The 57,671-nt window shown below is 62.0% G+C and carries 41 protein-coding genes and 6 pseudogenes (2 of these 47 only partly in view); 31 read left to right on the top strand and 16 right to left on the bottom strand.

All coding sequences use genetic code 11. From position 1 onward, the window contains the following. Positions 1–88 (bottom strand): annotated as a pseudogene (locus tag PSH84_RS15260) (autotransporter assembly complex protein TamA); it reaches 1,656 nt to the left of the window's first position. A 51-nt stretch (positions 89–139) separates the two neighbouring features. Continuing rightward, positions 140–790 (bottom strand): GNAT family N-acetyltransferase, encoded by a 651-nt coding sequence (locus PSH84_RS15255; RefSeq protein ID WP_122568149.1) that lies wholly within the window; start codon positions 788–790, stop codon positions 140–142. A 177-nt stretch (positions 791–967) separates the two neighbouring features. On the opposite strand from PSH84_RS15255, the gene xthA reads away from it, so the two are divergent. The 3 genes from xthA to PSH84_RS15240 all read left to right on the top strand — a co-directional run bounded on the left by xthA (position 968) and on the right by PSH84_RS15240 (position 4,179). After that, positions 968–1,780, top strand: a complete 813-nt coding sequence (gene xthA / locus PSH84_RS15250) for an exodeoxyribonuclease III (RefSeq protein WP_305470472.1) — start codon at positions 968–970, stop codon at positions 1,778–1,780. A 235-nt stretch (positions 1,781–2,015) separates the two neighbouring features. After that, positions 2,016–3,350: a substrate-binding domain-containing protein gene (locus PSH84_RS15245; protein ID WP_305470471.1), complete on the top strand. Its 1,335-nt coding sequence runs from the start codon at positions 2,016–2,018 to the stop codon at positions 3,348–3,350. Positions 3,351–3,837: 487 nt separating this feature from the next. Continuing rightward, entirely contained in the window at positions 3,838–4,179 is a 342-nt protein-coding gene (locus PSH84_RS15240) for a DUF6124 family protein (protein WP_305481320.1), read from the top strand. Positions 4,180–4,514: 335 nt separating this feature from the next. On the opposite strand, the pseudogene PSH84_RS15230 reads toward PSH84_RS15240, so the two are convergent. Then, positions 4,515–5,756, bottom strand: a pseudogene (locus tag PSH84_RS15230) (M20/M25/M40 family metallo-hydrolase). A gap of 85 nt (positions 5,757–5,841) precedes the next feature. Continuing rightward, positions 5,842–6,927: a diguanylate cyclase gene (locus tag PSH84_RS15225; protein ID WP_122568144.1), complete on the bottom strand. Its 1,086-nt coding sequence runs from the start codon at positions 6,925–6,927 to the stop codon at positions 5,842–5,844. 297 nt (positions 6,928–7,224) lie between these two features. On the opposite strand from PSH84_RS15225, the gene PSH84_RS15220 reads away from it, so the two are divergent. The 6 genes and pseudogenes from PSH84_RS15220 to PSH84_RS15195 all read left to right on the top strand — a co-directional run. After that, entirely contained in the window at positions 7,225–8,154 is a 930-nt protein-coding gene (locus PSH84_RS15220) for an alpha/beta fold hydrolase (protein WP_122568143.1), read from the top strand. Positions 8,155–8,305: 151 nt separating this feature from the next. After that, positions 8,306–9,805, top strand: coding sequence for a glycolate oxidase subunit GlcD (gene glcD, locus PSH84_RS15215; protein WP_305470467.1), 1,500 nt, complete (start codon positions 8,306–8,308; stop codon positions 9,803–9,805). Further along, positions 9,805–10,863: a glycolate oxidase subunit GlcE gene (gene glcE / locus PSH84_RS15210; RefSeq protein ID WP_305470466.1), complete on the top strand. Its 1,059-nt coding sequence runs from the start codon at positions 9,805–9,807 to the stop codon at positions 10,861–10,863. Before glcD ends, glcE begins: the two co-directional genes overlap by 1 nt. 1 nt (position 10,864) lies before the next feature. Further along, the gene (gene glcF, locus PSH84_RS15205; RefSeq protein WP_305481319.1) at positions 10,865–12,085 is read left to right on the top strand and encodes a glycolate oxidase subunit GlcF; all 1,221 of its coding nucleotides are present in this window, start codon (positions 10,865–10,867) and stop codon (positions 12,083–12,085) included. A gap of 88 nt (positions 12,086–12,173) precedes the next feature. Next, entirely contained in the window at positions 12,174–13,556 is a 1,383-nt protein-coding gene (gene hglS / locus PSH84_RS15200) for a 2-oxoadipate dioxygenase/decarboxylase HglS (RefSeq protein WP_305481318.1), read from the top strand. 298 nt (positions 13,557–13,854) lie between these two features. Beyond that, a pseudogene (locus PSH84_RS15195) lies at positions 13,855–14,355 on the top strand (Hcp family type VI secretion system effector); the annotation flags it as partial. Between the two features lie 529 nt (positions 14,356–14,884). Here PSH84_RS15195 and PSH84_RS15190 read toward each other — a convergent pair. The 7 genes and pseudogenes from PSH84_RS15190 to PSH84_RS15160 form a co-directional block, all read right to left on the bottom strand. After that, the gene (locus PSH84_RS15190) at positions 14,885–15,058 is read right to left on the bottom strand and encodes a hypothetical protein (RefSeq protein ID WP_163006834.1); all 174 of its coding nucleotides are present in this window, start codon (positions 15,056–15,058) and stop codon (positions 14,885–14,887) included. Positions 15,059–15,084: 26 nt separating this feature from the next. Continuing rightward, entirely contained in the window at positions 15,085–15,327 is a 243-nt protein-coding gene (locus tag PSH84_RS15185) for a hypothetical protein (RefSeq protein ID WP_122568137.1), read from the bottom strand. A gap of 65 nt (positions 15,328–15,392) precedes the next feature. Next, a complete protein-coding gene (locus tag PSH84_RS15180) occupies positions 15,393–16,463 on the bottom strand; it encodes a lipocalin-like domain-containing protein (RefSeq protein WP_305481317.1) in 1,071 nt (356 codons plus the stop codon). Then, complete coding sequence (locus PSH84_RS15175; RefSeq protein WP_305481316.1) at positions 16,453–18,924, bottom strand: ABC transporter permease; 2,472 nt, start codon at positions 18,922–18,924, stop codon at positions 16,453–16,455. Before PSH84_RS15175 ends, PSH84_RS15180 begins: the two co-directional genes overlap by 11 nt. Then, positions 18,921–19,589, bottom strand: a complete 669-nt coding sequence (locus PSH84_RS15170) for an ABC transporter ATP-binding protein (RefSeq protein ID WP_305481315.1) — start codon at positions 19,587–19,589, stop codon at positions 18,921–18,923. The genes PSH84_RS15175 and PSH84_RS15170 overlap by 4 nt, the downstream gene beginning before the upstream one ends. A 151-nt stretch (positions 19,590–19,740) precedes the next feature. Beyond that, a pseudogene (locus PSH84_RS15165) lies at positions 19,741–21,040 on the bottom strand (IS4 family transposase). A gap of 677 nt (positions 21,041–21,717) precedes the next feature. Further along, complete coding sequence (locus PSH84_RS15160; RefSeq protein ID WP_122568133.1) at positions 21,718–23,415, bottom strand: sulfatase-like hydrolase/transferase; 1,698 nt, start codon at positions 23,413–23,415, stop codon at positions 21,718–21,720. 375 nt (positions 23,416–23,790) lie between these two features. Between PSH84_RS15160 and PSH84_RS15155 the strand changes: the two genes are divergently transcribed. The 17 genes and pseudogenes from PSH84_RS15155 to PSH84_RS15075 all read left to right on the top strand — a co-directional run bounded on the left by PSH84_RS15155 (position 23,791) and on the right by PSH84_RS15075 (position 42,695). Further along, positions 23,791–25,155: a UDP-glucose dehydrogenase family protein gene (locus tag PSH84_RS15155; RefSeq protein ID WP_122568132.1), complete on the top strand. Its 1,365-nt coding sequence runs from the start codon at positions 23,791–23,793 to the stop codon at positions 25,153–25,155. Next, on the top strand, positions 25,152–26,207 hold the full coding sequence (locus PSH84_RS15150) for an NAD-dependent epimerase (RefSeq protein WP_305481314.1): 1,056 nt from the start codon (positions 25,152–25,154) through the stop codon (positions 26,205–26,207). Before PSH84_RS15155 ends, PSH84_RS15150 begins: the two co-directional genes overlap by 4 nt. Then, positions 26,204–26,950: a sugar transferase gene (locus PSH84_RS15145; protein WP_122568130.1), complete on the top strand. Its 747-nt coding sequence runs from the start codon at positions 26,204–26,206 to the stop codon at positions 26,948–26,950. The genes PSH84_RS15150 and PSH84_RS15145 overlap by 4 nt, the downstream gene beginning before the upstream one ends. Beyond that, a complete protein-coding gene (locus tag PSH84_RS15140) occupies positions 26,951–27,595 on the top strand; it encodes a CpsD/CapB family tyrosine-protein kinase (RefSeq protein ID WP_122568129.1) in 645 nt (214 codons plus the stop codon). Positions 27,596–27,615: 20 nt separating this feature from the next. Further along, a complete protein-coding gene (locus PSH84_RS15135; protein ID WP_122568128.1) occupies positions 27,616–28,638 on the top strand; it encodes a polysaccharide biosynthesis/export family protein in 1,023 nt (340 codons plus the stop codon). A 15-nt stretch (positions 28,639–28,653) separates the two neighbouring features. After that, positions 28,654–30,246, top strand: a complete 1,593-nt coding sequence (locus tag PSH84_RS15130; RefSeq protein WP_122568127.1) for a GumC family protein — start codon at positions 28,654–28,656, stop codon at positions 30,244–30,246. Further along, positions 30,231–31,346 carry a glycosyltransferase family 4 protein gene (locus PSH84_RS15125; RefSeq protein ID WP_436278752.1) on the top strand — a complete coding sequence of 372 codons (1,116 nt, stop codon included), beginning with the start codon at positions 30,231–30,233 and terminating at the stop codon, positions 31,344–31,346. Before PSH84_RS15130 ends, PSH84_RS15125 begins: the two co-directional genes overlap by 16 nt. Next, entirely contained in the window at positions 31,343–32,713 is a 1,371-nt protein-coding gene (locus tag PSH84_RS15120; protein WP_122568125.1) for an O-antigen ligase family protein, read from the top strand. Before PSH84_RS15125 ends, PSH84_RS15120 begins: the two co-directional genes overlap by 4 nt. Next, the gene (locus tag PSH84_RS15115; protein ID WP_305470459.1) at positions 32,710–33,678 is read left to right on the top strand and encodes a glycosyltransferase; all 969 of its coding nucleotides are present in this window, start codon (positions 32,710–32,712) and stop codon (positions 33,676–33,678) included. The genes PSH84_RS15120 and PSH84_RS15115 overlap by 4 nt, the downstream gene beginning before the upstream one ends. Further along, a pseudogene (locus PSH84_RS15110) lies at positions 33,671–34,812 on the top strand (glycosyltransferase family 2 protein). Before PSH84_RS15115 ends, PSH84_RS15110 begins: the two are co-directional and overlap by 8 nt. A gap of 9 nt (positions 34,813–34,821) precedes the next feature. Then, the gene (locus PSH84_RS15105; RefSeq protein ID WP_122568122.1) at positions 34,822–35,838 is read left to right on the top strand and encodes a polysaccharide deacetylase family protein; all 1,017 of its coding nucleotides are present in this window, start codon (positions 34,822–34,824) and stop codon (positions 35,836–35,838) included. After that, positions 35,835–37,139 carry an oligosaccharide flippase family protein gene (locus PSH84_RS15100; protein WP_122568121.1) on the top strand — a complete coding sequence of 435 codons (1,305 nt, stop codon included), beginning with the start codon at positions 35,835–35,837 and terminating at the stop codon, positions 37,137–37,139. Before PSH84_RS15105 ends, PSH84_RS15100 begins: the two co-directional genes overlap by 4 nt. Positions 37,140–37,381: 242 nt before the next feature. After that, positions 37,382–39,277 carry a hypothetical protein gene (locus PSH84_RS15095; protein ID WP_305483173.1) on the top strand — a complete coding sequence of 632 codons (1,896 nt, stop codon included), beginning with the start codon at positions 37,382–37,384 and terminating at the stop codon, positions 39,275–39,277. Further along, on the top strand, positions 39,274–39,963 hold the full coding sequence (locus PSH84_RS15090) for a GNAT family N-acetyltransferase (RefSeq protein ID WP_122568119.1): 690 nt from the start codon (positions 39,274–39,276) through the stop codon (positions 39,961–39,963). The genes PSH84_RS15095 and PSH84_RS15090 overlap by 4 nt, the downstream gene beginning before the upstream one ends. 5 nt (positions 39,964–39,968) lie before the next feature. Continuing rightward, positions 39,969–41,144, top strand: coding sequence for a GNAT family N-acetyltransferase (locus PSH84_RS15085; protein ID WP_122568118.1), 1,176 nt, complete (start codon positions 39,969–39,971; stop codon positions 41,142–41,144). Beyond that, a pseudogene (locus PSH84_RS15080) lies at positions 41,116–41,588 on the top strand (ChbG/HpnK family deacetylase); the annotation flags it as partial. The gene PSH84_RS15085 and the pseudogene PSH84_RS15080, both read left to right, overlap by 29 nt. A gap of 168 nt (positions 41,589–41,756) precedes the next feature. Next, entirely contained in the window at positions 41,757–42,695 is a 939-nt protein-coding gene (locus PSH84_RS15075; RefSeq protein WP_305481313.1) for an alpha/beta hydrolase, read from the top strand. Positions 42,696–42,930: 235 nt separating this feature from the next. On the opposite strand, the gene PSH84_RS15070 is transcribed toward PSH84_RS15075, so the two are convergent. Continuing rightward, the gene (locus PSH84_RS15070) at positions 42,931–43,644 is read right to left on the bottom strand and encodes a FadR/GntR family transcriptional regulator (RefSeq protein ID WP_122568117.1); all 714 of its coding nucleotides are present in this window, start codon (positions 43,642–43,644) and stop codon (positions 42,931–42,933) included. 423 nt (positions 43,645–44,067) lie between these two features. Between PSH84_RS15070 and gudD the strand changes: the two genes are divergently transcribed. Next, the gene (gene gudD, locus PSH84_RS15065; RefSeq protein WP_305471173.1) at positions 44,068–45,369 is read left to right on the top strand and encodes a glucarate dehydratase; all 1,302 of its coding nucleotides are present in this window, start codon (positions 44,068–44,070) and stop codon (positions 45,367–45,369) included. A 413-nt stretch (positions 45,370–45,782) separates the two neighbouring features. Here the strand turns inward: gudD and glgB are convergent, their stop codons facing one another. From glgB to PSH84_RS15050, 3 genes are all read right to left on the bottom strand, one after another. Continuing rightward, on the bottom strand, positions 45,783–48,017 hold the full coding sequence (gene glgB / locus PSH84_RS15060) for a 1,4-alpha-glucan branching protein GlgB (protein ID WP_122568116.1): 2,235 nt from the start codon (positions 48,015–48,017) through the stop codon (positions 45,783–45,785). 11 nt (positions 48,018–48,028) lie between these two features. Further along, positions 48,029–51,373, bottom strand: coding sequence for a maltose alpha-D-glucosyltransferase (gene treS / locus PSH84_RS15055; protein ID WP_305481311.1), 3,345 nt, complete (start codon positions 51,371–51,373; stop codon positions 48,029–48,031). Positions 51,374–51,554: 181 nt separating this feature from the next. Beyond that, positions 51,555–53,552, bottom strand: coding sequence for an alpha-1,4-glucan--maltose-1-phosphate maltosyltransferase (locus PSH84_RS15050; protein ID WP_305481310.1), 1,998 nt, complete (start codon positions 53,550–53,552; stop codon positions 51,555–51,557). Positions 53,553–53,763: 211 nt separating this feature from the next. Here PSH84_RS15050 and PSH84_RS15045 point away from each other — a divergent pair, with 211 nt between their 5' ends. Further along, positions 53,764–53,928 (top strand): hypothetical protein, encoded by a 165-nt coding sequence (locus PSH84_RS15045; protein ID WP_163006832.1) that lies wholly within the window; start codon positions 53,764–53,766, stop codon positions 53,926–53,928. A gap of 126 nt (positions 53,929–54,054) precedes the next feature. On the opposite strand, the gene PSH84_RS15040 is transcribed toward PSH84_RS15045, so the two are convergent. Next, positions 54,055–54,561 (bottom strand): MgtC/SapB family protein, encoded by a 507-nt coding sequence (locus tag PSH84_RS15040; RefSeq protein WP_122568113.1) that lies wholly within the window; start codon positions 54,559–54,561, stop codon positions 54,055–54,057. 138 nt (positions 54,562–54,699) lie between these two features. Here PSH84_RS15040 and PSH84_RS15035 point away from each other — a divergent pair, with 138 nt between their 5' ends. The 3 genes from PSH84_RS15035 to mapR all read left to right on the top strand — a co-directional run. Next, the gene (locus PSH84_RS15035) at positions 54,700–54,933 is read left to right on the top strand and encodes a DUF3203 family protein (RefSeq protein ID WP_122568112.1); all 234 of its coding nucleotides are present in this window, start codon (positions 54,700–54,702) and stop codon (positions 54,931–54,933) included. 286 nt (positions 54,934–55,219) lie between these two features. Further along, the gene (ccoG, locus tag PSH84_RS15030) at positions 55,220–56,632 is read left to right on the top strand and encodes a cytochrome c oxidase accessory protein CcoG (RefSeq protein ID WP_305481309.1); all 1,413 of its coding nucleotides are present in this window, start codon (positions 55,220–55,222) and stop codon (positions 56,630–56,632) included. A gap of 154 nt (positions 56,633–56,786) precedes the next feature. Beyond that, positions 56,787–57,671, top strand: the 5' portion of a protein-coding gene (gene mapR, locus PSH84_RS15025; RefSeq protein ID WP_305481308.1) for a GntR family transcriptional regulator MpaR. Its footprint extends 525 nt past the window's final position; only the first 885 of its 1,410 coding nucleotides appear in the window; the start codon lies at positions 56,787–56,789; its stop codon lies off the right edge, out of view.

The raw sequence follows: 57,671 nt of genomic DNA, 5'->3' as shown, positions 1-57,671 counted from the left end.
TCACTGTTTGCCAGCGCCGCGCAGCTGAGGGACAGCAAAAGCGCGCCACGGGTCATTCTTCCTGAGAGGTTCATGGCGCGGATGCTATCACGAGCGTAGGTGCCTGATAGAGCCGGACATTTCGCAAAAGTTCGACCGATTAGCCCGTTGCGCTTTGCAGAACCTGTGGGTTGGCGTGGAAGAACACATGCTCGCGGATCGGTCCTACCGCAACCTCACCGATTTCCTCGTAACCCTGGCGTTTATAAAACTCAAGATAACGCGGGTTGCCAGTGTCCAGCACCACCCCTCGGGAATGCTCGTCCACCGCACACCAGTTATGGACCGCCTCGAGCAACTGCTCGCCGAAATGCTTGCCCTGGAACTGCGGATGAATCCCCAGCAGCGGCAATACATGGACCGCATCCGACGGCAGGCAGGCCAGCACCGCCGCGTGGTACTCCAGATAGCGCCGAGTGCAACGGAAACCAGTGCTCAAGACCATGCGCAGGCGCCAGGCCCAACTTTCGGTGATGCCCAAGCGCCGCTGTGGCGGGGCGATCAGGGCGATGCCGATCAGGCGGTCGTTGACCAGAAGGCCGATGGCCGGCAGGTCCTGAAGAAAATGCTGCTTGACCAGCTCACGCACCGTAGCCCGCACCCGCTGTTCATAACCGGGACGCTCGGATTCGAACAGGTAGCTGAAGGTCGGCTCATGGCGATAGGCCTGGTACAGCAACGAACGGGCTTCACGGGAATAACCGCTGTCGAGCATATGGACGTCGGCGATGGCGGTTGCAGTTTCAGGCATGGTGTTGGATCTCCTGGGGCGAGGCTCGGTGAGGCCCTGCTCTTATTGAGTACGAACCCGAGAGGGTCGTGATCGTTCCTACATGCAAAGGACATTAGCAGCGCATTTGTCCTACTGCCACGCTGGCTCCCTTCCCACATGTCAGCTAGCATCGCAGTTTTGCCAGGACAGCCGACCATGAAGATCGTCTCCTTCAACATCAATGGGCTGCGCGCCCGCCCCCATCAGCTGGCGGCGCTGATCGAGAAGCACCAGCCGGATGTGATCGGGCTGCAGGAAACCAAGGTTCACGACGAGCAATTCCCCCTGGCCGAGGTGCAGGCCCTGGGTTACCACGTGCATTACCACGGGCAAAAAGGCCACTACGGCGTCGCCCTGCTCTCCCGCCAGGCGCCGCTGAGCCTGTACAAAGGCTTCGACAGTGACGACGAGGACGCCCAGCGGCGCTTCATCTGGGGCACCTTCGCCGATGCCAACGGCGTGCCGGTGACCATCATGAACGGTTACTTCCCCCAGGGTGAAAGCCGCGACCACCCAACCAAATTCCCGGCCAAGGAGCGTTTCTACAGCGATCTGCAGCAACTGCTGGAAAGCCGCTTCAGCAACGACCAGCCAGTGGTGGTGATGGGCGACGTGAACATTTCCCCGGAAGACTGCGACATCGGCATTGGCCCGGACAACATGAAGCGCTGGCTGAAAACCGGCAAGTGCAGCTTCCTGCCGGAAGAGCGCGAATGGATGGCCCGCCTGAAGAACTGGGGCCTGGTGGACAGCTTCCGCCACCTGAACCCGGACGTCACCGACCGTTTCAGCTGGTTCGACTACCGCAGCCGCGGTTTCGAGGACGAGCCCAAACGCGGCCTGCGCATCGACCTGATCCTCACTTCCCACGGCCTGCTGCCACGGGTCAAGGACGCTGGCGTGGACTATGAGCTGCGGGGCATGGAAAAACCATCTGACCATGCGCCGATCTGGTTGCAACTGAGCTGATCGCGTCACATCAAACCCTGTGGGAGCAAGCCTGTGGGAGCAAAGCTTGCTCGCGATGAACGATGACACGGTCCCGCCGTTAAATCGGGTCGCCTGTATCGCGAGCAAGCTTTGCTCCCACAACACACCGCTCCCGCACCACTCTGCTACACCTGACAAGTCGCACCCCTGTCACCTTTCAGTAACCTGACTGACTTAATCTTCCGGCACTTCCTCGGGTTCAGAAGGTGCCGGCATGCGGCTGTGTGTTGTGGTTTTCATGGGCCTCTGGCTGCCGTTCGTGGCATGGGCCGGCAAGTTGCCCATTCCCGAACAGGGCCCAGCCTTGCGCCTCCAGGGCTCCAATACCATCGGCGCGGCGCTAGGGCCGGCCCTGGTCAGAGGCTTGATGGAGGATCAGGGCCTGCGCAGGGTCAGCAGTGAAATCACCGGGCGTGACAACGAGCAACGCATCGTCGGCCAGACTGCCGATGGCCGGCGGGTGGAAGTCGACATCGCGGCCCACGGCTCCAGCACCGGTTTCGCCGCCCTCAAGCAGGCCAGCGCCGACCTGGCCGCCTCTTCCCGGCCGATCAAGGACAGTGAGCTGAAGGAATTATCGTCCCTGGGCGACCTGAAAAGTCCTGCCGCCGAGCAGGTCATCGCCATCGATGGCTTGGCGATCATCCTTCATCCCCACAACCCGCTGCAGCAACTCGATACCGTGCAACTGGCGCGGATATTCAGTGGCGAGGCGAAAACCTGGGAGGCCGTCGGCGGGACGGGCGGGCCGATTCATCTGTATGCCCGGGATGAACAGTCCGGCACCTACGACACCTTCAAGGAGCTGGTGCTCAGCCGACAGGGCAAACGCCTGGATCCTAGCGCCCGGCGCTTCGAGTCCAGCGAACAGTTGTCCGACGCTGTCAGCCAGGACCCACAAGGCATCGGTTTCATCGGTTTGCCCTACGTGCGCCAGGCCAAGGCGCTGGCCATTGTCGACGGCGCTTCCCAACCCATGCTGCCGCTCAACCACCTGATCGCCACCGAGGACTACCCACTCTCCCGGCGCCTGTTCTTCTATTTACCCCCCTGGGGCACCAACCCGTGGGCCGAGGCCTTGGTGGCGTTCGCCCAAAGCGACAAGGGCCAGGCCATCGTCGCGGCCAACGGGTTCATCGCCCAGACCGTCCAGGCCATGGCCGTCACGCCGAATGCACTGATGCCCGAGGGCTACCAGGCCCTGAGCCGCCACGCCCAACGCTTGAGCGTGAATTTCCGCTTCGAAGAAGGCAGCGCCAGCCTGGACAACAAGGCCCACCAGGACCTGGGCCGTGTGCTCGACTATATAAAGCAGCACGGCAAAACCGATCGACGCGTAACGCTGGTGGGTTTTGGCGACGCCAAGGACGACCCGGCGCGGGCCGACCTGTTGTCCAAACTGCGGGCCATGGCGGTGCGGCGGGAGCTGGTCAAATACGGCGTGGCGCTCCGGGAAGTGCGAGGGTTCGGCGCCTTGATGCCGGTGGCGGCCAACAGCGAGGATGAGGGTCGGGTTCGGAATCGGCGGGTGGAGGTTTGGGTTTACTGAACCCGCCAAGCGGCGCAACAAAAATCCCGGTGGGAGCAAAGCTTGCTCGCGATGCAGGCACCTCGGTTCGCCAGGAGACCGCGTCATCTTCATCGCGGGCAAGCCTTGCTCCCACAGCGGGGCGGTGCGACGTTTCGCTAAATTCCCTCACCACAAACGCCTGGATGTTTACCTCATTACTCTTGATGTAAGACCGAACGACCTCACCTTGCGCCATTGCCTACAACTGCGCCAGAATCCGCCGGCTTGTGCGCCTTGGGGCCAGGTTTTATCGTTTCCGGATCGCTGACAAATCAGCGATCGGGTTTGGTAGCCCGGGTAAAACTAAGGCGCACAGCTCCGGCATATTTATTATGGCGGCTGTGCGCGGGGCGCCCTTGTGGCGCGCTGGGTTTGCCTTGGTACCCGGTCTACCAACCTGCGTATAGCCGCCACCTAATGTTTGGTAGCAAAAGGTTGCGGCTCCAATAACCAAGGAGTTTCATCCATGTTCAAGCCAACACCGAATCCACCGGATAGCGATCCAACATCAAAAGCGTTCGACAAAGCCGCCGACCGCGTCCTCGATTACTACCTCAAGCCCAAACCCAGCAAACCCGAGGCTGATCCCGGCCAACTCTTCACGGTCGTCAACGGTGTCGACACCGAATCCCTGCTCGCCAACCTCAGCGAAACCCTCGCCTCGGCCACCGCCATGCTCAGCGACCTGGCCTTCGACCTGGAAGGCTCAAGGCGCCACATTGCCCTGGGCATCCACCAATTGATCGAGTTGAGTGGACAGCTGGCAAACCGAGCACTGGACAACGTCGAAGCGCGCCCTTCGACATAGCGCATCCCCCTGTGGCGAGGGAGCTTGCTCCCGCTGGGTCGCGAAGCGGCCCCAAGCATTTTGTGCTGAATCAAAAAACTTGGGCCTGCTGCGCAGTCCAGCGGGAGCAAGCTCCCTCGCCACAAAAGCCTTGTGTTTATCGTATTACCATCGGTATAGGAGCGAACCACCGAGTCTTGCAGCACATCTCCCCTGTGGGAGCGAGCTTGCTCGCGAAGGCGGTGAATCAGTCGACATCATCGTTAACTGACACGCCGCTATCGCGAGCAAGCTCGCTCCCACAGGGGTTAACCGTTCACCCTATACCCTGCCAGCGCTACGAACGGCATAGCGCGCTACCGCCCCGCCAACTCCATGATCATCCGCGATAACAGATAAATCCGTGGCACCACGCTCTCGACTTCGGCATATTCCTGCGGCGTATGAATGTTGCCGCCGACAATGCCAAACCCATCCAGCGTAGGCGTGCCGACGCCGGCCGAGAGGCTGGCGTCCGCCGCGCCGCCGCTGCCCTCTTCAGTGAGCTTGCGCCCCAGCTCGCCATAGATGCCTTGGGCCATGGCCATCAACCGGTCCGATTCCGCCGTCTGTGGCATCGGCGGCAAACCGCGCTTGAGGCTGGTGGTGACCTCGGTGTCGGCGATTAGCTTGTCCTGGGACACCCGGGCCAGGTCTTTTTCTCGATGCGGTCGAACTCTTCCGGCACCGCCGCCCGCACATCGGCCTTGGCGCTCGCCTGATCGGGAATGACGTTGGTCCGGTCGCCAGCCTTGAGCACCGTGAAGTTGATGGTGGTTTTCTTATCCGCATCGCCGAGCTTGCCCAATTGCAGAATCTGGTGCGCGGCTTCCATCGCCGCATTGCGCCCCAGTTCCGGCGCGACACCGGCGTGGGATGCCTTGCCCTTGACCTCCACCAGCGCCGTGGCACTGCCCTTGCGCCACACCACCAGACCGTCGGGCCGGGCGACCCGGCTCGAGGTTGAGGGTCACGTCATGGGCCTTGGCGGTTTTCTTGATCAGGTCGGTGGCCACATCCGAACCGGTTTCTTCACTGGCGTCGAGCAGGAAGGTGATTTGCGCGTAGTTCTTGAAATCGAGGTTCTTGAGAACTTTCAAGGCGTAGATCCCGGCGACGATGCCACCCTTGTCGTCCATCACCCCCGGACCGTAGGCGCGGCCATCCTTGATGTGGAACGGACGCTCGGCGGCCGAACCTTCCTTGAACACCGTGTCCATATGGGCCATCAGCAGAATTTTCGCTTTACCGGTGCCCTTGAGAGTCGCCAGGATGTGCTGGCTACCATCCGAGTTCGGCACCTGCTCGATGGTCGCGCCCAACTTTTTCAGTTCGTCGATGGCAATGTCGCCGACCTGGGTCAACCCCGGCACATACCCGGAGCCGGAGTCGATATTCACCAGCCGCTCCAGTAGCTTCAGGGCTTCGTCCTTGTACTGCTGCGCATCGGTCAGGATTTGTTGATGGGGTTGCGCCAAAGCTATGGGGGTGAAGGCGCACAGGGCCAGGCTCAGGCCGAGACTGACGGCCAGACGGGAGCGAACAGCGGTCATCGTCATGATTTCATCCTTGTTCCGTATCGAGGGAGTGCCCTGGGCACCCTACCCGACAATCGAACAAGGCTCTAGACAGCAGGTGGCCATCTCACAGGGAAACGACCGATTCCTCCAACACCTGCCGATTCCGGTAACAGGTGACCCGGTTGCGCCCGCCGGTCTTGGCGTCGTAAAGCGCCTGGTCGGCATCATTGAGCCAATGGGTCGCATCGCCATAGGCCGGGTTGAAGGCCGCCAGGCCAATGCTCAGGCTCGCCTTCAACGTCGGGTTCTGTTCGTAGCCGAGCATCGCGAAGCGCTCACGCAAACCATCCATGGCCCGTACGGCATTGGCCAGCGTCAGGTCCGGCAGAATCACACAGAACTCATCGCCGCCATAACGCCCGACCACGTCGGCAGCCCGCAGGTTCTGATTGAGGATCTTGCCAAGCTGGCGCAGCACGATGTCGCCAGCCACATGGCCATAGGTGTCATTGATGGCTTTGAAATGATCGATGTCGATCAGCGCAAGTACGCCGCGCCCTGGCCCGTCATTTGGGTGACGCAGGCAGCGCTGGAACTCCTCGTTGAGGCGATCTTTCCAGGCGCCATGGTTAAGCAACCCGGTCAAGCTGTCGGTACGGCTCAGGGCCAGTAACTCGCGCTTTTGCCGGCCCAGGATGTAGGCCTGGCGATAGCAGAACCAACCCAGTGCCATCGGATACAGGCACAGCAGCGGCAGACAGGCGTAGATCTGCGCCGGGCTGGTCATGGGCACGCTGGTCAGCGGGAAGATCAGCACACCCACGACAATGCCGGCCACTTGGGCCAGCGCCCCGATCAGCAGGAAACGCAGGCCGCCGATGGCAACGTTATTCATCGCCATCATCGCCAGCGTAACGGCCGTGGGCAATGGGTTGAACTGCATCGCCGCGACCCAGAAGCCGCCGAGCGCCGCATCGATCAATAAATTGAGGTGTTCTGTGCGGTACGGCCTCGAGCAATGTCGGCCCCACCAGTAGGCCACGTGTGGCCAGAGCAGGCCGTTGAACAGCATGAAACCCCAGACCCACGGTGCCGGTTCAAGGGGAAAGACGGCAGCACTCACCAACAGCAACCCCAGCGTCAGGCCCAGAAAGCGCGATATATAGAGCCTCCTGGCCAACGTCCGTCCCTTTTTTCCCGTTTTTTGCATAGAAGCCTCTGCACCGCGGGTTTTCCAAGTCACTGGAACGGGGGGTTACCTGGAGTCTATCAGGGCGGAATCAAATAGCCACTACTGAATGCAGGGGTATTTATTCTCCTTCAAATGCAGCGCCCTGCCGCAGATTTTGGCTATACATGACTCATCCGGCGGCTGTCATAGTTGGTATCAAAGCAAAAACGGCCATGTCATCGCGATGTGCTCGGGTTTCAGCTTCACTTAACACTGTCTGACCCGTCGGCTCAGACTGGCCGATCACATTCTGTCCTGACCCATGGAGGGCAAAACATGCTGGTGTTGTGGGTAGTCCTTGCTGTGTTTATCGCCTGGAGCTGGTTGACGTATCCCGGCATCGGCCATGTGCTGTACGACATGGGCATGGCGCTGGAGGCACGTCTCTACAGGTTGCACAAGATCACCGTCCCCATCAGCGAGATGACCGTGTCAACCTGGCAAGGCGGGCCCTATGAAGCGTCCGGCAGCATCCTGATGCTGCATGGCTACAGCGCTGACAAGAATCTCTGGCTACGCTTTGCCCGGCACTTTGTCAGCGACTACCGGGTGGTGGTGCCCGACCTGGCCGGCCATGGCGAAACCGGCTTCAAGGCTGGCGGCGGCTATGACATCCCGACCCAGGCCCGGCGGGTGATCGAGCTGCTCGACGCCTGTGGCCTGGACAAGGTCCATGTGATCGGCAATTCCATGGGCGGTTACCTCGCTGCGTGGCTGGCGGCCACGTCGCCCGAGCGCGTACTGACCCTGGCGCTGATCGACCCGGCCGGTGTCACCGCCCCCCAGGCCAGCGATATGGAACGCCACCTGGCTGCCGGGCATAACCCGTTCCTCGTCGACTCGCGGGCTGATTTCGCGCCGTTCTATGCAATGACCATGGCCTCCCCGCCCTGGGTGCCCAGCGTGGTGCTGGCGGCAATGGCCGAACGTTACGAACGGCGCCGCGATGAACTGGCGGAGATCTTCGTCGACTTTCGCGCCAGCCCGCCGATGGAGCCGCGCCTGGCCGACATCCGCGCGCCGTCGCTGCTACTCTGGGGCCGCAAGGACAGGCTGATCGACGTCAGCAGCGTGCCGGTGTGGAGCAAGGGCATCGCCGACTTGCGGGTGGAAATCTGGGACGGTATCGGCCACATGCCCATGGTTGAACGACCGGGGAAAACCGCGGCGCTGTACCGGGAGTTTCTCAAGGGGTTGGGGCAGTGAGCGCGATGTATAAAACAACATGAACCCAGTGTAGGAGCGAGCTTGCTCGCGATAGCGGCGACACATTCAACACTGATGCAAGCTGACCCACCGCCATCGCGAGCAAGCTCGCTCCCACAAGAATTCGTGGCGACTGAGGGGTATCGACTCCATGAACATCCTCTACGACGAACACCTCGACGGCCCCTTGCCGAAGGTGGAGAAACAGGCTCTGCTGCAAGCCCTGCAGGCACAGGTGCCAGACCTGGACATCCTGCACCGCGAGGAAGACCTCAAGCCCTACGAATGCGATGGCTTGTCGGCCTATCGCACCACGCCCCTGCTGGTGGTCTTGCCCAAACGGGTCGAGCAGGTGCAAGCGCTGCTCAAACTCTGCCATGAACAGCACGTCCCGGTGGTCGCCAGGGGCGCCGGGACCGGTCTGTCCGGCGGCGCCCTGCCCCTGGCCAGCGGCGTGTTGCTGGTGATGGCGCGGTTCAACCAGATCCTGCACATCGACCCCGCCGCCCGCACCGCAAGGCTTCAGCCGGGCGTGCGCAACCTGGCGATCTCCCAGGCAGCGGCGCCGTTCGGGCTGTATTACGCGCCGGACCCGTCGTCGCAGATCGCTTGTTCCATTGGTGGCAATGTCGCGGAGAATGCCGGCGGCGTGCACTGCCTCAAGTACGGCCTGACGGTGCACAACCTGTTGAAGCTGGAAATCCTCACCGTCGAAGGCGAACGCCTGACCCTGGGCAGCGAAGCCCTGGATTCGCCGGGCCTGGACCTGCTGGCGCTGTTCACCGGTTCCGAAGGCCTGCTCGGGGTCATCACCGAAGTGACGGTCAAGCTGTTGCCCCGGCCCCAGGTCGCCAAGGTGCTGCTGGCCAGTTTCGACTCGGTGGACAAGGCCGGGCGGGCGGTGGCCGACATCATTGCCGCCGGCATCATTCCCGGTGGCCTGGAAATGATGGACAACCTGGCGATCCGCGCCGCCGAGGACTTCATCCACGCCGGCTATCCGGTGGACGCCGAAGCGATCCTGCTGTGCGAGTTGGACGGGGTCGAGGCCGATGTCCATGACGACTGCGACCGGGTCCGCCAGGTGTTGGAGCAGGCCGGAGCCACCGAGGTGCGCCAGGCGCGGGACGAGGCCGAGCGGCTGCGGTTCTGGGCCGGGCGCAAGAACGCCTTCCCGGCGGTTGGCCGCCTGGCGCCGGATTATTACTGCATGGACGGCACCATCCCCCGTCGCGCCCTGCCCGAGGTGCTGCAGCGCATTGCCAGCCTTGGCGCCGAACATGGCCTGCGGGTCGCCAATGTGTTTCACGCCGGCGACGGCAACATGCACCCACTGATCCTGTTCGATGCCAACCAGCCTGGCGAACTGGAGCGCGCCGAAACCCTGGGCGGGAAAATCCTCGAATTGTGTGTCCAGGTGGGCGGCAGCATCACCGGCGAGCACGGGGTTGGCCGGGAAAAAATCAATCAGATGTGCACACAGTTCAACAGCGACGAACTGAACCTGTTCCACGCGGTAAAAGCGGCGTTCGATCCCCAAGGCCTGCTCAACCCCGGCAAGAATATTCCTACCCTGCACCGCTGCGCCGAGTTCGGTGCCATGCACATCCATGGCGGGCAGTTGCCGTTTCCCGAACTGGAGCGTTTCTGATGAGTGGCGAAGCCGACCAGGACGCCAGCGACCTGTTGCTCGATCAGGTCAATCGCGCACGGGCCAACACCACGCCGCTGCGCATCCAGGGTTCGAACAGCAAAGCCTTCCTGGGGCGGAAAGTGGCCGGCGAAGTGCTGGACACCCGCGTGCACCGTGGCATCGTCCATTACGACCCCACCGAGCTGGTCATCACGGCCCGGGCCGGCACCCCGCTGCGGGAACTGCTCGCCGCCCTGGAGGCCGCCGGGCAAAGGCTGCCCTGCGAACCGCCAGCGTTCGGCGACGACGCCACGGTCGGCGGCATGGTCGCCTCCGGGCTGTCGGGACCGCGTCGCCCGTGGGCCGGTTCGGTGCGCGACTTTGTCCTGGGCACGCGCCTGATCAGTGGCCACGGCACCTTGCTACGCTTCGGCGGCGAGGTGATGAAAAATGTCGCCGGCTATGATCTCTCGCGCTTGCTGGCCGGCAGTTTCGGTTGCCTGGGGGTGATCACCGAAGTGTCCTTGAAGGTCCTGCCCAAGCCCCGTCACAGCCTGAGCATTCGCCTGGAACTGGACAGCAGCGAAGCCTTGGAAAAACTCGCCGAATGGGGCCGCCAGCCCCTGCCCATCAGCGCCGCCAGCCATGACGGCGACTGCCTGCACCTGCGCCTGGAAGGGGGCGAAGGCTCGGTCAGCGCCGCTCATCAGCGTTTTGGTGGCGAGGTGATCGACGATCAATACTGGACCGCACTGAATGAACATCGGCTGGCCTTCTTCGACGAAGGCTTGCCGCTGTGGCGCCTGTCGTTGCCCAACCATACCGGACCACTCGCCCTGCCCGGCGCGCAGTTGATCGACTGGGGCGGCGCGCAACGCTGGCTGAAAACCGATGCCGACACAGTGCAAGCCCTGGCCCATGAAGTGGGCGGTCATGCCACCTGCTATCGTCAGGGGGCCAGCGATACACCGTTCCAGCCGCTGGTACCGGCGCTGCTGCGCTATCACCGGCAGTTGAAGGCCCAGCTCGACCCGCTCGGGCTGTTCAACCCTGGCCGGATGTACCCGGAGATCTAGCATGCAGACTCGGTTCAGTGAGGAAAGCAAAAATCTGCCCCGCGCCGAAGAAGCCGAACGGATCCTGCGCAGTTGCGTGCATTGCGGTTTCTGCAATGCCACCTGCCCCACCTACCAATTGCTCGGCGATGAACTGGACGGCCCGCGAGGCCGCATCTACCTGATCAAGCAGGTGCTCGAAGGCCAACCGGCGACAGCCAGCACCCAGTTGCACCTGGATCGCTGCCTGTCGTGTCGCAACTGCGAGACCACCTGCCCGTCCGGCGTGGATTACCACAACCTGCTGGACATCGGCCGGGCGGTGGTCGATCGCGTCGTGCCGCGCCCCGCCGGCCAACGTGCATTGCGCCTGGGGTTGCGCAGCCTGGCCGCCAGCCCTGAACGGTTCAAGGCCTTGCTGCGCCTTGGCGCGGTCTTCCATCCGTTGCTGCCGCCGAACCTGAGTGCCAAGTTGCCCCACCCCGCCCCGTCCCACACCGAGCGCCCACCGCTGCGGCATGGGCGTAGGGTGTTGATGCTCGAAGGCTGCGTGCAACCAGGCCTGTCGCCCAACACCAATGCCTCGGCCGCGCGGGTGCTGGATCGACTCGGCATCAGCGTGATCCCCTGTGGGCAGGCCGGCTGCTGCGGCGCACTGGATTATCACCTCGACGCCCAGGCCACCGGGCTGGACCGCGCCCGACAGAACATCGACGCCTGGTGGCCGCACCTGGAAAACGGCGCCGAAGCCATCGTCCAGACGGCCAGCGGTTGCGGCGCCTTCATCAAGGACTACGGGCACCTCCTGGAACATGACCCCGCCTATGCCGCCAAGGCCAGACAGGTCAGCGAACGGGCGCTGGACCTGGTGCAAGTGCTCGGCAAGGAACCGCTGGAACAGATTTGCGCGGCCAGGAACCAGCGCATCGCCGTCCATTGCCCGTGCACCTTGCAGCACGCGCAGAAACTCGGCGGCAGCATCGAAGCGCTGCTGACGCGGCTGGGTTTCAACCTCACCGCGGTGCCCGACGACCATTTGTGTTGCGGTTCGGCCGGCACCTATTCGCTGACCCAGCCGGCCTTGGCGCGGCAGTTGCGCGACAACCGCCTCAATGCCCTGGAAAGTGGCCAGCCGGAGATGATCGTCACGGCCAACGTCGGCTGCCAGAACCACCTCGACGGCGCCGGTCGCACGCCCGTGCGGCACTGGATCGAGCTGGTGGATCAGTCCCTGGCAGAATGAAGTCCTGAAGATTCTTCGTTTGCCGGGACCGGCGAAGGCTGCGATCTTTCGTTCAACTTTCCCACAGCCCCCGCCAGGAATTCTCACGATGAGCTTCGTCAGCCCCGACCTGATCCGCCAACGCTTCTCCAGAGCGATGTCCGACATGTACCGCGACGAGGTGCCGCTGTATGGCGCGCTGATGAAGTTGGTGGAACACACCAACGCCCAGGTGCTGGCCGAACAGCCGCCACTGGCCGCCCACCTGCGCAGCACCGGCGAACTCGAGCGCCTGGACCTGGAACGCCACGGCGCGATCCGCGTCGGCACCGCCGCCGAGCTGGCGACCCTGGGGCGGCTGTTCGCGGTCATGGGCATGCAGCCGGTGGGCTATTACGACCTCACGCCGGCTGGGGTGCCGGTGCATTCCACAGCGTTTCGCGCCGTGCATGAAAGCGCGTTGCAGGTCAGCCCGTTCCGGGTGTTTACCTCGCTGCTGCGCCTGGAACTGATCGAGCATGCCGAGCTGCGGGCCTTTGCCGAGTCGGTGTTGGCCAAACGGCAGATCTTCACCCCCGGCGCCCTGGAGCTCATTGACCTGGCCGAGCGCCAGGGTGGCCTGACGCAAGCCCAGGCCGAGGACTTCGTCCTACAGGCCCTGGAAACCTTTCGCTGGCACCACAGCGCCACCGTCACCGCCGAACAGTACCGGCAACTGAGCGCCCAGCATCGCCTGATCGCCGACGTGGTGGCGTTCAAGGGCCCGCACATCAATCACCTGACGCCGCGCACTCTGGACATCGACATCGTCCAGGCGCGGATGCCCGAGCATGGCATCACCCCCAAGGCCGTGATTGAAGGTCCACCCCGTCGCCGGTGCCCGATCCTGCTGCGCCAGACCAGTTTCAAGGCACTGGACGAGCCCGTCGCCTTCACCGACCAGCCCCAAACCCAGCCCCAAGGCAGCCACAGCGCCCGCTTCGGCGAAATCGAACAACGCGGCGCCGCGCTCACGCCCAAGGGCCGCGCGCTCTACGACCAATTGTTGAACGCCGCACGCGATGCGCTGGGGGCGTTTCCCAACGAAGCCAACGCTGAACGCTACAACGCGCTGATGGCCGAACACTTTGTCGCATTCCCGGATAACCACGATGAGCTGCGCCAACAGGCATTGGCGTATTTCCGTTATTTCCCGACGCCCAAGGGCCTCGCCGCCAAGGGCACCCTCGGGCAAGCAGCGTCCCTGGAACACTTGCTCGAACAGCAATACCTACGTGCCGAGCCTTTGGTGTACGAGGACTTCCTGCCGGTCAGCGCCGCCGGCATCTTCCAATCGAACCTCGGCGATGCCGCCCAGACCCATTACGCCGGTCAATCCAACCGCCAGGCCTTCGAAACGGCGCTGGGGCGAGCGACCATTGATGAGCTGGGACTGTATGCCCAGACGCAACAGCGTTCCATCGATGAGTGCAGGACTGCGTTGGGCGTGTAGGAACGAGCTGAAGGATAAGACGGCAAGAAGTTGCCTGACAGGCGCGCAGCGCGGCGCGCCTTTCTCGGTGATTCTGCTCGGGTAACGCGGTGTCCGGGTAGGTCGCGAATATCTGCAATGGGCTGGGCAAGGGTTTGTGCGTTTTGTTGTCCTTCTGGAGGAAATAGCCGCCCACTTTTAAATCAACTTATTGATATATAAGGTTTTTTTGAAAATGGCATAACACTTGATAACCACCAGGCCACCTCGGGGCGATTTCCGTCCCAGGCCCTTAGTTATCCAGGAAGGAGAGCACCCCTTGGCTACCCCCGCATACATGGCCATCGTCGGCACCAAACAAGGTCTGATTACCGCTGGCGCGTTTACCGCAGACTCGGTGGGCAATACCTATCAGGAAGGTCACGAAGACCAAATCCTGGTACAGGGCTTCCAGCACCAGATAATCATCCCGCGCGACCCCCAATCCGGCCAGCCAACCGGCCAGCGCCTACACAAACCCTTGGTTATCACTAAGGTGTTCGACAAAGCCTCACCCTTGTTGCTGGCGGCCCTGACCAGCGGTGAGCTCATGGAAGAGGTTTCAATCCAATGGTTCCGCACTTCGAAGCTAGGCGCTCAGGAACACTACTTCACGACCACGTTGTTCGACGCGATCATCGTAGAAATTCAGGATTACATGTTCAATTGCCAAGACCCCGCGAACGCTCACTTCACCCATCTGGAAGACGTGCATTTCACGTATCGCAAAATCACTTGGACCCACGAAGTCAGCGGCACCTCGGGCTCCGATGACTGGCGCGTTCACCCGTCGTCGACTGACACTGGAGAGCAGCCGCTCACGCATCGGCCAACGCTGTTGGTCAATGTGCCTTCAAATAATTGACAGTTATTGATTCAGGACGGTGTTCGCCCAGTGCGACGGCCTCGGCAATCCATGCACTGGTAAAGAGCCTGACACTGGGCGAACGGGGACAATAATAATGGAACTTTCAGAATATGTCCGCGAGACTGTTTAAATAATTGTTTATGTTTATTGTAACTGCCCACGACTGATCATGACTCACGCGTTCATACAGTTACATTTGAGGACTGGCCCTGACCCGTGGCGAGGGAGCCTGCTCCCGCTCGGGCGCGCAGCGGCCGCTTTTGGGGGCTGCTTCGCATCCCCGCGGGAGCAAGCTCCCTCGCCACAGTATTTGGATGACAACTCATACGCTCGCTGTACAAACACTTATACAAAACATGGACAATACAAAAAAGTTATATCCACGTAAAAACATTAAACAGTCATTAAAAACTCTTTTTGATACCAGCCGACGTGACGCACTTCAGCCACGCCGTCCGGTTTTTTGCGCATCGGTGTCCCCCGCTTCAGGGTCACCCTGTTGCTGTTTGCGCTTGGCCGGATCATTGGGCCGCAAGGCATCGTTATCGCGCTCCACTTCACCAGGCAACGCGGGCTCGTCCGGGTTCTGCGACGGTTGATCGGGGCTGTGCTTCATGACGAACTCCTTGGGTCTTTCGGGATTCAGGCATCGGGGTCGGCGACTTCTTCAGCGACATTGGCATCCGGAGAGCGCTGGTGCAGTTGCTCGGCCTGGTTCTTCAAATCCTGCCAACGCGCCAGATCGATGGCGCCCCGGCCGAACAGGTCATTGGCCACTTGCATCAGCTCGGTGAAGTGGGCATCGGGGGACTGCTGCCAATAGGCCTTGTCGTCGAACAACTGCTGCCAGTCGGCCAACGATGCAAGTTTGAGGTCATCGCTCATGGCGGGCTCCTGCTAGGCATTCATCAGTTATGAGGGTCGACATTCGCGGGGAGTTCCGGCGATTCTCAGTAGCCGGTCATTTCCAGGTAACCCGTGCCGCCCTGGTTGCCACTGAGGCGTACCGGGCCCTCCCAATAGGGAATGCGCAGGTCCATCCAGGCCTTGGGATTGAGTGCCTGGGTGGTGATGTCGAGTTGCTTGCCGGGGATCTTGATGGCCCAACGCACCGGCATCGAGCGCCCGGCGACCTTGGCGGAGTCCAACGGCACGAGGCTGATCTCCCCGGCCTGCAGGGTTTGCGCCTGGCCCTGGGCGTCGATCCAGGTGCCCGTCAGGTAAGGCGCGCCGTCCTTGTGGCGCATGCGATAGAGCATCACGTGCTCGCCGTTGTCCAGGTGCAGGGAGAACCAGTCCCAGCCGGTTTGGTTGGCGGTCAGGGGCTGGCTGCTCCATTCGCGGTCGAGCCAGGCCGGGCCGCTGACCATGTAACGCTGGCCGTCGATTTCCAATTCACCGCTGGCCTGGAAAAACGGCTGGCTGTAGTAGTACGACGCCTGCCCCTGTTCGGACTTCTGGCTGAAACCTTGATCGCCCTGCAACACCAACGGGCGGCTCGACGTCAGCCGCAAGGCATAGCTGAAGCGTCGGTCGCGAGCCTTCAATTGCATGTCCGCCAACGACTCGGCCGCAGCAGCCTGACTGGTAAACTGCCAGTCGTCGATCCAGGCATCGAAGGGCTCCGCCCGCACCCCAGCCTGCCCCACCCCGCCCCGGGCATAACGCTCGGCGGCATGGTGCGCGGTGGCGGAAGTGACCGCCGCGTGGCCGAGCCAGATTGTCTGGTTGCGCCACCCGCTGGCTTGGGGCGCGGCGTTCAAAGCGCTGCGAAACAGCGTCCATTGCACGCCGAATTCCCGGCCCTGGGCGTCCTTGAGATTGGCGGTGACGTACCACCACTCGATGCGGAAACCGTCATGAAGGCCATGGTCGGCCGGGAAACTGAACACCCGCCCAGGCACCACCGGCGTGAACGCGACAGCCTGGTCGCCGAGACCAGCAAAGCCCTTTTGCGTCGGCGCCGAGTCATCACAACCGCTGAGCAAGGCCAGCAGCAACACGCCGATTTTAATCTTCATGGGCAAAGGTCCTCAGCAAATCCGCCGGCTGCGTGCGGTACAACGCATACAGCGGCCAGGCCGATGCCAGCAGCGTGGCGAGCATCGCCAGGGCCAGCAACTGCACCAATTGCAACGGGAACACCCGCAACGGCAGCCGCCAGCCGAAGGCCTGCACATTGATCACCGCGTCCAGACACCAGGCCAGGGCAATGCCCAGCGGCAAGGCCAGGACCAAGGTCAGCAGCGCCAGCAACCAGGTTTGGCCGAGGTTGAGCAACATCAATTGCCGGCGCGTCACCCCCAGCGCCCACAGCGGCGCCAACTGGCCGAGGCGACTCTGGCTCTGGGTCAGCAGGCTGATGAACAACGCCACCCCGGCCACCGCCAGGGTCAAGCTGTTAAGGGCCGCGGTGGCGGCGAAGGTGCGTTCGAACACCTGGGTCGACCAGCCCTTGAGCCGGGCCTGGTCGACGATGCGGCTGTCATCCAGGTTGAACCGGCCTTGCAACGCAGTCAGCAGCGCCGGGATCGCGGGCGGTTCGATGCGCAGGTTGAACCGGTTCGGCGTCAGCTGCGGCCAGTGCGCCAGCAAGTGATCGGCGTTGACCAGCACATGGCCCTTGGGATTGCCGTAGTCAGCGTAGATACCGATGATGCGCAGTGCCCAGGGGCCCTGTGGTGTCGGCAGGGTCAACTGATCGCCGATCCTCACCTTGAGGCGCCGGGCCAGTTGTTCGCTGAGCATGAGGGTGTCGGCGCCGGCCAGTTGCTCCCACGGCTTGTCGCCGGACGATTCCAGCAGCGGCCAATGCTGGCGATAGTGAGGGTGATCGATGATGCCATGGATGTCCGTCGGCCAGCCCTGCAACGGGATCGAGACCTGCCAGAGGGGCACGACGGCCGTGATCGCCGGTTGCTGCTTGAGCCAGGTGTGCAGTTGTTCCGCCTGCGCCGGGGTTTGCGGGTTGATGTACAACTCGGCGCTCAGCCGTTGTTCGAGCCAGTTGCTGAACGTCTGGCGGAAACCGGCGGTCATGCTGCCGGCGCCGATGTTCGCCGCCAATGCCAACAGCAAAGCCATCAGCGCCAGGCTCAGCGTCGGCAATTGCTGGCGGCAATCGGCGAGAAACCATTGCCCGAGCACCGAGCGATTGCGGCGCAGCAGTTGCTTCAGCGCACTGTTGAGCAATACCGGCAAGGCCAGCGCCGCACCTAGCAACAAGGCGGTCATCAGGACAAAACCGCTGGCCAGGCTGTCACCCCAGATCAACGCCGAGGTGGCAATCAATGCCGCCCCTGTCGCCACCCAACCCTGGCGACGCAGCCAGCGCCCATGGGCCTGATGCCAGGCCTGGGGATTGGCCAGCGCCAGCAAGGGCAGGCGCGCCGCCCGCAACAGGCTGTCGGCGCCGGCCAGCAGCGCGCCGAGCAGGCTCAGGCCGACACCGCTGAGCCACCACCCCGGGCTGAGGTTCAAGTGCCCGGCCACTTCGGCACCGTACAAACCCCGCAGGCTCGCCGCGACATCGGGCAACAACAGGCTCGCCAGCCAATAGCCGCTGAGCACCCCGGCGATCCCCCCCAGCAAGGCCAGCGCGCCCAATTCGATGGCCAGACTGGTGACCAGCACCCGCGCACTGACGCCACAGGCCCGCAGGGTTCGCAGTAGGCTGCGGCGCTGTTCGAGGGCCAGGCCGATGGCCGCGTGAACGATGAACAACCCCACCACGAACGATAAAAACCCCAGGGCGTCGAGGTTCAGGTGAAAACTTTCGGTCAGGCGCGACAGGTTGTTTTCTTCATCGGCACGCTTGAATTGCAGCCGATCGCTGAAGGCCTCCGGCAACGCGGCGTTGAAGGTGGCGGGCAATAACAGCCGCGACAGCTGTTCCGGCAAGCCGAGTACCGCTTGGGCAAAACCGATGTCCATCAACAGCACGCCGGGCGCCATGTCCACCTGGACGTGCAGCGGCGGCAGGGCTCGCCCATCGACTGTACGAGGCCGGTCGCCCTCCCCCAGCCCCAAGGCCTGCAAGGTCTGCGGGGCGATCCAGGTGCGACCGGGGTCGGTAAAGAATTCCACCACCTCGCTCATCTCCCGCGCCTGCCCCGCCAGTGCCGCACCGGGCGGTAACGATACCGGGTCGATGCCCATCAGTTGCAGGCGCTGATCCTCGTGCCCCTTGAGCTGCACCCGAGCTTGCAACACTGGCGACACCGGCCAGCCCTGGCGCCGCAAATCGACAAACCATTGCTGAGGGAAGGTGCCGCCACCGGGTGCATTGAGGCTGGCCTGGGGTTCGCCACCGATCAGTTGGCTGGCCCGAGCGTAGCTGTCCCGGGCCTGACTGTTCAGCGCTTGCACGCCAGTGAGCAGGCTGGTGGCGAGCCAGAGGCCGGTCAGCACACTGAAGAATTGCACCGGGTGTTGGCGCCAATGGCTGAGCAGGGCCTTGAGGGTCTGGCGAAAGATCATCACCCCTGGGCCACCTGCGCCAACCGTCCGCTGTGCAACACCACGCGCTGGGCCAGGCGCGCCGCCACCCGTGGACTGTGGGTCACCATCAGCAGGCTGGTGTGGCTGCCCTCCAGCAGTTCCAGCAACAGTTGCAGCACTTCGTCGCTGGTGGCTTCGTCAAGGCTGCCGGTGGGTTCGTCGGCCAGCAACAAGGGCGGTCGCGAGGCCAGCGCCCGCCCCAGCGCCACCCGTTGCTGCTGGCCGCCGGAAAGCTGCTCGGGATAACGCCGCAACAGCGCTGCAAGCCCGAGCCGCTGTACCAGATGGGCTTGCCAGGCCGCGTCATAGCGGCCGCACAGGCGCGCCTGAAACGCCAGGTTGTCCTCCACCGACAAGCTGCTGATGAGGTTGAACTGCTGGAACACCAGGCCGATTTCCGTGCGTCGCCAGTTCGCCAACTGACTTTCGCTCATGCCGTCGAGCCGATAGTCGCCACTGCGGATGCTGCCGCGATCGACTCTGTCCAGCCCGGCGACCAGGTGTAGCAAGGTGCTTTTGCCACTGCCCGACTCCCCCATCAGCGCCAGGCTGCTGCCGGGCATCAGGGTCAGGTCGACACCCTGCAACACCGGCAACGGGCCTTGGGGCGTGGGGTAGCTTTTAAAGACATCGCGGACTTCAAGCATGAAAAGGCTCGATGGATGAACGTGAGGCTCAGGATAGCGGAGTTGAGGGGCGGTCCCACTCACGGGTTTTCTCATCGCTCGTCGGGTTGGGGGTGTATATCCGTTTCTGCGGTAACGGCTGCTGGCGGTTCCGCTCTTACAGCCATCCCTTTCAAGGTCTTTTCGTTTTGGCGGCCTTGATTACCCGGTCCGTTGAAACATGTGCATGCACCGCAGTGCCTTGCACCCATGTTTTGGGTTTAGGCACCTTGGGGCCCCGGGGATTTTTCGCAACTTGTTTTGGTTGGATGTTTCTGGCCAGTTCCAACAAGCGCTGGGCCAGTTTTTCCAGAGGTATGACGGGAAGACATTCCGAGGGCAGCGCAATTTGCAGGCCTTCATAACCACTCCGGACCTGAACCGCCAAGTGATAGGTTGAGGCTTCCCAGCCGTCAGGCTGGGAAGCCTGATGGGCTTGCTCGACGCTTCGTTTGAGTACGGCCAGGACGTTGTAGGCCAACACCGCAGTAGCGAACCCGAGCAACGCAGCCTTTGGGCTACCAAGGGTTTCGATTTCACTCTCCAGGATTGTTTCCAGTCGCTGGAACATGCCTTCAATGCTCCAGCGGCGGCGATAGAGTTCCGCGATCTGCTGCGCGCTGACGCTTTCAGGCAGGTTGCTCCAGAACATCAAGCTGCTGTCACCCGAGTCTGTTGGCGAATGAAGCGTCAGTTCGACACGCCGACACTGATAACCGCCTCTGACCTGAATGATCTGCTCACGCACAGTGCCCGCGTCCACAGGCACGGGTTCTTGCCAATGCCCCTCTTGAATCAAGCGTGGATGCTTGGCTTGTTGACGAATGACAAAGGAGGTTTTGACCTGTTCGCAAGCCTCCATGACCGGGAGCGTGCAATAGAGTCGATCAGCCAGCCACACCTGGCCCGGCTCGGCATCCGCCAAGAGAGGCAGCACGCAAACACGCTCGCTTGCGTAGGCATCTTCACATGCCTGCAGGTCGATGACTTGATCCAGGTCGGGGTCGTAGACAACCACCGAAAACCCGGGCCGAGCGGCGCCGCGCTCGTGGCGTAAAGCCCCAGTCGTTTCTCAGTGGATGCCAAGTGATTACCGTCCACCACCCGAACCTGCCAACCGGCAACATCGTCGTGCAACCCAACTCCTTGATGGTTGGAGCCAGGCGCTGCGCACAGCCCGTGACCAGGGCGCGCAACAAAGCTGGCTCGGTACGACTGATCTTGTCGTAGAGGGCCGCCAGGCTGACAGGAAGATCTTCCAGTTGCCGCGCCGCGGCGTGCAGGGATGGCTTCAAACCCAATGAAACAAGGGACATCAGCTTGATGATGGTCGAGAACAGTAGCTCACGAGAATACTGCCGTTGCCGATGTTCTTCGAAAACCTGATCGACCCACTCAGGAGCAATAGCGTGCTCCAGCGCCAATTTGGCCATAACGCTGGCAGGTGCTTTTTTCTCGAAACGCTCCAGAACATCGGCCCACATCGTTCGGGTATCCCTGATAGAAACTTCAGGGGATTTTACCTAAGACCTTGAAAGGGATGGCTCTTACAGCGGGTCACTTTTGAAGAGCCCGGAAGCCGGCCCAGTCAAAAGTAACCAAAACGCTTTTGCCCCACCACTCGGTGCCTCGCCTAGGCTCGGCATGCCAGAACGAAGGCATTGCTCCGTGGGCCGCCGCGAGGCGGCCTGATAGCCGATCTGGCTCTGGGTGATCGCGTTTCTCCTGTGGGAGCGGGCTTGCTCGTGAAGGCGGTGTATCAGGTTGCAGTGATGTTGGATGTGCCGGCGTCATCGCGAGCGAGCTCGCTCCCACAGGGGGCTGGGTGCACATGGATTTTGTGTCTGCTGAAGATCCAATGTGGGAGCGAGCTTGCTCGCGAAGGCGGTGTATCAGGTTGCAGTGATGTTGGATGTGCCGGCGTCATCGCGAGCGAGCTCGCTCCCACAGGGGGGCTGGGTGTACATAAAATTTGTGGCCGCTGAAGATCCAATGTGGGAGCGAGCTTGCTCGCGAGGCGGTGTCACAGTCGATGAAGATGTTGGATGTGCGGGCGTCATCGCGAGCAAGCTCGCTCCCACAAAGAGCCCAGCGCATAGGGGGTCTCCAGTCAATGCCCCACCGCCATTTCAACCTGGCCAACAGACGGCGTCACAATATGGTCCAGATCAATATGTTTCCAAGCCGGTTTCGCCCCCAACCGCGCATTGAAGCGATAGTTGAAGGTGAAATCATCATCGGTCGCTTGGCTCAGGGATTTCCCATAGACCGATTCAACCCCAACCGGGTCATACCCCATCAACTGCAACAGGGTCGGGAAGATGTTGTAGTGGCTGGAGCGATCCTTGTTCCGGGCCCAGGCGTCGCGCCAATCGAGGCTGTGCAATGAGCTGCCCTGGATCACCACCAACGGAACCAACCCTTCCTCGGCCACCGGTTCACCGCCGCAATGGGTGTTGAGCCCAGGGTTGCCACGCTCGTGCAGGTCCTGTCCATGGTCGGAGGTGTAGATCAACACAGCATGGCTCAAATCGGCCTGCTGAAAGATTCGCTTGAAGAACTCGCCGACATTCCACAGCAAGGTGTTCTGGTAGGCGTTGCGGTACAACAGCCAATCATCTTTCTGCCCATTGAAGCCGTCGCGGCTGCCGGTATCGGACACTTCCTGGAACTGCCCCCGCGGCAAGGCCGGCCGGTAGTTCATGAAGTCGTCGGGGTATTTGTCGTGTACCGGAAAATGCGCCCCCACCTTGTTGATCACCACCAGTTCGGCCTGATTGTCGCCCAGCAGTTCGATCAACTTCGCCGCCGCCGCCATGTCGCGGTCGCGCACGCTGGTTTGGTCGAATTGGACGAACTCATCGATGTCCTGTTTTTCCAGTTTGGTCATCAGGTTCTGCAGGTTGCCGCCGGTGCGTTGAGCGTCGATGTAGACGGTGCGCAAGCCGGCCTGCTTGGCGTACTGCCAGATCGACGGCCGGGTGCTGTTGATGCGCACGTAGTCGGCGCGTGTACCACCGTAACGCAAGGTGACATTGGTGTCGGCGCTGCAATTGGCGATGGATGCCGCGTAGCCGAAATTGAAAATGTCCACGCCCTCGGGCGGGGTCTTCAAGCCGCTGTGCACGCCAAACGGCGTGTTGATATCCAGGTAGTTTCCACCAACGCTTTCATCGATGATCAGCACGATGTCCTGCTCGATCAAAGACGATCGCCGCGTCAGGGTGACCGGCTCCCGGGGGCCAATGGTGTTGTGCAAGGACTCATAGGCAAAGAGATTCAAATAGGCCAGCGGCGTGTACATCACCGGCAGGCCGCGCGCGCCCTCGCCCGCCCGCACGAACAGCACGCCACTGAGCAACACCACGCCCAGCACGGGTGCTAGCACCGGTAGATAACCGGGCACTCGCAGCGCCCGCCGAGGCTTGAGGGCGATGCCGAACAACAGCAACAAGCCGCCAATCACCGCATTGATGATCACCTCACGATACTGGTAGGCCGCCTCCTGGATGAACCCACCCGAGTACACCAGCGAGACGAACTGGCTGTAGGTCAGGTAACTGTCCGTGACCTGGGTGTACACCTCGAAAAACACCGCTGAAACAAACAGCGCCAAGGCAAACACATGCCTCACCAACGTCTGGCGTATGTAGGCGCTCATCCACAGCGCCACCACCAACAGCACAAACATGGCGCCGAACAACAAGGTTGCTAAGCCCAGGCCCAACGCGTCGAGACGGTCGAGGTAATAGGCGTACCCCTTGAACAGGTACGAAAACAGCAGCAACTCCTTGAGGTAGCGGGCCATGTTTTCCTCGACCGGATCGCAATATCGAAAGTGCTTCGTTCCTGCACGTTAGCAGCCGATTTTTAAAGCGCAAGAAATGCCTCCATCAGCTAAGCGTCAAAAAAAAGTTACCCCAAAAACGACACGAAAACCCGTCACAAAATGTAAAAACCTATGGATAACGACCGTTTATCGCTTTGTTAAATGCCAACTATCCCCAGTAAAACAGCCACTTTGCTAGACCAGTCAATGACTTGATATCAAAAGGCCCGATTTCACATGAATTGCCAACACTGACAACTGTCATTTTGCTGACACGCTTTTCTGAAGCTGCGCTATACCCCTCTAAACAGTTTCATCCGAGTTACATCATTCGGTCTGCGAGGCGCGCCAAAAATGGACGTGAGCGTATTTGGTACGGGGTATGTCGGGTTGATCCAGGCGGCCGCAATGGCCGATGTCGGACACCGCGTTTTGTGCATCGACATCGACCCGAACAAGATCCGGCAACTGCAACAGGCCGTACCGACCATCAGCGAGCCGGGGCTGTCCAATCTGCTCGAAGACAACATCAAGGCCGGCCGCCTGTCGTTCAGTTCCCAGGCCAGCGACGCGGTCAATCACGGCGAGCTGATTTTCATCGCCGTCGGCACCCCCGCCGATGAAGACGGCTCGGCCGACCTGAGCCATGTGCTGGCCGTCACCCGGCAGATCGCCGATTTCATGGACAGCGACCGCACCCTGATCATCAAGTCCACGGTGCCGGTGGGCACCGCCGACAAGGTGACCGAATGCGCTCGTCAGGCGCTGGCCCGGCGGGGTCTGAAACAGCTGAACGTACGCGTGGTGTCCAATCCCGAATTTCTCAAGGAAGGCAGCGCCCTGGCCGATTGCATGCGTCCGGACCGGATCATCGTCGGCACCGCCGACCCGGTGGCCCGCGACCAGATGACGGAGCTCTACGCGCCCTTCTGCCGTAACCACGAAAAACTGATGTTCATGGACAACCGCAGCGCCGAACTGACCAAGTACGCCGCCAACGCCATGCTCGCCACCCGCATCAGCTTCATGAACGAACTGGCCAACCTCACCGAACGGCTGGGCGCCGACATCGAGGCGGTGCGCAAGGGCATCGGCTCGGACCCGCGCATCGGTTATCACTTCATCTACCCCGGCTGCGGTTTCGGCGGTTCGTGCTTTCCCAAGGACCTGCGGGCCCTGCTGCACACCGCCGAACAAAGCGGCATGCCGCTGCGCCTGCTGCGCAGCGTCACCGACGTCAACGACAGCCAGCGGCACATCCTCTTCGAGAAACTGGCGAAGCAATTCCCGGATGGCCTGGCTGGCAAATCGATTGCCATCTGGGGCCTGGCGTTCAAGCCCAATACCGATGACATGCGCGAAGCCCCCAGCCGCTACCTGATGGAAGCGCTGTGGCGCGAAGGCGCCCGGGTCCAGGCCTATGACCCGGAAGCCATGTCCGAATGCCGTCGTCTCTACGGCTATCGCAAGGACCTGAACCTCTGCGCGACCCGCGATGACACCCTCGAAGACGCCGACGCCCTGGTGATCTGCACCGAGTGGAAGAACTTTCGCGTGGTGGATTTCGACCTGTTGGCCAGCAAGTTGCGCGCCCGGGTGATCATCGATGGCCGCAACCTGTACAACCCAGAACACCTGGCCGCCGCCGGGTTGTTGTATCGCGGTATCGGGCTGCGCCACACCGTGCCTGGCACTCCTGCACCAGGGCTGCAAGCGTGAACATCCTGGTCACCGGCGCAGCCGGTTTCATCGGCGCCCATGTCGTGCTGCGGCTGCTGCGCGACGGTCATCGGGTGTGCGGACTGGACAATTTCAATGGCTACTACGACCCGCAACTCAAGCACGACCGCGTGACCTGGGTGCACGAACAGGCCGGCGAATTCCCCTTGGCGCGGATCGACCTGGCCGACGCGCCGACCGTCGACGAACTGTTCCAGGCCAGGCGCCCGGACGTAGTGATTCACCTCGCGGCCCAGGCCGGCGTGCGTTACTCCCTGGAAAACCCGCAGGCCTATGTCGACAGCAACATCACTGGGTTCCTGAACATCCTGGAAAACTGCCGCCGGTATCCGGTCAAGCACCTGATCTACGCCTCATCGAGCTCGGTATACGGTGCCAACTCGCGCACCCCTTATTCGGTGCAGGACAACGTCGACCACCCACTGTCGTTGTACGCGGCCAGCAAAAAAGCCAACGAATTGATGGCCCACAGCTACAGCCACCTGTTCGGTATTCCCTGCACTGGCCTGCGGTTCTTTACGGTGTACGGCCCTTGGGGCCGGCCGGACATGTCGCCGATCCAGTTTGCCCGCGCCATCGTCGAAGACCGTGTGCTGCAGCTGTTCAACCACGGTGAGCACCAACGGGATTTCACCTACATCGACGACATCGTCGAAAGCATCGCCCGCCTGATCGAACGTGCGCCCCAGGTCACGCCCCTGCTGGATCACGAACAACCGGATCCGGCCACCAGCCGCGCGCCCTGGCGGATCTACAACATCGGCGGACAGCACCCGGTGGCGCTGCGCACCTATGTCGCGCTGCTGGAAAAACACCTGGGACGCACCGCCCGCGTCGAGCTGCGGCCCCTGCAAGCGGGCGATGTGCTCAACACCTGCGCCGATGCCAGCGACCTGGCACGGGCCACTGGCTTCCAGCCGGGCATAGAACTGGACGACGGTCTGGGCCGCTTCATCCAGTGGTTCCTCGAGTATTACCCACTGCCTGCCCACGCGCCGCTTGCGGCCCAACCTCAGCGGAGGAGTCTATGACCCGACATGAGCAAATCATTGCGATCAACGCCCCCGGACGCGACAAGCGTGTCGATCCCGACCACCGCAGGCGCCTGGACGCGGCCATCCACCGTCAGGGCCGTGGTTGGTTGACCGGTCGCGACGGCGGCCGACCCTGGACGGTCTCGCGCACCAACCGCGTAGTGGCTTGCCTCGGCGCACTGGCGATCCTGCTGGTGTTCTGTCCGCTGCTGCTGGGCCTGGCGCTGCTGGTCAAGTTCTCCAGCCCCGGTCCCGTGCTGTTCATACAGAAACGCACCGGTTATCGCGGCAGGGTCTTCGGCATGTACAAGTTCCGCACCATGGTCGCCGACGCCGAAGCCCTCAAGGAGTCGCTGCGCCACCTCAACAAACACGGCGCCGATGCCATCGATTTCAAGATCGATAACGACCCGCGCATCACGCCCATCGGCCGGTTCCTGCGTCGCAGCAGCCTCGACGAACTGCCGAACCTGATCAACGTAGTGACCGGCGACATGCGCCTGGTGGGCCCGCGGCCGACCTCGTTCAACGCCTATCGCTACAAGGACAATCATCTTGTGCGCCTGAGCATCTACCCCGGCATGACCGGCCTGTGGCAGATCTCCGGGCGTAGCAATATCGACTTCGACCAGCGCGTGGAATTGGACCTCAGCTACATCGCTGAACAAAGCCTGTGGCTGGACTTGAAGATCCTGATGCTTACCCCCTTCAAAGTTTTCAGCGGCCACGGAGCGAGTTAAATGGACGGTTCGACGAATATCCTCACCATAGCCAGCCCGAGCGAGACCAACCTGACCTCGACCGTGCTCGACCCGGATCTGCGGATCCTTCTCATGACAGCCGCCAACATTGGCACCGGCACGAGCACCAGCGCCATGGCGCTCGCCGCTCAACTGGCGCAGATGAGCACCGGACGGGTGTTGCTGGTGGATGCGAGCCAGTCGCCGCGCAACCTCAGCCAGCAACTGTCGCTGCACAAAGAGCGCGGCTTCAGCGACCTGTTGTTCAACACCCTCGCCCCACCGCTGTTGCAGGACTGCGTGGTGCAGGTTTCCAGCCTGCCCTTCGACGTGCTGCCCCATGGTCGCCTGGGACATAACGCCGAACGCCTGAGCCCCGAGCGACTGCGCCCATTGTTCAGGCAACTGGGGGCGCAGTACCGCTTCGTGGTGATCGACGCCGACGCGGTGTATTCGGCCACCGACACACTGGTCATCAGCACCCAGGTGGACGGCGTGGTGCTGGTGGTTCGCGGAGAGGACACCCGCTGGGAAGTGGCCCAAGCCGCCCGGCAACGCTTGGTCCAGGCGGGCGCGAAGGTGGTCGGCAGCGTGTTCAATCGCCGCAAGTACTACATGCCCAAATGGCTCTACAACAACCTGTAAGCCCGCAAAAGGATGACGAGATGAACGCCAGAATGCTTGTCCTGCTGTTGCTGCCGCTTGCCGGTTGCTCCAGCACCACCGATACCCGTTCGATGCCGGTGCAGATCCTCACGGCCGCGCCGGCCAACGCCCAAGCCACCGACATGCCCAGGGTCGAACAGACCCTGAGGCCCCAGGATGTACTGGATGTGATTTTTCACATCGACACCACTTCTTCCCAGGCTTACCGCGTGCAGCCGGGCGACCAGGTTGCCCTGAGCTTCACCGCCGCCAGCCAACTCAACGGCACGCAACAGGTGATGCCCGACGGCAGTATCGAACTGCCGGGCGCCAACACCTCGGTGAAAGTCTCCGGCCTGACCACCGACGAGGCGCGCCTGGCAGTGCAACGTGCCTACAACCAGAAGATGCTGTTCCAGCCCAATCGCAACCAATTGACCGTAATGGTGACCAGCCCGCTGTCCGGCGAGACGAACCTGCGCAACACCTTGACCCACCCAGCCACCGGCATGAGCCGGGAAATCATCGTGGGCCGGGATGGCTACGCCAGCTTCCCGGAAATCGGCTCGGTGCCGTTGCAAGGCATGACCGTCACCCAGTTGGAGACTTTCCTCAACGAGCGCTACGCCCAACTGCCCGGCCACATGACGGTGGATGTGCTGCTCAAGTCCACCGCCGGTAACGAGATCTATGTCCTCGGTGAAGTGGCCCAGCCTGGCTCCTACCCGATCCGCCGGCCGATCTCCGTTCTCGAGGCGCTGACCCTGGCCCGGGGCACGAACGTCAAGGCAAGGCTCGACTCGGTGGTGATCATGCGTCGCAACGGCAATCAGGTTGAAGCCCGCCACTACGACGTCGAGAAGGCTCTGAGCGGCGACGCCTCGCAGATCGCCTACCTGCAACCGGAAGACATGTTGTACGTGCCCAAGACCGGCCTGGCCAAAGCCGGTGAAATGGCTCGGCAACTGGCCGACGTGGTGCTCTTCCAAGGCGTTGGCGTCAGCTTCGGCTACGACCTCGACAAAAGCAGCGACAGCAACTGACTCAGGTGATCGATCATGAACCCCAAGGAAAACTATCTGCACGAGTTCTTCAGGATCTTCTTCGCCAACAAGCAGTGGGTGAAGCGCGTCTTCCTGATTTTCGCCGTGATCGCCCTGGTGCTGCCGTTGATGCTCAAGCAGAGCTTCGATATCACCGCCCAAGTGATCGTCCAGTCGAAAAAGCTCTCCCAAGGCGACGCCACGACTTCGCTGAACCAGGAAAACGCGACGTTCGTTCCACCGTCCCTGGCGGACATGGAAACCGAGAGCAACATCCTGCGCTCGCCGGCGTTGATTCGCGAAACCATCAAGACCCTGCGCGACCAGGGCGAGTACACCCCAAGCCCAGGCGTCCTCAACAAGTGGGTGAGCGAACCACTCAAGCGCTACGTCACCCAGCCATTGCGTGAGTACGTCATCAATCCACTGCGCGACGGCTTGGGGCTCGAGGTCGATCCGGTACGCGACACCGTGCTCGATACGCTAACCGACGAGGCCATTGAGAACCTGAAGATCGAGACATTGCCCGGCTCCAACGTCATCTCCATCGTCTACAGCTTCGGCGACCCGGCCCAGGGCACCCGGTTCGTGGCGCAACTGCTGGAAAACTACCTCACCGGTCGCCAGGACCTGCAATCGATAGAGTTGCCCCAGACGTTCTACGAGCAGAAAAAAGTCCAGTACCAGGCTCGGCTTGACGGCTTGGAGGGCAACCGCCTGACGCTGCTTGAAGGCGTCGGTTCTTCCGATCCCAAGGAAGAAATCACTTTTCGCTTGAATGCGATCAACACCGAGGAGCAGGCCCTGAACCTGTACCAGGACCGTCTGCTGCAAGGCCAACGCTGGCTGGATTACCTCAAGACCAGCCTGGCGGCGGCGAACAGCTCGCGATTCAACGACTACACCTTCCCGTTCACCTTCACCACCACCGTGGACAACGTCGCCTTCGACGATCGGGAAATCAGGCAAATGGGCGAGCAATTGACCAGCCAGGTCAGCCGCTACATGAACGACCTGGCGATCTTCCAACCCAGCAGCGAACCGATGTTGCTGGCTCGCGAGCAGATCATGCGCACCCGCCAGCAATTCCTCAAAGTGGTGAACAACCGCATCCAGGAACGCACCACCGACCTGGCGGTGGTCAACTCGGTGATCAATCAGAAAGTCGAACGTATCGCCGCCTTCAAGGAACGTATCCACCAACTTCAGGAAACCCAGAGCAAGCTGCGGCAGATGGACACCGAGATCAACGCCCTGCATGCGGCGTTCTCCACCTATGCCCAGCGGTTCGCCGAAGCCAGCTCTACTCGTTCGCTGGATAACGACCTGTCCAACGCCCGAGTCTTGAGCCCACCATTCGAACCCACCGCTGCGGCGTTTCCCAAGCCGGTGCTGATCATCGCGTTCGGCTTGTTCAGCGGCCTGCTATTGGCGATCGCCCTGGTCTATGTACGGGAGTTCTTCGACCATCGCTTCAAGCATCCGGCGCAAATTGGCCACCAATTGGATCTACCGGTGCTGCTGGTGATCAACGAGCAGTCGCCCGAGCAGGTCAACCCGCACCGCAACTGGAGCGTGCCCAGCCTTGTCCATTGGGTGAAAAATTGAACGCGCCATTCAGCCAGTCCCACCGCAGCCTCCCCCTGTCGATCATTCATCTGCTCGGCAGCGGTGGCTTCTATGGGGCCGAGCGGATGCTGCTCGATCATTGCGTGGCGACACCCGGCCAGCATCAGGTGCTGTTCCTGGGGGCGCCGCCGACCTTGATCACGCGGTTCCGCCAGGCCGGGATCGACTGCCACCACTGCGCCAGTTGGCCCGAACTGTTGCAGCATTTGAGGCAACGGCGCGCCGAGCGCCCGCTGATCAATACGCACAACTTCAAGGGCCTGGTGTTCGGCTGGGCCGCGGCGACCCTGTTGCGCCTGCCGCTGGTGATCACCCAGCACGGCTTCACGCCACGCAGCCCCAAACAACGCTTCTATACGTGGTTGAGCCTGCAACTGTGCCGCACCGCGCCGGTCAAGCGAGTGGTGTGCGTGGCTGAAAGCATCGCGGCGCTGCACCGCCAGGCCAGCGTGAACGCGGAAAAACTCGACGTGATCCCCAACGGCCTGCCGGCCGTCACGACGCCGCTGCCTCATCGTGACGACAGGCAACGCTGGCGGGTCGGCTACGTCGGCCGCTTGAGCAGCGAGAAAGGCCCGGACCTGTTCCTCGACGCGATGATCCCTTTGTGCCAGCGCCATGCGTCGCTGCACGCGGTCATGCTCGGCGACGGCCCGGAACGCCAGCCCTTGCTCAAGCGCATCGTTGACGCGGAGCTGCCCACGCGCATCGAATTGCCCGGTTATCAGACGGACATGAACGACTGGTGGAGCCGCCTCGATGCACTGGTGATCAGTTCACGCACCGAAGGCACGCCGATGATCCTGCTCGAAGCCATGCAGGCCGGCGTGCCGGTGGTGGCGTTCGGCGTCGGTGGCATTCCCGATGTATTGCAGGACCGCCACAACGGCCTGCTTGCCACGCCGGCCGACAGCGAGGAGCTGGCACGCCAGATCGAAACGCTGTTCAGCGAACCGCCCCTGGCGCGGATCCTCGCCGACAACGCGCGCCGCACCCAACGCGACCGCTACGACCTGCGCACGCTGGCCGAACGCTGGTCGCAACTCTATATCCGCACGGCGCGGGAGGCTCAGCCATGATTGTCCCGCTCTCGATCGTCAGTCTGCTGGGGCTGGTGTGCCTGGCATTGCTGGCCAGTCCTTATCCGTTTCTCGCACCGGGTGCTGTGCTTGGGCTGGTGGGCGTCGCCATGCTGTACCGCAAGCCCGGCTGGGGTTTGCTGGGCATTGCCGCGCTGCTGCCGCTCGAAGGCCTGTTCAAGGACAACGCGTTTTCCGGCAGCAAATTCCTCGGCGTGGCGCTGATCCTGATCCTGATGCTGCAGTTGGCCTTGCATCAGATCCCTGCGACGCGCTTGCGTAGCAACATCTGGAAGCCGTTGCTCGGCTTCATGGTGTTGTATGGCCTGAGCCTGTTGATCTCGGAAAACATGGACCTTTCCCTGATGCATCTGCGTGAACTCGCAGTAGGGCTGATTCTGTTCGTGATCACGTTGTTGATCGGTCGCGAGCTGAACCTGGAGATGTTCGCCCGGCTGATGACAGTGAGCGTCGCCACGACCTGCGTGCTCGCAATGTTTTCAGCCAAATACCAGGATCAGGGTCGCGCCTCCGGTTTGCTGGAAGACCCGAACGCCTTTGCGCTGTTGATTGCGTTTACCGTACCGCTGGCATTGTTGTTGACCATACGCAGCCAGAACCTGCTGCAACGGTTGTTCTGGGCTGGCGGTTGCATCCTGTTGTTGGGTGGAATGACCAAGACCGAATCGCGTTCAGGACTGGTCGTGCTGCTGCTCACTCTGATGATCGGGTTGTATCACTATCGGGCGCAGCTACCACGCGTGCGTCCCCGGCACCTGGGGTTCGCGATGCTCGGCCTGGCACTCATGGTCCCGGCGACAATCGCCTTGATGCCTGCCGGCTACGTGGCACGCATCCAGACATTGAGCATTCTCAGCTCCGGCACCAACGACCACAAGGACGGGTCCTTGGGTCGCCGCGCCTCGTACATTGTGGTGGGCAGCCAGATGATCCGCGAGAAGCCGATACTCGGTTCGGGGCCTGGGACGTTTCCGGAGCATTACGCCCCCACCGGCTACGCCAAGGCATTCTCGGCCAATCGCAAACGAGGGGATCTGTACCGCCAGGCCCATAACACCTACCTGGAAATCTTCAGCGAAATCGGCGTGCCAGCCGGCTTGATGTTTGTCGGCACGATTGGGCTGGGCCTCTACAACCTGATGCGCACGCGCCAACTCTGGCTCCAGCGTCGGGACTGGGCCCAGGCGGACCTGTTGACGCACCTGGGCATGAGTTTCCTGTCGCTGGCGTTGTTCCTGATGTTCCTCAGCGCGCCGAACCACAAGTTACTGTGGATCATGCTCGCCTTGACCAGCATATTGCGCTACGACGCCGAACAGTCCACGCCGCGGGAGGCCCGTTCATGAGCCGCATCAGTATCGTCATACCGATGTACAACGAGGCCCGGCATATCGCCCGCACGCTGCTCGCCGCACAACGCGCCGCCAATGCCGCCAGTCTTGCATGCGAGTTGATCGTGGTCGACAACGGCTCGCAGGATCAGGGCCCGGAGATTGCCCGGCAGTTCGGTGCGCAGGTCCTGGTGATTCCAGGCGTGCTGATCGGTGCCCTGCGCAATCGCGGAGCGCAGGTTGCCACTGGTGAATGGCTGGCCTTCATCGACGCCGACATCGAAATGCCCGAGGACTGGCTGACGCATTTGCTGGCGCTGGAGAACGCAGACATCGCCGACGTCTTCGGCCTGGACCTGTACACCCCCGCGCAGGCACCCTGGTACGCCACGGCCTGGCATCGGCGGACCTCGCTCCCCTCGCGACATACCGTGCAACGCGTGGATTGGCTGCCCACCGCCAACCTGCTGATGCGCCGCCAATGGTTCGACAGGGCCGGCGGGTTCAACGAGACGCTGCGCACCGGTGAGGACAAGGACTTGACCCTGCGCCAGACGGCCAAGGGCGCACGGTTACTGTCGGTCAATGAATACACCGCCCTGCATTGGGGCTACGAAATGAACTGGCGCGAGTGGATGGGCAAGGAATTGTGGCGCCAGGGCAGTCTGGTGCAGTTGCTGCGTACCAATGGCTTGAGCCTGCGCCTGTTGCGCTTCCCGATGTTGGCCGTGCTCGTCTGGCTGCTGGACTTCCTGGCGCTCTGCGCGCTGGTCACTGGCGCTCCTCAACATGCACTCATGATGGGGCTGTTGACGACCGTGCCGGGGTTGGCGCTGAGCTTGCACCAGAGCCACAAGCACCGTAACCCATGCCTGACCCTGCAGCTTTGGGGCCTGCACTGGGTGCGCCTGCACCTGGCCGGCGTCGCGCTCATCCTCAGCCTTTGTCATTGGAAAGCAAGGAGGCCTGCCCGTGGCTGAGTTCATTTTCTGGTTGTGCCTGTTACTGCCGGTATACGCCTACCTGGGTTACCCATTGCTGCTGACGCTCGCCGGGCCATTTTTTCCCAGGCTCAGGCCTGAGCCTCTGCCTGCGCAACGGGTCAGTGTGATCGTTGCCGCGCACAACGAACAACGCAATATCGAGAGCAAACTGCGCAATCTGCTGGCCCAGGACTATCAGGCCGCCAGCCTGCAGATCGTTGTCGCCAGCGATGGCTCCACCGATCAGACCGTGGCCCTGGCGCGCAGCTTCGAAGATCCGCGCATCGAGGTGCTCGACCTGCCGCGCCAAGGCAAGAACAGCGTGCTCAACGCCGCGGTCAGTCATTGCACGGGCGATATCCTGGTGTTTACCGATGCTGATGTTCACTGGCTCGACGGCACGTTTGAGCGTCTGCTGGCGCCATTTTCCGATCCTCGGGTCGGCGGTACTGTCGGCAATATGAACATCCCCGTCCCGGGTTCAGGCCTGAGCGTGGGCGAAAGCCTGTACCGTCACTACGAAGCCTGGCTGCGCCGAGTGGAAAGTCGCGTCGGTTGCACGGTCTCGGCCGCGATGGTGCGCTGCAGGCGTTGCGTCGCGAGCTGTACCAACCGATTCCAGCCATGGTCAACGACGATTTTTTTATCAACACCTGCGCACCGATCACTGGCAAACGCGTCGTCTACGTCGTCGACGACGCCAAGGTGCTCGATCAAGGCGTGGACGAAGCCGGCCGACAATTCAGCCGCCGCCAGCGCGTCACCGTCGGCGGCCTGATCAGTCTGGCGGCCCGGCGTGAGCTACTCAACCCGCTGTGCCATGGCCTATACGCCATCGCATTGATTAGCCACAAGCTGATCCGCCGGCTGGCGCCAGTGCTGTTGCTGCCCCTGCTGGTGGCTAACCTCTGGCTGCTAAATGAGCATGGCTTCTACCGCCTGGCCTTGTCTGCCCAACTGCTCGGCTACGCCTTCGCCGTGGCCGGCCTGCTGGATGTGCGTCATCGCTTGCCTAGACCGTTTCGCCTCGCCGCGTTCGTGCTGGTGACCCTGGCCGGCATGGTAGCCGGCCTGTGGCCGTTCGTGCGCGGACACAGCTACAACCAATGGAACCCCGATCAGACTCGATGAGTGCCTGACATGCCGATCAATACTCACATCAAGACCACCATCAAGCGCACCGGCGGCTGGTTGTACCTGAACACGTCCCTGGGTCGCCATGCATTACGCGGCGCCGGCGTCATTCTGATGTTGCACCGGGTACTGAACAACGACCGCGCCGCCGAATTGCCTCATCGCAACGAGCTGTGCGTGGGGCCCGAAGCGTTCGAACACTTGTTGATCTGGCTGCAGCAACATTTTGAATGCGTGCCGTTGATGACCTTGTTGCTGGCCGACCCTGAAAGCGTCCCGAACCGTCCCCGGGTGGCCCTGACCTTCGACGACGGCTGGCGCGACAACGCCATGAACGCCTTTCCTCTGCTGCGCCAGTACCAAATGCCGGCGAGCATTTTCCTCTCCACCGACTTCGTCGGCAGTCGCCAGCATTTCTGGTGGGAGAGCATCGGCGAAACCTTGTGGGGCAGCCATGGGCAGCTGGCGCGGCGCTCGTTGATCGAGCATTTGCAGCACGCCGGCCGGCCGTTGCCGGTGCTGCTCGACGATATCGACGACGAGCGCCGCAGCCTGGCGCTGACGCATTACCTGCAAAGCCTCAAGAGCCTCGATCCACGTACCTTGAGCGACCTCACCGACGCCTGCCCGCAGGGTTCCCAACCCCAAGCCCTGGACTGGTCCCAGGTGCGCATGCTCGAAGATTCCGGACTGGTGCGCTTCGGTCCCCATGGCGCCAGCCACGCGATCCTGACCGGGCTGGACGACCAGCGCCTGCATGAAGAACTGTCCCGCAGTTGGACCGCGTTGGAAAATGGCTGTGCCCAACCCTTGCCAGTGTATTGCTACCCCAACGGTGACAATGACGCCCGTGTGCGCGAGCAGGTGGCGGCCCACGGTTTTTCGTTCGCACTGGGCACCGAGGCCGGACTGTATCGCCATGACGGCGACCCTCTGAACCTGCCACGTTTCGGCGTCAGCCAACGCAACGCCTGTCACCCTGAGTTATTGGCCTGGCGTATTCGCCGAGGAGTCCGTTCATGAACCGTGCACGTTACCTCAGGCTCTTGGTAATGAGCATGGGCACTAGCCTGGCGATGATCGGCCTGCGCCTGCTGCGCAACGTGTTGCTGGCACGGATCCTGGGGCCCAGCGAACGCGGGCTGTTGGCGCTGCTCAGCACCCTACCGGACCTGATCAGCGCCACCACCAGTGGGGGCCTGAATTCCGCCGTCGGTTATCAGGCGGCGCAGCATCGCTCGATGAGCCTGTTGCTCAGCCACGTGCTGGTCTTCGGCTGTCTGCTGGCGGGGTTGCTGACGCTGCTGGTGGTGGCGCTGGTGCGTGAGTTCGGCGCCGAACTGGACATCACCACGCAACTGGGACTGCTGGCCTGGCTGCTGTTGCTGGCCGTGCCGCTGGCGGCGCTCAAGACCGGCCTGCTGACCCTGCACAATGCCTCCGGCGGCGTCGGCGTGTTCAACGCCTTGCGGCTGATGGAATCTTTGGTCCCGCTGTTGCTGTTCGTGGCGCTGTTCTGGATGTGGAAAGACACGGCGCTGGAAGCGGCGCTGATCAGCTGGCTGGCGGGCCTGAGTCTGGTGGTGCTGGCGGGTTGGATGTGGTTGCGTCGCGATCACGCGGTCACCCTGCGCTGGGATCGCGCCGGCCAGACCGAACTGTTGCGTTACGGTGCCCGCAGTCATCCGGACCTTTTGTTCCAGCAACTGATGACGCGCTCGGATTACCTGTTCATCGGCGCGCTGTTGGGCAGCACGGCGCTAGGGCACTACGCCATGGCCAGCGCGGCGGCCGAACTGCTGCATATCGTGCCGGAAGCGGTCACCACGCCGCTGATGAAACGCCTGCTGCAGCAGGACAGCGACATGAAGCGCCTGACCCCGCTGGCCTTGCGCCTGACCGCCACGGCCATGCTGGGCGCCTGCCTGGGCATGGTACTGGTGGGCGAATGGCTGATCGTTACCCTGTTCGGCATCGCCTATCAACCGGCGTACCCGGCCCTGCTGGCGCTGCTGCCAGGGGTGTTCGGGTTGTGCTATGCGAGCATCCTGCGCCTGGACCTGCTGGGCAAGAACCGCCCCGGCACCGTTTCGCTGCTGATGGGCGGGGGGGCGCTGTTGAACCTGGCGCTGAACCTGATTTTAATCCCGCGCTACGGCATCGTCGGCGCTGCCGCCGCGTCCTCGATCGCCTACTTGGGTGTCACCTTGGCCATGCTTGTCATGTATTGCCGCCTCAGCGGCGTGGCGTTGTGGCGGACACTGATCATCCTGCCCAGCGATTTGCTGCCGATGCGTCAGATGCTGTTGGGGAAATCCGCGTGAACACCGTCGTCAGCAAAACCGCCATCGCGAGCAAGCTCGCTCCCACAGGGTCCGGTGTAGGACGTGGCATCTGCATCCACCGCAGATCCACTGTGGGAGCGAGCTTGCTCGTGATGGCGGTGGGTCAGTTGGCGATGATGCTGCGGATGAAGACCTCTTCGCGAGCAGGCTCGCTCCCACAGTGGAAGATCGGCGCGTGCCTATGTTTTCTCGCGCTGGCAACCTCGGTCCATGGCGCGTCCATGCAATGGACCGGCATCCGTGACGGCAGCCTGTACCTGCAAACTGACCGTCAGGACGCTGTCACCGTGCGCTGGGTGCCCGCCTGGCAAGCCGAGGCCAATGCCGAACATCTGTATCTGCTCGATGGCCAGGGACGATTGGCGGGTGAGCGCCTGGTCAAGGCGGATCAGCCCCGCGGCGAACAGCAGTGGCCGCTGCCGCCGGGGGCCGCCAGTTATCGCCTGGAAATCCCCGGCTACAGCTTCCGTCGCTACACCGTTGAGCACGACGCACGCACCCGCGCCCTATTTGCCCCGGCAAAGGTGCATTTCAATGCCGAAACCCACGACGGCGACGAGCTGTATTTCAAGGTAGCGGCTGGCGAACAGGCGGTGCTGGCAGGCAAGTTTCACGGCGGCGTACGTGCGCTGCAAGCCCGACGCGTCGGCGACGGCAAGCAGTTGCAACTGAACCTCAAGCCATACCGGGCTTATTGGCAGTTCGATCAGGTCGCCCTGCCGATAGCTGACGTCGAACAAATCTGGCGCTTGCGTCTGCTGGGCAACGGCAAGGCCGCGTTCTGGCTGGACGGCACCGCCAACCTGTTCGCCCAGGACCCGGCACACCTGCTGCCACTGCGCGAAGATCCAGGTCAGACTCACCTGAAACTGTATGACGAGGCGCTCGGCACCACCCCCAAGCTGGGCACAGCGCTGCCCTACGAGTTATTGCCGCCGTCCACCTACGCCGTGCTCGATGCGCTCAAACCCCAGGCGGCGACCCTTTACAGCTTCGTCGATATCACGGCGGCCAGGGGCACTTATGAAGATGCCTTCCGACGCTTGTACCAGGACCGCTTCGCCATCAGCCAAAACATCACCCTGTTGGCCCGCAGCCAGCGCCAGGTAGAGCTAAAGGACGACCGGACCAGTCACAGCGGCTTGCAAGCCTGGCTCACGGCGACCCGTGCTTTGGGCGGCAATGGCCTCCATTACCTCAGTTTTGCCGATGAGCCGAACCTCAATTACCCCGACTTCGCCAGTTTCCAGCAACTGTTCCAGAGCATGGCTGCCCAAGTCCGCGCCGATCCCGCCAACGCACGTGCCGGTGTCCGCATCGCCATACCGGCCAGCTCCCAGTTCACCAACGGCCCCTTCATTGAAAATGCCGCTGACAAGCGCGGGATCGACTGGGCACGGCGCCTGCTGGCGACGTCCGACGACCAGATCGACGCCCTGGCCTGGCATGAATGGATGATCCGCGACCTGCTGGCGACCCGGGTCTACCGCGACAGTGTCCGTCAGGCCGCCAACCTGGTGGGACTGGACAGCCAAGGTCGGCCGCGCAAAGCCTTGCTGTTGGACCAGACCAACATGTCCGCCGGTTCGAGCCTGAGCCCTTACGACCAGGAAACCCACTACGCCGCCCTCTGGTGGACGTCGGTGGTCATTAACGCCTCGGCCGACGGCTGGCTGGACATGCTCAACTGGTTCATGGCCGCCGACGAACCGGAGTATCCCAAAGGCATGGTGCGGGTGCTGGACGATCAGCGCTTCGAGCTCAAGCCCGTGGGCCTGGCCCAGCAGTTCATTCAACAGCACTGGCTCGACCAGGTGCTGCGCCTGGACAACGACGCGTTTGAAGTCGATGTGCTGGCCATGGCCACCGGCAAGCAACGCAATCTGCTGGGCGTGAACAAAAGCACACGAGCCCATCAAGTCAGCCTCGACGGCACGGCCTGCCCTCAGCCAGCCATGACCCTGCTGTATTTCGGCCCGGACAACCGCAGCCACAACGTTGCGTTTGACTGCAAGGGCGGCCAGGTCAGGTTTCTCCTGCCAGGGGAAACCGTGTTCGCCCTCAGTTGGACAGCTCCCCTTTCCCCCCAACCTGCCACCCGTCAGGAGGCACCATGAACGCTCTGCAAACATTGCGTGATCGCATTCAGAAAAAAGGTCTGCGCGCTGTCCTAAAACAGCTATGCAGACGCTACGTATTTTCCCACACCCGACTGGTGTGGCTGGAGCATGATATACGGACCCCGCTCCCCCCCCATAACCTCAAGCCCTACCCACCGATGCGCCTGGAGTCCATCACGGTCAGCAACGCCGATGCTTTTGCCCGGCACTTCGGCAACCGCGTCGAAACCATGCGCGAGTTGGCGGCCGAAGGCTACACAGGCTTGATGTACCTGGATGATCAGGGCGACACCGTGGGCTTCGCCTGGGCCAGTACACGGGACTATTTCGACCGCCATTTCTATCGCTGCAACTTCCCGATCAAGCCTGGCGAGTACTTTCAGTTCGGCGGCGAGGCGATTCGTGAATACTGGGGTACCCGTATCTCGGCGGACATGCAGTTGGAAGTGTGGAAAGTCATGGCGGACCACGGTTGCAACACAATGGTCGATGTCTGCGATTTGCAAAACATCCAGGCGATCAAGATGCATATCCGCATGGGCTTCCAAGAGCGCGGGCAGATCACACACATATACCGTTTGCTCGGTCATTGGCGTTTTTTGCGCAATACGTCTTACACCGGCACGGCACTGGACGCCTTTCGTAAACCGGCGCAGCCGGCTGCCTCGACTTCGGCGGCCTGATCCCCATGGCGATCCGGTTCCAATGGTGTCGCTCCCTGGGCGCGGCGGACTTTCCTGCACCAGCTTATGAACAGCTGCGAACCCAGGTGGCCGACGCAACACCGTTCAACACCCTGGCCTGGCTGCAAGCGGCGGAATTCGCCCTGTTGCCCGAGCAGCAATTGCATGTGCTGCTGGGCTGGCAGGACCAGACCTTGTGCCTTTGCCTGCCCCTGGTATCAGGACTTGAACGTATCGGCGGGCTGCGGTTCCGGGTGTTGCATCACTTGGGTTTTCCAATGACCGACCGCATCGCCCTGCTGGCGCGCCTGGACACCGAAGACATGGGCCAGGCGCTGATGCAGATCCGTCAGCACTTGCCTCACACGTTGCTGCAATTGAATGAAGTGATCGAGCCGGTCGGTGAGCAAAGCGTCCTCAGCGCCTGGATGGCGCTGAGTTCAACCGGGGAACGGCGGCTCAGTTGCCGGGTTCCGGTGCACTTGATCGATGACAGTGACCGTCAAGAGATATCCGGCGATCCACGCTACAAATTGCGCCGGGCGCGCAAGCGAATTGCCGCTTGCGGTGCCGAAATCCACCGAGTGACGCCAGACGCCATCAGCATGGGACAGCTGTTGCGGGCACTTGCCAGTGTCGAGGCTGCTAGCTGGAAAGGTGATGAAGGTGTCGGCATCTTCGCCGACCCCAGACGCCAGCAATGGATGAACCACGCCTTCACCGCCCTCGCCGCCCAAGGCCTGGTGCGGGTGGTGCTGTTGGAACTGAACGGCGAATGCATCAGCTATCGCCTCGGCCTGCTGGACCAGGGGCGGCTGTATGACTACAACCTGGCGTTCCTGCCACAGCATGCCGACCTGGGCAGCGGCCGGGTACTGCTCGAAGAGTGGATTCACTGGGGGCTGGACGAGAACTGGCGCTGGATCGATGCATCACGGGTCAGCCTGGAGAACTCCAGCCATCAATTACACGAACGCATGACGGGCCAACTGGAACACTGGCGCTGGAGTTTTTATTCATGGCAGCCCGGTGGCTTGTTCCTGGGATTTGCCTTGAGGCTCTGGAAAAGCTTGAAGCCATGGCTTGGCAAACGCCGGACCAAACCGACCGCGACGACGGCATCGTCCTCCCCAAAGAACCAGGAGAATACGAATGCCTCGTCAAGTGACCGTCAACGCTGACGACTTCGGACTCAGCCTCAGCGATAACGCACTGATCCTGCGGGCCTTCGAGACCGGCGTGATCAGTTCCGCCACGGCCATGGCCAACATGCCGGGTTTCGAGCCAGCCTGTGAACTGGCCCGGCAACCGCTGCTCAATGGCCACGTTGGTTGCACTTCAGTCTCAGCTATGGCCCGCCGCTGGGCCAGGTGATCGCATCGCGCCCGGTTTTTTGCGATGCCAATGGCCAGTTCGACCTGAACCTGTCGCGCTATTGCCTGCGCCTGGGCTCAAAGGACTTGGCGGCGGTTAAGGACGAACTGCAGGCGCAATGGCAACACTGACTGGACCGCGGCCTGCGTCCCAGCCACCTCGACGCCCATCAACATGTGCATAACATCTGGCCCATCGGCGAACTGGTGGACCGCTTCGCCGCCCGGCAAGGTGTGCCCATGCGCCTGGCGGGCGTGCCCAAGGTCGCGCATGACCGAACCATGGGGATGCGCATTGACGGGGACGCAGGAGGTTGTTTGTGGCGAGGGAGCTTGCGCCCGCTCGGCTGCGCAACAGTCGCAAAACGGTGGAGGAATCTGCTACAAGGCATCTTCGGTTTCGAGTAGCGAATGGCATCGATGGCTTCACTCTTGTTTTCTGGCCTGAAACGCCGCTGGTTGGCCTGGCTGTGCATGAGCGCATTGGTCGTCGGCCTGCCAGTGGGCTGCGCCGTGTTGCAGCATAAAGAGCGGGAACTGGTCTTTCGCATCGAGCCGGGGACAGCGAGCTGGTTCAGTGGGCTGCCCAGCAGTGTGCGGGAGTTCGACCTCAAGCCAAACAGCTTCAAGGCCGGGGAAAATATCCACGGCTGGTGGTGGCCGGCCGAACGCAAGAACGCGCCGGCCATCCTGTATTTGCACGGTGTGCGCTGGAATTTGACCGGCCAATTGTTTCGTATCCAGCAACTGCGGGCGCTGGGCTATTCGGTACTGGCCATCGATTACCGGGGCTTTGGCAAAAGTCATGGGGATCTGCCCTCGGAAGCCAGCGTCTATGAAGATGCGCGCATCGCCTGGGAGCGTCTCGAAGTGCTGCAACCGGACCCAAGCCTGCGGCTGATCTATGGTCATTCCCTGGGCGGCGCCGTCGCGGTGGACCTCGCTGCGCAGCTCGGTCAGCAGGCGGCGAAGGATGGCAAAGCCCAGGTCCGAGGCCTGGTGATCGAATCCACGTTCACCTCCCTGGGCGATGTCGCCACCGCGATGGCGAATACATCCCTGCCAGTGCGCTGGTTGCTGTCGCAGAAGTTCGACTCCATCGACAAGATCGGCGAGATCAACATGCCGCTGCTGATTGTCCATGGCGCCGCCGACCGCTACGTGCCGCCACGCTTCAGCGAGCAACTGTTCAACGCCGCCCGGGAACCCAAGCGCCTGCTGCTGGTGCCCGGGGCGACGCATAACAACAGCATGAGCCTGGCAGGCAAGCACTACCGGCAGGCCTTGGATACCCTGATGAAAAGCGCCCCCACCCCCGTGGCCGGAAACGCCCCCGCCGGCCCGGCCAAAGCGGGCTGATCCACAGAACTATCCACGCCCCTCCTGTGGGAAGCGGTGGGTCAGTTATGGAGATGTTGGCTGTGCCGCCGCCATCGCGAGCAAGCTCGCTCCCACAGGGGTTCCGAGGTGTTCTCAGGTATCGCATGCACCACAGTTTTTTTCGAGGTGTTCTCAGGTAGCAAATGCACCACAGATCCCTTGTGGGAGCGAGCTTGCTCGCGATGGTGGTGGTGGGTCAGGCGACGATGAACCGTCAGGCCCCCGCGCCAAACCGGTCACGGCTGTTGGTCAGGTGCAGCCACATGGCGGCGCGGGCGGCGTCCGGGTCCTGGCGTTTGATGGCGTTGAAGATCGCCTCGTGCTCAAGGTTGGCCCATTGTGCCAGCTTGCTCAGATCGGCCTGGCCACGCTCGGCCACGTTCACTCGGGTCCTGGGGATCATCGCACTGCCCAGGTGCTGCATGATTTCGACAAAACAGGCATTGTTCGTAGCTTCGGCGATGAGCAGATGGAAACGCCGGTCGGCTTCGACACAGCTGTCGTTGTTGTTGGACAACCGCTGATAGTCGTCCAGCGCCTGGCGCATCTGCTGCAGCTGGTGTTCGCTGCGGCGCTGGGCCGCCAAGGCGACGGCCTGGGTTTCCAGGCCCAGGCGCAGTTCCAGGATCGCCCGCACCCCTGCCGCAGTGTCGACATTAAGGCGCAACCCTGGCTCGCCGGTTTGCGCCAGCACGAAGGTGCCGATGCCGTGCCGGGTCTCTACCAGCCCCGAAGCCTGCAATTTGGAAATCGCCTCGCGCACCACCGTCCGGCTGACGCCATGGGCCTGCACAATGGCCCCCTCCGATGGCAGCTTCTCGCCCGGCTTCAACTGCCCCAGCAAGATGCTCTGGCTCAGCTTCGTCACCAGGTCATGGGCCAGGTTGTGGGTACGCTTGCGCAGGGGCGCGTCGGTGTCTTGCGGCATCGCCGGGGTTCCTTGAAAACAGGCTGTCTGATCGTATCACCAGCGAGCGCGGTAAATCTCACCGCCGAGCCATCAACTTGTATGACAACACTCAAGATCAGCTCATTTCAGCCTGAGATCATCTTTTAAAAAACGGCTTCGCACGGGCGATAAAAACGCTGAATAAAATCATAATAGCCGGAAAAACCCAGCAAACACGGCATAAAACCCCGATTCACCCAATCCAATGATGCTGAAAAACAGCTTGTTATTCGAAAAAATCAAGTTGTATGATGTCCATCAACATCAGCACCTGTGCGATGCCCCGCATAAAAATAACGAGTGGGAGAAAAACCAGTGAACACATCCAGCTTCAACGCGAATACCGAAGCAGGTCCGGTGGCGAGCCTTTCAGAAACCAGCAAAGCCCCGATCATCACCAGCATGCAGGTCGTGCCGGTGGCCGGCCATGACGGCATGCTGCTGAACCTCAGCGGCGCCCATGGCCCGTTCTTCACCCGCAACATTGTCATTCTCAAGGACAACGCCGGCCACACCGGCGTGGGCGAGGTGCCCGGCGGCGAGCGCATTCGCCAGACCCTCGAAGACGCCCGCTCGCTGGTGGTCGGCAGCCCCATCGGCACGTACCAGAAGATCCTCAACACGGTGCGCCAGGCCTTCGCCGACCGCGATGCCGGCGGCCGTGGCTTGCAGACCTTCGACCTGCGCATCACCATCCACGCGGTCACCGGCCTGGAAGCGGCGCTGCTGGATCTACTCGGCCAACATCTGGACGTACCGGTCGCCGCCCTGCTCGGCGAAGGCCAGCAACGCGACGAAGTGAAAATGCTCGGCTACCTGTTTTACGTCGGCGATCGCCAGCAGACCGACCTGGCCTATCGCAGCGAACCGGACGCCGACAACGACTGGTTCCGCGTCCGTCACGAGAAGGCCCTGGACGCCGCCGCCGTGGTCCGCCTGGCCGAAGCGGCCCAGGCTCGCTATGGCTTCCAGGACTTCAAGCTCAAGGGCGGCGTGCTCCAAGGCGACGCAGAAATCGAAGCGGTCACGGCACTGGCCGAGCGCTTTCCCCAGGCACGCATCACCCTGGACCCGAACGGCGCCTGGTCACTCAAGGAAGCGATCCGTTTGTGCCGCGACCAACATAAGGTGCTGGCCTATGCCGAGGACCCTTGTGGTGCCGAGAACGGCTATTCGGGGCGCGAGGTCATGGCCGAGTTCCGCCGCGCCACGGGCCTCAAGACCGCGACCAACATGATCGCCACCGACTGGCGCGAGATGGGCCACGCCATCACCTTGCAGTCCGTGGACATTCCCCTGGCCGATCCGCATTTCTGGACCATGCAGGGTTCCGTGCGAGTGGCGCAGATGTGCAACGAATGGGGCCTGACCTGGGGCTCGCACTCCAACAACCACTTCGACATTTCCCTGGCGATGTTCACCCACGTGGCCGCCGCCGCACCGGGCGACATCACCGCCATCGACACTCACTGGATCTGGCAGGACGGCCAGCGGCTGACCAAGGCGCCCTTGCAGATCCAGGGCGGCTGCGTGCAGGTGCCGAAAAAACCGGGGCTAGGGATCGAGCTGGACACCGACCAATTGGCCAAGGCCCATGAGCTGTACAAAGGCATGGGCCTGGGGGCGCGGGACGATGCGGTAGCGATGCAGTTCCTGATTCCGGGCTGGACGTTCAACAACAAGCAACCGTGCCTGGTTCGTTAAAGCGACCAATACCCCTTGCTTGAAGTCACCCACGACTTCTTGTGGGAGCGAGCTTGCTCGCGATGACGGTGGGTCAGCCACATCGATGTCGACTGACACTCTGCTATCGCGAGCAAGCTCGCTCCCACATTGGGTCTATGGAGCCCATGAGCTGGAAGTCACCCATGACTCCCTGTGGGAGCGAGCTTGCTCGCGATGACGGTGGGTCAGCCACATTGATGTCGACTGACACTCCGCTATCGCGAGCAAGCTCGCTCCCACATTGGGTCTATGGAGCCCATGAGCTGGAAGTCACCCATGACTCCCTGTGGGAGCGAGCTTGCTCGCGATGACGGCGGCACATCCAACATCGCTTTCTCAGGCAGACCGCATCGCGAGCAGGCTCGCTCCCACAGGGGACTGTGTAATCAGATCTAGCCCTCCGGCCGCAGGATCAACACCGCCAATGGCGGCAGGTTGAGTTCCAGGGACAAGGCCTGGCCGTGGCTGGGCACTTCTTCGGTGGAGGCACCACCGCCGTTGCCGTAGTTGGAACCGGCGTAGGTGTCGGCATCGCTGTTGAGCAATTCGACCCAGCGCCCGGCGAACGGCACGCCGACCCGGTAGGCCTCGCGCGGCACCGGGGTGAAGTTGGCGACCACCAGCACCGGCCGGCCCTCCTTGCTCCAGCGCAGCCAGGCGTAAACGCTGTTGAGCGCATCGTCGCCAATCAACCATTGGAACCCCTGCGGCGCGTCATCCTGGTCATGCAGCGCCGGCTCTTCCCGATAGAGCCGGTTCAGATCGCTCACCAGCTTCTGCACGCCCCGGTGCTCAGGGTATTGCAGCAGGTACCAGTCCAACTGCTGATCGTGGTTCCACTCGCGCCATTGGCCGAACTCACAGCCCATGAACAACAGTTTCTTGCCGGGATGGCCCCACATGAAACTGAGGTAGGCCCTGAGGTTGGCGAATTTCTGCCAGCGGTCACCGGGCATCTTGTCGATCAGCGAGCGTTTGCCATGGACCACTTCGTCGTGGGAAATCGGCAGCACGAAACGCTCGGACCAGGCATATACCAGACCGAAGCTCAGTTCGTTGTGGTGATGGGCGCGGTACACCGGGTCTTGCTGGATGTAATGCAGCGAATCGTGCATCCAGCCCATGTTCCACTTGTAGGCGAAACCCAGGCCACCTTGCTGGGTGCTCTGGCTGACCCCCGGCCACGCCGTGGACTCTTCGGCGATGACCAGCGCGCCAGGAGTTTCCAGCGCCACCACATCGTTGAGGTGCCGCAAAAAATCGATGGCTTCAAGGTTTTCCCGGCCGCCGTGGCGGTTGGGTACCCACTCGCCAGCCTTGCGCGAATAGTCGCGGTACAACATCGAGGCCACGGCATCCACCCGCAGGCCATCGACGTGGAAATGCTTGAGCCAGTGCAGCGCCGACGCCAGCATGAAACCGTGCACTTCGGTGCGGCCCAGGTTGTAGATCAGCGTGTCCCAATCCTGGTGGAAACCCTCCAGCGGGTTGCCGTATTCGTACAGTGCGGTGCCGTCGAACTGGGCCAGACCGTGGGTATCGGTGGGAAAATGCGCCGGCACCCAGTCGAGGATGACCCCGATATTGGCCTGGTGGCAGGCGTTGATGAACGCGGCGAAATCGTCGGGCGAACCGAAGCGTGCCGTTGGCGCGAATTGCGACAGCGGCTGATAGCCCCAGGAGCCACCAAATGGGTGTTCCATGATCGGCATCAGCTCGATGTGAGTGAAGCCCAAATCCTTGACGTACGGAATCAGCCGCTCGGCCATTTCATGCCAGTTGTATTGCCGGGCCACCTCCCCCGCTTCGTCGATTTCGCACTGCCAGGAGCCGGCGTGCAATTCATAGATCGACAATGGCGCGCCCGGTAGCTGGCGTTCGCGACGGTTTTGCATCCACTCGTCGTCCTGCCACTCGATCTTCAAAGGTGCAGCGACTTTCGACGCCGTATCCGGCGGCATTTGCGTGGCCAACGCCACCGGGTCGGCCTTGAGGGGCAGAATGCCGTGGGCCCCAAGGATTTCATACTTGTAGCCTTCGCCGGAGCCAAGCCTCGGGATGAAGATCTCCCACACGCCGGATGGATAGCGGATACGCATCGGATGCCGGCGCCCATCCCAGACGTTGAAATCCCCGACCACCGAGACACGCCGGGCATTCGGCGCCCAGACCGCGAAACGCACGCCGTCGATACCGTCGACGGTGGTCAGTTGCGCGCCGAGGCAGGAGCTGAGGTCGCGGTGATTACCCTCGGCAAACAGGTAAAGGTCCATCTCCCCCAGCAGCGGCCCGAAGCTGTACGGGTCCTCCGCCACTTGCTCGCCGCCGGCCCAGCGAGTGCGCAGCAAGTACGCCTGGGCGCGATCGAAATGGCCGACGAACAACCCCGGGGTTTCGGTCTGTCGCAGGTCACCGAGCTCTTCACCGCCGTCACGAGCGAGCACCTGCACGCTCAACGCGCCGGGCAGGTAAGCCCGGATGAATTGCCCGCCCGCACCGTCGCCATGGGGGCCAAGGATGGAAAACGGGTCATGGTGTTCGGCGCGCACCAGCGCGTCGATGTCATGGGGGGCCGGCAGCAATGACTCTTTGGCCTGCCCCTGGGGTTCTTTGTTCGAGACACTCATGATTCTCTCCACTAAATCGGTCCGGCTAAGTCGGAAAAGGGTTTCAGCCCACTCAATAACCCGTACAGACCGTGCAAAGGCACGGGCAGCCAGGCGGGGCGATTCTCGGCTTCATAGGCCACTTCATAGGCCGCCTTCTCCAGGCCGAACAACGCCAGCGCAGCGTCTTCGCCTTCAGCATCCTTCCATTCATGAGCAAGACTAGCTGCCGCCAGTCGATATGCTTGGACAAATGCCTCGCGGGCCTCTTTTAAATAACGATCTGCCACCCGTTGCCGCGCCGCATCGGCATCGGCGGTGCTGTCGACAGTGTTCAAATGAATCGCCATGGCGGCGGCGTAATCGAAGGAACGCAATACGCCACTGACGTCCTTGTACGGGCTGTGCTTGCCCCGACGTTCATGCAGTGGCCGTGCGGGCTCGCCTTCGAAGTCGATCAGGTAGGCGTCGCCCTTGATCACCAGCACCTGCCCCAAGTGCAGGTCGCCGTGGACGCGGATACGCAAGCCACCGACAGCCTTGCCGGCCAACGCCTGGATATGGGCCAGGACGGTTTTCTTGTGCTCCAGCAAACGTGCGACCATGGCCTGGTCCGCCGGGTTCAATTGGCCCTGGTTCTGCTTGAGCAGACGCAAGGCGTTTTCCACTTGCGCGGTCACGTCCTTGCCGATGGCCTGGGCTTCCTTGGCATTGGTGGCCTGGGGAGCGAAGTCCGGATCGTCGGTGGCTTGGGCCAGCACTTGGTGCATTTCCCCCAGGCGTTGACCGAGCATGCCGGCAAAATCCTTCAGCTCGCCCAAGGCATTGTAGTGTTGCTCCTGTTCGGACACGGCATCGGCCAACTCATCACGCAACGCACGTTCGAGGTTGTTCTGGGTCCATTCCCACGCATCGCCCTGGTTGCTCAAATAGCCCTGGGCAATCATCAACAGCGCATCCTCGCCCTGGGCATCGCGGCGGATCACCGACCCCAGCAGCGGTGAGATATTGCTGAAGCCCGCAGCCGTCAGATAGGCACTCATCTCCAGTTCCGGATGCACGCCCGAGGCGACTTTGCGGATCAGCTTGAGCACCAGGCTGCCGCCGACCACCACCGAACTGTTGGACTGCTCGGCGGACAGGTAACGCACTTCCGGCTCAGCCCCCAGGTTCAACGCGCTCAGGCCTTCGGTGGGCTCGAACCGCAATTCACCTTCGGTGCAGGGCAGCACCGTACCGGCCTGCATGCCTTGCAGCACGGCCCGTATGAAATGTTCCAAGCTGAACGCATCGGTGATCAAACCGACTTGGCGAACCCTGCGCACGCGGGACAATGCCAATTGCTGTGGCAACGCCGCGCCCACCTGATCTTCAGGTAGCAGGCCGAACGGCAGTTGATAGCGCAAGGTCTGGCCAGCACTGGTGACGTCGATTTCGCTGAGCAGCACCGGATGCTGCGGATCGCCGAAGCGCACGCCATAGACAATATTGACCTTCTCGATCGCACTGTCCTTGCCAGCGAACCAGCGGCGGTTCTGCAACCAGCTCGGCAGGATGGTCTGCTCCAGGGTGGTGCGCGACGGCGCTTCGAGCAACTCTTCCAGGCGTTTTTTCAACACCAGGGTGGTGAAGTCCGGCAGGCTTTGGGCCGGTTCCACATGCCAGCTCGGCATCTGGTTTTCGGCGGCCAGGGCGAACCAGTAGAAGCCGTACGGTGGCAGGGTCAGCAGGAAATTCAGCTGGCCGATGGGTGGGAAGGCATTGCCGCCCAACATTTCCACCGGGACCATGCCGGCATAGGCCGACAGGTCCAGCTCGGCAGCCTGGGCACTGCGGGACACGTTGGCCACGCACAGGATGATTTCGTGCTTGCCATCGGGCCCGGTGTATTCGCGGGTATACGCCAGGATCCGACGATTGCTCGGCGAGAGCATCTTCAACGTGCCCCGGCCAAAGGCCTTGGATTGCTTGCGTACCGCCAGCATTCGCCGGGTCCAGTTGAGCAGCGAGTGCGGGTCGCCGGCCTGGGTTTCGACGTTGACCGACTGGTAGCCGTATTGCGGATCCATGATCGGCGGCAGCACCAGGCTGGCCGGGTCGGCCCGGGAGAAACCGCCGTTGCGGTCAATGGACCACTGCATCGGTGTGCGCACGCCATCGCGGTCGCCCAGGTAGATGTTGTCGCCCATGCCGATTTCATCGCCGTAATACAACGTCGGCGTGCCGGGCATCGACAGCAGCAGGCTGTTGAGCAATTCCACGCGGCGACGATCACGCTCCATCAACGGTGCCAGGCGTCGGCGAATCCCCAGGTTGATCCGCGCCCGACGATCGGCCGCGTAGTAGTTCCACAGGTAATCGCGCTCCTTGTCGGTGACCATCTCCAGGGTCAGCTCATCGTGGTTGCGCAGGAAAATCGCCCACTGGCAGTTGGCGGGGATCTCCGGAGTCTGGCGCAGGATATCGGTGATGGGGAAACGGTCTTCCTGGGCCAGCGCCATGTACATGCGCGGCATCAACGGGAAGTGGAACGCCATGTGGCACTCGTCACCGTTCATACCCTCGGCATCCACATCGCCGAAGTACAGCTGGGTGTCTTCCGGCCACTGGTTGGCTTCGGCCAGCAGCATGCGGTCGGGGTAGTTGGCGTCGATCTCGGCACGGATCTGCTTGAGGACGTCGTGGGTCTCAGGCAGGTTTTCGTTGTTGGTGCCGTCGCGCTCGATCAGGTATGGAATGGCGTCCAGGCGCAGGCCGTCGATGCCCATGTCCAGCCAGTAGCGCATCACCGACAACACGGCCTTGATCACCTGCGGGTTATCGAAATTGAGGTCGGGCTGGTGGGAGTAGAAACGGTGCCAGAAGTATTGGCCGGCCACCGGATCCCAGGTCCAGTTGGACTTCTCGGTGTCGAGGAAAATGATCCGCGTACCGTCGTACTTGTGATCGTCGTCGGACCACACATAGAAATCCCGCGCCGCCGAACCCGGCTTGGCCTTGCGCGCGCGCTGGAACCACGGATGCTGATCCGAGGTGTGGTTGATGACCAGCTCGGTAATGACCCGCAGGTTGCGCTTGTGGGCTTCGGCAATGAACCGCCGCGCATCGGCCATGGTGCCGTAGTCGGGGCTGACGCCACGGTACTCGGCAATGTCATAACCGTCGTCGCGCCGAGGCGAAGGATAGAAAGGCAACAGCCAGATGGTGTTGACGCCCAGGTCGGCGATGTAGTCGAGCTTCTCGATCAGGCCGGGGAAATCGCCGATCCCGTCGTTATTGGAGTCGAAATAGGATTTTACGTGGACCTGGTAAATCACCGCGTCCTTGTACCAGAGCGGGTCTTTGATAAAGGTGGCAGACCGGGGTTTCTTCGCCATTTGCAACTCCTGATAATTCATTAAAGCCGCGGGATACAGGCTTGTGAGATCTTTTTGTGGCGAGGGGATTCAGCGAAACCGTACCGCTTTGTGGGAGCAAAGCTTGCTCGCGATACAGGGCGCCTCCGTTCCTCAGGAGACCGCGTCATCTTCATCGCGGGCAAGCCTTGCTCCCACAGCGTCACGCCACACTGATCCGCCAGATCCCGAACGGCTGGTTCGCCGGGTCAATGCGCATGAACTGATACTTGCCATACCAGGTCCAGCGGTGCCCGCTCATCAAATCCTCGCCCTGGGTCTGGGCATCGTCCGGCAAGCCCATCTCCCACAGCGGCAATTCGAAATTGGCTTCCTGCGGGTTGTGCGGATCAAGGCTCACCGCCACCAGGATGAAATTGCTGCCATCGGCTGTGCGCTTGCCGAAATAGAGAATGTTGTCGTTCCAGGCGTTATAGATTTTCAGGCCCAGGTGGCTATGCAGCGCTGGGTTCTGTCGGCGGATGCGGTTGAGCTGGGCGATCTCGGCAACGATGTTGCCCGGCGCGGTGAAGTCGCGAGGACGAATCTCGTACTTCTCCGAATCGAGGTATTCCTCCTTGCCCGGTACCGGGGCCGATTCGCACAGTTCGAAGCCCGAATACATGCCCCACAGGCCTGAGCCCATCGTTGCCAAGGCCGCACGGATCAAGAAGCCCGGGCGCCCCGACTCATGGAGAAAGGCCGGGTTGATGTCTGGCGTGTTGACGAAAAAATTCGGTCGGTAGCATTCGCGCCAAGGCGATTCATTGAGTTCGCTGAAGTAAGTCGCCAGTTCGGCCTTGCTGTTGCGCCAGGTGAAATAGGTGTAGCTCTGGGAATAACCGACCTTGCCCAGGCGCGCCATCATCGCCGGGGTGGTGAACGCTTCAGCCAGGAAGATCACTTCGGGGTATTGAGCCCGGACATCGGCGATCAGCCATTGCCAGAACGGCAGCGGCTTGGTGTGCGGGTTGTCGACGCGGAATATCTTCACGCCTTCCTTGACCCAGCCCACCACGATGTCCCGCAACTCCACCCACAGGCTGGGAATCGCATCGGCCGCGTAGAAGTCGACGTTGACGATGTCCTGGTATTTCTTCGGTGGGTTTTCCGCGTATTTGATCGTGCCGTCCGGCCGCCAGCTGAACCAGCCCGGGTGCTGCTTGAGCCACGGGTGATCCTGGGAACACTGGATCGCAAAGTCGAGGGCGATTTCCAGGCCGTGGTCCGCAGCTGCCGCCACCAGACGCCGGAAGTCCTCGCGGCTGCCCAATTGCGGGTGAATGGCCTCGTGCCCGCCCTCCTCGCTGCCGATGGCATAAGGGCTGCCCGGGTCGTCGGGGCCGGCGGTGAGGGAGTTGTTCGGACCTTTGCGGAAACTGCGACCGATGGGGTGGATCGGCGGGAAGTACAGCACGTCGAAGCCCATATCCTGGATCATCGCCAGGCGCGAATGCACGTCGTTGAAGGTGCCGTGGCGAGCGGGATTATCAGTGATCGAGCGCGGAAACAACTCGTACCAACTGGCGAATTCGGCCAGTTTGCGCTCCACGTCCAACGGGTACTGAGGGCTGATGCTCAGATAAGGCCGGTGGTCGGCCTGTGACATGAGATCGGCGCTGCGCGGCGCCAGGAACAATGCTACCTGTTCGGCCGGCAACAGGCCGGAGAGTTCATGGTGCAATGCGGCCAGCTGTTCGCTCAGCTCGCCTTCGCTGCGCTCGGAGGCCATCTGCACTTGATTGCGCCCTTCCTGCAGCTCCAGGCTGATAGGCACCCCGGCGCCGAACTTCTTCTCCAGTTCGTAGCGAAAGCTGGCGAACTGATCGATCCAGGCTTCGATACAGAACACATAACGGCCCTGCTCCGGCACAGTGAATTGACCGTGCCAGCCGTTATTGCCCAGGTCACTCATGACCTCGCTGTTCCATACCTCGTCCTGCTGCGAACGCCAGCGAATTCGCACCGCCAGCTTGTCGTGACCGTCGGCGAACACTTTACTGGTCACCGTCACGTCCTGTCCGGCCACGGCCTTGGCGGCAAATTGCCCGCCGTCGATCACCGGCATGGTGTTTTCAATCGCGATACGCGGTAACAACAAGGCTTGAGACAACGGCAAATGCGGGTTGCAGGCCAGGTCAGACGGGTGTTCAGCAGTCATCGAGCATCGCTCCTTTTACGCCCCATGGACGCGCTTGTGGCGGTAAAGGCCCAACGGGTCCCTGAAAAAAACTCACTTAAACTCCGAACCGGGACGACGGCTAAAAGTTCAGCGGGATTTGCCCTCGATGCATCCGGGATCAAAGCCGGCGCAGGATGGTCAACAACAATAAGCACGACTCAAGCCATGTGCGTTACGGAGACCCGTCCCGATGAACATTCCCATCCCGGCCGAAACACCCGATCCGAACATCGACGACCCGACCTTGCCCCCGCCCGGCCCTGATCCGGAACCGATTCCAGAGAAAGACCCACCGCTGGACCCACAACCGCCCAAGGGTGACCCGCCCAACGAGAATGTGCCAGAACAGGCTTGAATCAATGGCCTGATGGCAATTCCCTGTGGGCGCGAGCTTGCTCGCAATAGCGTAGTGTCATTCAGCATAGTGGCTGGCTGATCCTCCACCATCGCGAGCAAGCTCGCTCCCACAGGTTTTATGTATTCAGGCTGATGGTTTGTCGTCCTTCTCCAGCGCCCGGACAATCACCGGCATCACACTGAAGATCGCCAGCGCCAGCACCGTGCTGAGCACCGCGGTGGCTTCCCGGCCCAGCCCGGCCGCAACGCCGATTGCGGCGGTCATCCAGAGGCCGGCCGCCGTGGTCAGGCCTTTGACGTGACTTTCGTCGCCATCGTTGTTTTTCAGGATGGTGCCGGCGCCAAGAAAACCGATGCCAGCGACCACGCCTTGGATCACCCGGCTCATGGCGTCGGCCTGGGACCCGGACATCTGTGGCACCAATACAAACAGCGCCGCCCCCAAGGCCACGAGCATGTGGGTTCGCACGCCGGCGGCCTTGCCCTTGTGTTCGCGCTCGAAACCCAGGATGCCGCCCAGCAACGCGGCCATGACCAGGCGCACCGTGACCCGGGTCATCTGCTGGGCATCGGTGATATCGGCGAACTCCGCCTGCAGGGTTATCCAGACTTCATGCCACCAGGCTTCCATGGACCGTCCTCTTTTTCCATTCGATAAACGATGGACCGCAAGCGAAGCCAGAGGTGCGCCTGACCGCTGATCAGGCGCGACGAACCCTGGCTACCGGGCCGCGCCTAATGTTCAGGACATAACGAAGGAAGTGCTGCCATGCCTATAAGTATCAAAAACCAGACCTGCCATTTCGACAGCCTCCCCGGCTCGCCACAGCGCCCCGCCAGCGAGCTGACCATCATCACCGACCCGGACAAGGCCATGTCCGCCGTGGAGATCAATGGCGACCGGGTCTACATCACCGAGGCCGAAGCCGAAGCCCTGACCGTGGCCGGCGCGACCGACGGGCGCAAGCACCTGAAGGCCACGGACAGCGGCTCGGCGATCTGAGCCTGTTGACGCCTCTGCGAGGTATTCAATCTGTGGGAGCAAAGCTTGCTCGCGATAAGAACAACACGATACCTCTTGAACCGAGGTGCCTGTATCGCGAGCAAGCTTTGCTCCCACAGATCCTTGGCACAGATGTTGTTCGCTCCCCCTCGGGTGCATCAAAGTGTCGCAGCGTCTGGGCTTCGCGGCATCTGATCCGGTTTTTATCGAAACACCTGAGTCTGTTATGCAAACAGTTCCATGGTCATAGTGCGCCGGCCAGATAGAGGCTGATGAGCGACCGACCATGAGCGATAGAATCCCCGTCCAGTTGATACAGACGTTCGAACCTGCGCCAACGAAGATCAAGGCCAGGACCACCGACAACCTGATCCACACCCGCAGCTTCACCGGCTTGTTCCGCACCTTGCGCATCAGCGGTGCGGGGGTTCTGTTCTTGCTGTTCTTTGGCACGGTGTGGTTGAACTGGGGCGGCCGCCAGGCGGTGCTCTGGGACCTTTCCGAAAGCAAGTTCCACATCTTTGGCGCGACCTTCTGGCCCCAGGATTTCATCCTGCTGTCGGCCCTGTTGATCATCGCCGCCTTCGGCCTGTTTGCGATCACCGTGTTTGCCGGTCGCGTGTGGTGCGGCTACACCTGCCCACAGAGCTCCTGGACCTGGCTGTTCATGTGGTGCGAGAAAATCACCGAAGGCGAGCGCAACCAGCGGATTAAGCTGCAAGCAGCCCCCTGGGGCCTGAACAAACTGTTGCGCCGCAGCGCCAAGCACACTTTGTGGCTGGCCATCAGCTTGCTCACCGGCCTGACGTTCGTGGGCTACTTCACACCGATCCGCCCCTTGGCCGAAGAACTGCTGACCTTGCAAATGGCGGGCGTGAGCCTGTTCTGGGTGCTGTTCTTTACCGCCGCCACCTACCTCAACGCCGGCTGGCTGCGGGAAGCGGTGTGCATGCACATGTGCCCCTATGCACGCTTTCAGAGCGTGATGTTCGACAAGGACACCTTGACCATCTCCTACGACACGGCCCGCGGCGAAATCCGCGGCCCGCGCAAACGCGAGGTGAAGCCGGCCAATATTGGCCTGGGCGACTGCATCGACTGCCAGATGTGCGTGCAGGTCTGCCCCACCGGCATCGACATCCGCGACGGTTTGCAGATGGAATGCATTGGCTGCGCGGCCTGCATCGATGCCTGCGACTCGATCATGGACAAGATGGGCTACGCCCGTGGCTTGATCAAATACACCTCCGAACATCAATTGCAGGGGGGCAAGACTCACCTGCTCAGGCCTCGGCTGATCGGCTATACCGCCGTGCTGCTGGTGATGATCGGCGCACTGGCCGTGGCCCTGGTGCAACGGCCCATGGTGTCGCTGGATGTCAGCAAGGACCGTGGCCTGTTCCGCGAAAACAGCGCCGGCCAGATCGAGAACATCTACAGCCTGAAAATCATCAACAAGACCCAGCAGCGCCAGGACTATCACCTGTCCCTGGTGGACGGCGACGGCTTCGTCCTGCAGGGCAAGACCCAACTGAGCCTGGCCCCGGGGGAAATCGTCGATGTGCCGGTGTCGGTGGCGATGCTCAGCGAACGGCCCGACAAAGGTTCCCAGGCAATGACATTCAAGGTCGTCGACAGTGACGAGCCGGGCATCTACAGCGTGGCCCAGAGCCGTTTTGTCGCACCGATGAATCGTTGAAGCTTTAAGATGCGAGCACCCTGTGGGAGCGAGCTTGCTCGCGATAGCGGTGGGTCAGTTTGCATCAATGTTGGATGTGCCGCCGTTATCGCGAGCAAGCTCGCTCCCACAGTTTAAAAGCGCAAATCACGCGTCACTTGAGACTGAGCCTGCCATGAAACGCTACGAGAAATTTGCCGACGACATCGCTGAACTGATCCGCTCGGGCATGCTGGGGCCGGGCCAGCGCGTGCCGTCGGTGCGCTACGCCAGCCAGACCTACGGCGTCAGCCCATCTACCGTGTTCCAGGCCTACTACCTGCTTGAGCGACGCGGCATGATCCGGGCCCGGCCGCGCTCCGGCTACTTCGTCAACACCCATGCACCGAGCCCGTTTTCCGAGCCGGCAATCAGCAGCCAGGTGCACGAGTCCACCGAAGTCGACGTCAGCGAACTGGTGTTTTCGGTCCTGGACTCGATCAAAGACCCGGCCACCGTACCGTTCGGCTCGGCATTCCCCAGCCCGACGCTGTTCCCGCTGCAACGGCTGTCCCGCTCGCTGTCCAGCGCAACACGGGACATGGACCCAAGGGTCGTGGTCACGGACATGTCGCCAGGCAATCCACAATTGCGTCGCCAGATCGCCCTGCGCTACATGGTCGGCGGGCTGATGCTGCCCATGGAGGAACTGCTGGTCACCAACGGTGCCCTGGAGGCCTTGAACCTGTGCCTGCAAGCCGTGACCGAGCCCGGCGACCTGGTGGCGATCGAGGCACCGGCGTTCTATGCCAGCCTGCAGGTGCTGGAACGGCTCAAGCTCAAAGCCGTGGAGATTCCCGTCCACCCACGCGACGGCATCGACCTGGACGTGCTGGAGCAGACGCTGGAGCGTCACCCGATCAAGGCGTGTTGGTGCATGACCAGTTTCCAGAACCCCATGGGCGCGACCATGCCCGAGGAACGGAAACAGGCATTGGTGGAACTGCTGCGCCGCCATCAAGTGCCGCTGATCGAGGACGACGTCTACGCCGAACTCTATTACGGACAACAGGCCCCCAAG

Origin of the sequence: Pseudomonas beijingensis, assembly GCF_030687295.1 — a bacterium.
Taxonomy (GTDB): Bacteria; Pseudomonadota; Gammaproteobacteria; order Pseudomonadales; family Pseudomonadaceae; genus Aquipseudomonas; species Aquipseudomonas beijingensis.
Note: the sequence above shows the minus strand (reverse complement) of the source record. Positions and strands in the feature narration are given on the sequence as shown.

What these genes read in the sequence shown, in the direction of transcription:
- PSH84_RS15170 (WP_305481315.1), bottom strand. Translation starts at nt 19,589, where the DNA reads ATGCTTGAAGTCCGCGATGTCTTTAAAAGCTACCCCACGCCCCAAGGC.
- PSH84_RS15050 (WP_305481310.1), bottom strand. Translation starts at nt 53,552, where the DNA reads ATGACTGCTGAACACCCGTCTGACCTGGCCTGCAACCCGCATTTGCCG.
- PSH84_RS15255 (WP_122568149.1), bottom strand. Translation starts at nt 790, where the DNA reads ATGCCTGAAACTGCAACCGCCATCGCCGACGTCCATATGCTCGACAGC.
- glcD (WP_305470467.1), top strand. Translation starts at nt 8,306, where the DNA reads ATGAACATCCTCTACGACGAACACCTCGACGGCCCCTTGCCGAAGGTG.
- PSH84_RS15090 (WP_122568119.1), top strand. Translation starts at nt 39,274, where the DNA reads ATGAACGCTCTGCAAACATTGCGTGATCGCATTCAGAAAAAAGGTCTG.
- PSH84_RS15105 (WP_122568122.1), top strand. Translation starts at nt 34,822, where the DNA reads ATGCCGATCAATACTCACATCAAGACCACCATCAAGCGCACCGGCGGC.
- PSH84_RS15140 (WP_122568129.1), top strand. Translation starts at nt 26,951, where the DNA reads ATGGACGGTTCGACGAATATCCTCACCATAGCCAGCCCGAGCGAGACC.
- PSH84_RS15040 (WP_122568113.1), bottom strand. Translation starts at nt 54,561, where the DNA reads ATGGAAGCCTGGTGGCATGAAGTCTGGATAACCCTGCAGGCGGAGTTC.
- glcE (WP_305470466.1), top strand. Translation starts at nt 9,805, where the DNA reads ATGAGTGGCGAAGCCGACCAGGACGCCAGCGACCTGTTGCTCGATCAG.
- PSH84_RS15035 (WP_122568112.1), top strand. Translation starts at nt 54,700, where the DNA reads ATGCCTATAAGTATCAAAAACCAGACCTGCCATTTCGACAGCCTCCCC.
- PSH84_RS15145 (WP_122568130.1), top strand. Translation starts at nt 26,204, where the DNA reads ATGACCCGACATGAGCAAATCATTGCGATCAACGCCCCCGGACGCGAC.
- xthA (WP_305470472.1), top strand. Translation starts at nt 968, where the DNA reads ATGAAGATCGTCTCCTTCAACATCAATGGGCTGCGCGCCCGCCCCCAT.
- PSH84_RS15075 (WP_305481313.1), top strand. Translation starts at nt 41,757, where the DNA reads ATGGCTTCACTCTTGTTTTCTGGCCTGAAACGCCGCTGGTTGGCCTGG.
- PSH84_RS15185 (WP_122568137.1), bottom strand. Translation starts at nt 15,327, where the DNA reads ATGAGCGATGACCTCAAACTTGCATCGTTGGCCGACTGGCAGCAGTTG.
- PSH84_RS15155 (WP_122568132.1), top strand. Translation starts at nt 23,791, where the DNA reads ATGGACGTGAGCGTATTTGGTACGGGGTATGTCGGGTTGATCCAGGCG.
- PSH84_RS15225 (WP_122568144.1), bottom strand. Translation starts at nt 6,927, where the DNA reads ATGCAAAAAACGGGAAAAAAGGGACGGACGTTGGCCAGGAGGCTCTAT.
- PSH84_RS15095 (WP_305483173.1), top strand. Translation starts at nt 37,382, where the DNA reads ATGCAATGGACCGGCATCCGTGACGGCAGCCTGTACCTGCAAACTGAC.
- glcF (WP_305481319.1), top strand. Translation starts at nt 10,865, where the DNA reads ATGCAGACTCGGTTCAGTGAGGAAAGCAAAAATCTGCCCCGCGCCGAA.
- PSH84_RS15180 (WP_305481317.1), bottom strand. Translation starts at nt 16,463, where the DNA reads ATGAAGATTAAAATCGGCGTGTTGCTGCTGGCCTTGCTCAGCGGTTGT.
- PSH84_RS15240 (WP_305481320.1), top strand. Translation starts at nt 3,838, where the DNA reads ATGTTCAAGCCAACACCGAATCCACCGGATAGCGATCCAACATCAAAA.
- PSH84_RS15220 (WP_122568143.1), top strand. Translation starts at nt 7,225, where the DNA reads ATGCTGGTGTTGTGGGTAGTCCTTGCTGTGTTTATCGCCTGGAGCTGG.
- PSH84_RS15245 (WP_305470471.1), top strand. Translation starts at nt 2,016, where the DNA reads ATGCGGCTGTGTGTTGTGGTTTTCATGGGCCTCTGGCTGCCGTTCGTG.
- PSH84_RS15190 (WP_163006834.1), bottom strand. Translation starts at nt 15,058, where the DNA reads ATGAAGCACAGCCCCGATCAACCGTCGCAGAACCCGGACGAGCCCGCG.
- PSH84_RS15130 (WP_122568127.1), top strand. Translation starts at nt 28,654, where the DNA reads ATGAACCCCAAGGAAAACTATCTGCACGAGTTCTTCAGGATCTTCTTC.
- PSH84_RS15135 (WP_122568128.1), top strand. Translation starts at nt 27,616, where the DNA reads ATGAACGCCAGAATGCTTGTCCTGCTGTTGCTGCCGCTTGCCGGTTGC.
- PSH84_RS15070 (WP_122568117.1), bottom strand. Translation starts at nt 43,644, where the DNA reads ATGCCGCAAGACACCGACGCGCCCCTGCGCAAGCGTACCCACAACCTG.
- glgB (WP_122568116.1), bottom strand. Translation starts at nt 48,017, where the DNA reads ATGAGTGTCTCGAACAAAGAACCCCAGGGGCAGGCCAAAGAGTCATTG.
- PSH84_RS15100 (WP_122568121.1), top strand. Translation starts at nt 35,835, where the DNA reads ATGAACCGTGCACGTTACCTCAGGCTCTTGGTAATGAGCATGGGCACT.
- PSH84_RS15160 (WP_122568133.1), bottom strand. Translation starts at nt 23,415, where the DNA reads ATGGCCCGCTACCTCAAGGAGTTGCTGCTGTTTTCGTACCTGTTCAAG.
- gudD (WP_305471173.1), top strand. Translation starts at nt 44,068, where the DNA reads ATGCAGGTCGTGCCGGTGGCCGGCCATGACGGCATGCTGCTGAACCTC.
- ccoG (WP_305481309.1), top strand. Translation starts at nt 55,220, where the DNA reads ATGAGCGATAGAATCCCCGTCCAGTTGATACAGACGTTCGAACCTGCG.
- hglS (WP_305481318.1), top strand. Translation starts at nt 12,174, where the DNA reads ATGAGCTTCGTCAGCCCCGACCTGATCCGCCAACGCTTCTCCAGAGCG.
- PSH84_RS15085 (WP_122568118.1), top strand. Translation starts at nt 39,969, where the DNA reads ATGGCGATCCGGTTCCAATGGTGTCGCTCCCTGGGCGCGGCGGACTTT.
- treS (WP_305481311.1), bottom strand. Translation starts at nt 51,373, where the DNA reads ATGGCGAAGAAACCCCGGTCTGCCACCTTTATCAAAGACCCGCTCTGG.
- PSH84_RS15045 (WP_163006832.1), top strand. Translation starts at nt 53,764, where the DNA reads ATGAACATTCCCATCCCGGCCGAAACACCCGATCCGAACATCGACGAC.
- PSH84_RS15120 (WP_122568125.1), top strand. Translation starts at nt 31,343, where the DNA reads ATGATTGTCCCGCTCTCGATCGTCAGTCTGCTGGGGCTGGTGTGCCTG.
- PSH84_RS15115 (WP_305470459.1), top strand. Translation starts at nt 32,710, where the DNA reads ATGAGCCGCATCAGTATCGTCATACCGATGTACAACGAGGCCCGGCAT.